A 56,724-nucleotide genomic window follows, 5' to 3' on the forward strand; every position below is an offset into this window, starting at 1 on the left:
AAAAGGCTCATCTCATGATCAAGCTCCTGCGAAGCCCTTGGCTTGAGGCTCGCTGGATGATTGGCATCGATCCGGAGTCGGACGGGCTTCGTCGGGCTGCAAAGCTCGGCCTGGAGGCGTCCGCAGAAGGGCTCAAGGCTGTCCTGGATCGCGGTGCGAGGCCGGACGTGGTGTTTGATGCCACCAGTGCGAAGGCCCATGTACGCCATGCGAGGTTGCTCCGTGAAGCGGGTATTCAAGCCATTGATCTGACACCAGCAGCACGAGGTCCGTATGTAATTGCAGCCGTCAATCTTAAGGAACACCTCAACTCGCCCAACGTGAACATGGTGACGTGTGGAGGCCAGGCCACAGTGCCTATGGTGTACGCGGTCAGTAGGGTTGTACCAGTTCGATATGCGGAGATTGTCGCGACCATTGCGAGTAAAAGTGCAGGCCCGGGGACTAGACAGAACATCGACGAGTTCACGCAAACTACTGCGCGAGCGCTGGAAAGCATCGCAGGGGCGAAGCGCGGCAAGGCTATCATTATTCTGAATCCAGCAGATCCTCCCATTCTCATGCGAGATACGGTGTATTGCATGATCGAGGAAGCGTCTAAGTCTGTAGTGGATCGCGTGCTGGAGTCCATTCATGAGATGGTTCGCCAAGTGCAAACTTATGTACCCGGTTACCGGTTGAACCGCGATCCTATCGTGATGGGAAACGTGGTGAGCATTTCACTCGAGGTAGAGGGACTTGGAGATTATCTGCCTGTTTATGCTGGAAACCTCGACATCATGACTGCGGCAGCGGTCAAGTTTGGGGAAGAGTATGCGAAATACAAATTGGCGGCGGAAGGAGTGGAAATCCCACGATGACGGCGATTCGAATCACGGATGTCACGTTGAGAGACGGAATGCACGCAGTTCGGCACCAGTTCAGCTTGGAGGACGCTCGAGCCATCGCCAATGCGTTGGACGCAACGGGTGTCGAGATTATCGAGGCTTCCCACGGCGACGGCCTCGGGGGGAGTTCGATTCAATACGGATTTGCGAAGGAGGACGAAGAAGCGTATCTCCGCACTGTCTGTGAATCGGCGCCGAATACCAAGGTTGCAGCGCTCCTCTTGCCCGGCATCGGAACGGTAGACGACATGAAACGCGCGGTTGATTGCGGGATTCGAGTTATCCGTGTCGCAACGCACTCCACGGAGGCGGATATTTCAGAGGAGCACATGCAGGAGGCGCGTAAACTGGGCCTCGAAGTCGTCGGATTTCTGATGCTTTCTCATATGACGCCTGCAAGCGTACTTGCGGAAGAAGCCAAGAAGATGGCCTCCTATGGCGCACATTGCGTGTACATCGTAGATTCCGCAGGGGCAATGCTGATGGATGAAGTAGCAGAGAAGGTCTCTTCATTGCGTGCGGCGTTGCCACCTGAAGTGGAAGTTGGTTTTCACGCTCACAATAACCTCGGAGTGTCCGTCGCCAATTCTATTGAAGCGGTGCGTGCAGGCGCAGTGAGGATCGACGCCAGTCTCGCTGGATTAGGGGCTGGAGCTGGCAATACCCCCCTGGAGGTATTGGTCGCCGCTTGTGAAAAGCTCGGTATCGACACAGGTGTCGATCTGTACCGGGCGATGGATGCGTCGGAGGACGTTGTCAGACCCAGAATGCCTCGACCTGTGATACCCGACCGAGACAGTTTGACTCTGGGATATGCTGGCGTTTATTCGAGTTTCCTGTTGCACGCGGACCACGCGGCGAAGAGGTTCGGCGTGGATGCCAGAGATATTCTCCTTGAGCTCGGCAAGCGGAAAGTCGTCGGCGGGCAGGAAGATATGATTGTCGATGTGGCAGTTCGATTAGCACAAATGCATGCTCGTCAAACAGGGGGAGCGATATCGACGTGATCGCGAAGCAAACAGTGATGCGCCTAGGTGTTGCGGTTGCACTCCTGCACATGGTGTCGCTCGCGATGCTCGCAATCGGTACTCGGCACCACCCAGCTCTATTGGGGCTCGGCGCTGTGGCGTATACCTTGGGGATGCGTCATGCGTTTGATGCGGATCACATTGCCGCCATCGACAACACCGTTCGCAAGCTGCGCCAAGAAGGCGTGGATGCGACTGGCGTAGGCTTTTTCTTTTCGATGGGGCATTCTACTGTCGTTTGTCTGATGGCGATCGCGACCGCGTTCGCAGTTCGTGCGGCGGAGCGGAGTCTGCCTACCCTCGAGAACATCGGCGGCTACGTAGGAACCGTGGTGTCCGCAGCATTTTTGTTCATCATTGGGCTCGTGAACTTGAATATTCTAGTGCAACTCATGCGGCATTGGCGTCAGCACCGAGTCAGCAGTCCATCAAATGCAGATGTGGAACATCTTCTGCATTCGAGAGGGTTAATTTACCGGATGACGGGACGTTTCTTTCGATTCGTGCGGCGGAGTTCCGATATCTATCCCATCGGCTTCCTGTTTGGGTTGGGTTTCGACACTGCGAGCGAGATTGCCTTACTCGCCATTTCTGCGGGAGCGGCCAAATCGGCCCTCCCTGTAGTAGGAATTCTGTCCTTGCCTCTGCTTTTCGCAAGTGGCATGAGCTTGTTTGACACTGCTGACGGAGTATGGATGTGCAGAGCGTATGGAGCGGCGTTCGCATCTCCTGCGCGTCGTCTGTCCTACAATGTCCTTACAACGGGACTGTCCGTCCTCGTGGCGCTGTCTATTGGTGCGTTGGAGGCCGTACAGGTGTTGACACAGTCTATCGGATGGACTCGCGGTTTTTGGGGATGGTTGCAGAACATTGACCTCGGTCCAATTGGAATTGCGATTGTGGCGGTTTTTGCGCTTGTCTTCGCGACGAGCTATGTGCTTTGGGGGCGTATTCCGCCTCACCAAGAGACATGAACGAACTTGAATCAGGTGATCCATTCCTTTGTTTCCTGTAAATTTGGCTATCCAGCATGGATCATGGCATCATACGCATGTATAAAGGTGTTCATGATGTGGGATTCGCTGAGTTCGGTCCCAAGGCCATTTTCACCGATCTTACGGCGGAGAGCCCCAGATATCTGGGGCTCTCCGTGTCTCTTCGTAAGAAGTGGTCTAGATACAATTATAAAAATTTATCTATAATACCTTAAAAGATTAAAAGTTAATTTTATTTCATAAAAATATATAAATCGAAGGGTTATGCCGGATAGATCACGGAAGCTCGTTCAAGAATGCGTCATAGTGACATCACAAAGTCGATGACCTGGACAAAGAGGTGTCACATGAAACCTGAAAACTTCAAAATGGCGTTGGCAGCAACGCTGGCTGCTTTAACGACTGCTACGGCGTCACCGTCGTTCGCTCACGCAACTGCCCAACATGACGGCCATGCTGTCGTCTTGGGCGAACGAAAGTTTCCTTATCCATACAAGGCGATGTTGGCTATCTCGTCAGACGCAGATAGCGAAACGTTACGCAAGTTCAATCTGGTTCATGAATTCATCAACACAAACATCAACACGCCTCTCGGCAAAGGTCTAGGCTTGGATTTTTCGGATTCCTTTTTCATGTATAACGGCACGAATATGCCTGGTTACGTTGATATTGGACAGAAGCCTATGACAGATGAAATGTCTTGGTATCGCGGTGTCTCTGATCAATGGTTCGACGCCGCTGCAATTAATCACTACATTCACGTTGGTTGGATCGATACCATGCACACCTTTGGCGATTTTTCCATGGTTGACACTCATGAAACAAAATTCTCAAGGGCATTGGCGCGTCGGGCCATAGCACAGCTAAACGCATGTGGAGATCATTTGATGGTGTGGACGGATCACGGAAACCAGTCCAATGTAGATAACTTTGGCGATTACGGTAATGGATCGTTCTATTCATATCAACAAGGCGCAAATCCATGGTCGCCATACTATCACACGGATCTGGCGGTTCCCTATGGAATTCATTTTGTCTGGCCAGATACACATAGCGATCAGTTTGGGATGAGTTCGATGATTTACCCACTACAACTGCCGGATGGGCGGCGGGTGTGGGGATTTTGGCGATACACGAGCGCGGGACAGTCCCCCTCAGGTGCTCAGGAGTGGAATTGGACACCTTATCACTTAGATGAACAATTATCACAGGCACATTTGGACGCTCTCGTTCGCAATCAAGACTATTCGATTATCGCACAGCACCTCTGCGGAACTACGTATCCTGGAGTACTCCCTAGAAGTGCCGTAGATGCATTGGAACGACTCGCGCAATACTATCGAGAAGGAAAAATTTTGGTTACCAGAACGAGTAGATTGCTTGTTTATAACGTGTCACAACAGTATGTATCATACAGCGTGACCTATTCAGGTGGACAGGCTATCGTGCACGTCTGGTCAATTCGTGATCCCGTCTTAGGTACGCATGTTCCCACGATCGATGAGATTCGCGGCTTGACGTTCTACACGACAGATCCTCAGCGAACCGTGATCGAGATCGGAGACGTACCGGTTCCGGAAAATCTTATACAAGACAACCCGACTGATGGCTATGCGCCCAGTGTGGAGATCGAATGGTGGCCGGCAGACACCAACAATTATGCTGTTTCATCACCATAATTCTACATTTAAAAGGATTGTTGGGATTGTGTCGTGTCACGGTAGATTGGGTGCCACTTACGGTCGAACTCAGAACTGTATGCGTTGTCCGCGAGCTTGGTTAGGTGCGGAATATTGAGCAATGAAATCTGATTGCGTCTCACACGGATGAGCCCCATCTGCTCTAATTCCTGAAGTGCTCGGGATACCGATTCTCGATGGATCCCGAGTGCTTCAGCGATCTCCTGTTGGGTCACATTGAGACCGCGAGCCTCAGGGTCGGAGGACGATGCGTTACTATGTAAATCCACCAGATAGTTTGCGATTCTCTCAGTAGAACTGCAAAAGGCAAGGTACCGAATCTTGCGGTCAGCTTGCGTCAGGCGCTCTACCACAACGGCGAACAAGCAGTGCCACAGCTTCGGATACACATATAGCAATTCAAGTAAGATGTTAGTTTGCACAACCCATAGCACGGCGTCAGAGGCAGCCATCACGCTGGCCGTCCGCTTCATTTCTTGATAGATTGCCTCTGCTTCTCCAATACACTGCCCTGGATACTGGAAACCCAAGGTCAAAATCCGGTGATCTTTCTGTGTGAATATTCTAAGTGTTCCGCTTTTAACGACGTACATCTCGTGTCGATCTTCTCCCTCGTAATAAAGGACCCTACCCCGATGAAGATATTTACAAGGGCACCGGTTTAAGCGATCTCGGTCTCGATCGCTGAGTGGAATGCTGCGAAAAAGCGGCGTGTCAGCCAAGTGCATGATGATCCTTCCTCCGTGAACCACAATCGGAGTGATATGACAAGACCTACTCTTCATTTTAGGTAATTCATTCCGGTTGTCAAAGTAATTTGTGACGGATCACTTGGGGTGTTCTATATTATGGAACTTGATGTTGGATCGATCACAGAAAAGAAGGGCGCTCGCTTGTATCTTCATCGCAGAGTGATTTACTTGGAATACAGAAGGGAGTCGGAGGATGAAGGTCAAGGGGCGGCTGATACTGGCACTTGCTTTGGCTTTCATGGCGAGCTTTGGGTGTGGAAAAGGTGTCAAGGTGCTTGCACAAGAATCGAATCAAGATCAGCCGGTCGACAAGGTCTGGCCTGAGGATCCTAGAAATTTCGAAGTAACGGAGCAAAAGATAGCGCGTTTGGACATAAGTGTTCCTATCCTTGAGTATCATGCTGCCAATGATGTTCCTGGAGACGAAGCCACACTGCGTAAGGGTCAGCTACAGCAGGAATTTTACTGGTTGAAGACGCATGGCTTTCATACGATTAACTTCGGACAATTGTATGCTGCGTGGTATTATGGCTATAAACTTCCTCGACGTCCGATATTAATAACTTTTGACGATGGATATGAGAGCTTTTATACAGACGTCTTTCCGCTTCTTCAAAAATTTCGTTTTCAAGCTACTTGCTTCATTATCGCAGGCTATGTTCATACGTGGATAGATACCAAGGTGGAATTTCCGACCATGACCCAGGCTCAATTAGAGCAATTGCAAGCGAGTGGGTTGGTGGATATCGAAGGACATAGCTATTCGCATCCAAATCTGACCTATGTACCTTCGTCTAGACTGGAGCAAGAAATAAAAGGATCGTCGGAGATTCTGTCGAAGATTGTGAAGCACCCTATATGGGTGTTCTGTTATCCATACGGAGCTTATAATTCAACCATCATTCATACAGTGGAGACGAGCGGCTATGCTCTGGCCACGACGCAAAACGAAGGCTATGCAAATCTTGCGCAAGGTCCGTACACCCTGGACCGTATTCCTATCCTTCGAGACACATCATTTCAGGAATTTCAAGAGATTTTAGCGCCGTCTTTGCAATAATGACGGCAGGTCATTTTTCCGGAGCGGCTTTGCGATGAGAGAGGAGGCATTTTTGTTGGTGTGGATTGATCATGCTGCGCATGGGGCTCAGACGCCTTCTGCGGAAGTAAGGTATTGGTACCGTGAAGGTTCCATCGCTTTTTCTGAACATCGCTATCTCGCGGCTATCGACGACGAAAACAGGGCCATTTCTGAAAATCCAGCCTTTGAGCCGGCTTACACAGTGAAAGGAATAGCTCTGGCGTATGCATATAATGACAGTTACAATGCAGCAATGTTGATTTTGCGCCAAGCCATTTCAATGAATCCCTATGACGGCTATGGCTGGTTCAACATTGGCCTATGCAATGAACGCTACGGCTTCTACGGTCAAGGGATCGCTGCATATGAACATGCGATCCATCTTCGCCAACGCGCATGGTGGTTACCGTGGGCTTATTATGGGATTGCCTGTATCTACGGACGTGAGGGTGATGCGGAATTAGCGGTGAAGTATTTGAAGGAAGCCTTGAAATATAATCCTAAAACTATCCTGAACGCCGCGAGAAGTGAGCAAGATTTTGCTCCTGTTCGCGATAATCCACAGTTCAAGGACCTGATTAATTCGTAACGAGGACGTGTGAAGGATTTTCAAACACTTCAGAAAGCCTTTACATGTTCGCCGATTCGATCGAAAATAGACCTTAGTTCGCAGGCGTCGCTTGCGAAGCGACTCAGCGAGTCGTATAATGACGTTAAGCAAGCAAGCGCTTGCTTTGTAGTCTGCAGGAGGGGAGACGAGCATGCCGAGGCCGAGTCAAAAAGATCAGATTCTCGCCGCGGCGAGGAGGCTGTTCAGCGACAAGGGGTATCATGGCACAACCATCCGCGAAATCGCGGTGGAGGCAGGGGTACTCTCGGGCAGCCTGTACGCACACATTGACTCAAAAGAAGACTTATTATTCGAAATCGCTGACGAAGGGGCGGAGGCGTTTCTGTTGGCCGCTCGCGCTGTCGAGTCCAAATGGCAGGATCCTGTGGATCGCTTGCGTGAGGGACTGCGGGCGCACATTCGCGTTGTCGCGGATAAACAGGAGTCGGCAAAGGTGTTCTTTCACGAGTGGCGCGCGCTCTCCGATGACAGGCGCAAGGTGATTCAGTCGAAGCGGGATCGCTACGAGGCGCACTGGCGCAAGTGGATTGAAGAGGGCATGGCGCAAGGGGACGTCCGGAGGGCAGATCCAAAATTTGTTCGTCTGTGCCTCCTTTCCGTTGCGAACTGGGTGTATCAGTGGTATCGGCCGGGAGGCGAATTCACGCCCGAGGATATCGCGGAACACTTCTGGGTGCTCTTGTTCAATGGGATCGGAACGGGTCAGCCCGCCGCATGCGAATTGCTGGGCGAAGCATGACGCGAGCGCGACAAGCCGCCATCTTGAAAGGGGAGGCGAATGAGATGCCCGAGGCTCGAATGGAAGCGTTCATGGCGCGAATTCAGCGCGGAGAGAAGGTCGAGGCGCACGACTGGATGCCTGAGGACTACCGGCTCCTTTTGCTGCGGCTCATTCACATGCACGCTGTGAGCGAGATCATGGGTGCGTATCCGGAGAAGGAGTGGGTTCCCAAGGCCCCGACATTGCGCCGCAAGATGTCGCTCATGGCGAAGGTTCAGGACGAGATCGGCCATGGGCAGTTGCTGCTGCGGGTGGCGGAGGACCTGGCGGCGCCGCTCGGGCGGAACCGGATCGAACTGATGGACGATGTGATCACGGGCCGTATTAAGTTTCACAATGTATTTCACATGGAAGCGCCGACGTGGGCGGACGCTGGCATCATCGGGTGGCTCGTGGATGGCGCGGCCATCATCACGCAGACGGCGCTGCTCGACTGCTCGTACGCGCCCTACGCGCGGGTCTTGAAGCGCATCTGTGCGGAAGAGAGCTTCCATATGCAGCACGGAGAGTCCATCATCCTGTCGCTGGCGGAGGGCGAGTCGTGGCAGCGGGAGATGCTGCAGGATGCCCTCAACCGCTGGTGGGAGGCGATTATGTTCTTTTTCGGTCCGCCGATTGTGACGGACGCCGCTCGGCGCATGATGGAGTATCGCATCCGATCGCGCACGAACGAAGAACTCCGTCAAAAATTCCTGACGCGGTATGTGCCGAGGATTCGTTCGATTGGCCTCGAGATCCCTGATTCAGCTATCCGGTTCGACGAAGATGCGGGGCTGTGGCGATACACAGAGCCCGACTGGGAGCGGTGGTCGCGCGTGGTTCGAGACAACACGGGGCCGAAGTCGCAGGAGCGCGTTGCGTTGCGCCGCATGGCTCATCAGGATCAGGCGTGGGTCCGCGAGGCGCTCGTGAGGGCGCGCACGGCGGCGGCAATCTAGGGAGTGAACGACATGGCGATGACCCAGGTGGAGAAAGACCTCGTACAGGAGCAGGCTGCGGACACATCCTACGACGTCTACGAAATCTTTGTCCAGGCGTCCGATCTCGACCCGCACGTCCACGTCGGGAGCGTCCTCGCTCCGTCGCCTGAATGGGCGCTCCAGCTCGCGCGCGAGAATTTCCTGCGGCGCGCGGAGGCCGTCAACGTGTGGGCCGTGCGCCGCGAGGACGTCCACGCGACCCCGGCCGATCCCGACTGGTTCGCGCGCGAGTTTGACCGGAAGTATCGGGATGTGTCCGGCTACGCCGATAACGCGCGCCGGTGGAAGCGGTTCAAGGCGCAGGCGATGAACATCGACGACGTGATCGCAGACGTGCGAAAGGAGTGAGTTCGGTGGCGAGAGAGGGTGACATGCAAGCGCTTGACCCCATCATCGGGGAACTTGCTTTACAGCTCGGCGACGAGGAATTGTTCCTCGGCCACCGGGACTCCGAGTGGCTGGGCCTCGCGCCGGAAGTGGAAGAGGATGTGGCGTTTGCCTCCATGGCGCAAGACGAGGTGCGTCATGCCGCGTTCTGGTACGAGTTGGCCGAGGCGTCCGGGTTCGGTCAGGCCGACGCCCTCGCGTTCGATCGCGCCGCAACGGAGAGGAGGCACGCAGCCCTCTGTGCGCGGCCAAACGGCGACTGGGCGCACACGGTGCTCCGCCACTACGTGTACGACGCGTGGGACGCCGTTCGGCTCGCGGCGCTGGCGGAGTCGGGGGGCGCCCTGTGGGCGCAAGGCGCCCGGCGCATGTTGCGCGAAGAGCACTACCATCATCTGCACATGGAGAAGTGGGTCGTCGATCTCGGCCGCGCAGGCGGCGAAGCGGCGGCCAGGCTTCGCGCCGCGTTTGAGGCGCTGCTCCCGGATCTGCCGGATCTTGCGGCCTTTGCGGTGGATCCCAAGGCGCTCGTCGATCTCGGCATCCTGTCGCGGCCCCTCGCGGAATTGCGACGGGCGTTTGTGGCGCGCATGGCGCCGACGCTGACCAAGGCGGGGCTGCCGGTGCAGGACGTCGAGGCCATCCTGTTGGCTCACCCTCGGGAAGGCGCCCGCCCGGTGGCTCATCACGAGGACGCGGCGGCACTCCTCGCGACGATGAACGGCGTGCGCAGCCTCGGCGCGGCCGTGTGGTGAGGAGGGATTCGCGTGACCATCCGCTCGATGTCCGAGGAGGCGGTCTGGGAGGCGCTTGCCCGCGTGCCGGATCCCGAGTTGCCCGTGGTGAGCGTGATCGATCTCGGTATGGTGAAATCGGTCTCGGTGGACCATCGCGGCGCGCGCGTGGAGCTCATCCCCACGTTTCTGGGCTGTCCGGCGCTGGGCTGGATTGCAGACAAGGTGCGGGCAGCCTTGGCGGAGCAGGGGTTTGAGGCTGAGGTGGCGTTTGCGCTCGGTGTGATCTGGGACCCAAGCCGCATCACGCCGGACGGGATCGACAAGCTGCGCCAGATGGGTGTGGCGGTCCCGGCGAAGAGCGATGCCGCACCTGTCGCATGTCCGTACTGCGGCGCGCGCGACACCGACGTTGAGAGCTTGTTTGGCCCGACGCCGTGCCGCGCCGTGTACTACTGTCGAGCTTGTCGCCAGCCATTTGAGGCGATGAAGCCGTAAGCGGCTAAGTGGCGACGAGCCGGGTGCCCGTTGCGCCTCGTTGGAAGCGTTTGCATAGCGCTGGCCGCACGCGTGCCGGCGGAGACAGGAGGCGAATGCCGGTGGCCATGATGTATCAGCCCGAGTTGGAGACCATGTCCCGCGCGAATTTGGAGGCGCTGCAGCTTGCGCGACTCCGCGCGATGCTGGAGCGGGTGTACGCGCGGGTGCCGTTTTATCGAGCTCGATTCGACGAGGCGGGCGTCAAGCCGTCCGACTTGCACACGCTCGCCGATCTAGCGCGATTTCCCTTCACGCGCAAGCAGGACTTGCGCGATCACTATCCGCTCGGCCTGCTGGCCGTGGACAAACGCGAAGTGGCGCGCATCCACGGTTCGTCTGGCACGAAAGGCAAGCCGACGCTCGTCGCGTACACTAAGGGCGATCTCGGCCGATGGAGCGAGATCGTCGCAAGGTCCATCGTGACGGCGGGCGGCAGACCTGGGGACGTGTTTCACGTCATCTACGGATACGGCCTGTTCACGGGCGGGCTCGGCTTCCACTACGGCGCCGAGCGGCTCGGGCTGACCGTGGTGCCCGTATCGGGTGGCCAGACGGCTCGGCAGGTGACGCTGATGGAGGATCTGCGGCCCCGTGGAATCGCGGGCACGCCTTCCTACTGCCTGACCATCGCCGAACATATGCGGGCAGAGGGGAAGGACCCGCGCGCCATCGGCATCCGGTATGGTATCTTCGGGGCGGAGCCTTGGACGGAGGAGATGCGGCAGAAACTCGAGGACGCCTATGGGCTCAAGGCGATGGACGTGTACGGGTTGTCGGAAGTCATTGGGCCTGGTGTCGGGATCGAGTGCATCGACGCGCAGGAAGGTCTTCACATCGCGGAGGACCACTTTCTCGTCGAGGTCATCGATCCAGAGACACTCGAGCCTGTGCCACCGGGCACCTACGGCGAGCTGGTGTTTACCACGCTCACGAAGGAGGCCATGCCCGTCGTGCGCTACCGCACGGGCGACGTGGCGGCCCTCATTCCCGAGCCATGTCGGTGCGGCCGCACGCACGCGCGGATGACACGCATCAAGGGGCGGATCGACGACATGCTCATCGTGCGCGGGGTGAACGTGTTTCCGTCGGAAATTGAGGCGGTCCTGTTCGCCACCGACGGGCTTTCGCCGCACTACCAAATTGTGGTGGAACGCGAGGGCGGTTTGGATCGGCTGACCGTGCTCGTCGAGCTCGACGTGGTGTGGGCGCGTCAGGCGCGCGATGCGGCCGAACCGGGCGTCGAGCAGGCCCTGTGCGTCCGCGTCGCCTCGAGGCTTCGGGACGTCCTTGGGCTCAGCACGGACGTTCGCGCGGTGCCTGCGGGCAGCTTGCCGCGCAGCGAGGGCAAGGCCGTGCGGGTGGTCGATCGCCGGCACGTTTACGCGTGACGCGTGCGAAACCGCCCGGGTATCCATTTCCTATGCGAGAAAGGAAGAGTTGAGGTATGATCAAATTGATTGCGCTTTACAAAAAGCCCGCGGACGTGGAGGCGTTCGAGGCGCACTATCGCGAAGTGCATCTGCCGCTGGTGGAAAAGGTGCCTGGACTCGTGCGCGCCGAGGTGACGCGCATCAAGTCCGACGCCATGGGCGGCGAGGCGCCTTACTATCTGATGGCGGAGATGTACTTCGAGAACGAGGAGACGTTCAAGCAGGCCATGAAATCGCCCGAGAACAAGGCCGCGGCGAAGGATGTCATGAGCTTTGCGGGCGACATCATCACGATGGTGGTCGGCCAGGTCGACGAGGGGTGACGCTCGGAGCGGAGGTGAAGGCCATGCGCGAAGGGCTGGCGCCAGGTCAACAGAAGTCGTGGGAGATCACGGTGACCGAGGACATGTGTCCTTCGTTCCTTGGAAAGCGCGTACATCCCGTTCTGTCAACGGCGACCATGATTTCGTACATGGAATGGGTGGCTCGGCGAACCATCCTCGACTACCTTGAAGACGGCGAGGAAGGCATCGGCCACAGCGTGTCCGTGCGGCATCTGGCGCCGGCGCCCGTCGGCAAACGCGTCTCGTTTTACGCCGAGGTGACGCGGGTGGAGGGTCCGAGGGTGGACTGCCGCGTCTGGGCGGAACACGACAAGGCTCGGATTGGCGAGGGCGATGTCGTGCAGTACATCCTGCCGAAGGAGAAGATCGAGGCGCGCATTCGGGCGATGGCGTGAGGCGCGGGCCGAAGAGAGAAGGGAGATCGACATGACGGACATCCAGAAGATGTACATCGGTGGGGAATGGGTGGATTCGATTTCGGGGGAATCGCTGGAGGTGAGAAATCCCGCGACCGGCGAGGTGGTGGGACGCGCGGCATTCGGGGATCATCGCGACGCGCTCCGCGCCATCGACGCGGCGCACGCGGCGTTCCCGGAGTGGAGCCGGCTTTTGGCGAGAGAGCGCTCCCGCTACCTGTATCGCCTGTACGAGCTCGTGTATCAGCATCGGAATGAGCTCGCGGAGCTCGTGTCGGCCGAGATGGGCAAGCCCATCCGCGAGGCGAAGGGAGAAGTGGTCGGATCGGCCGATTACTTCCTGTGGTACGCGGAAGAGGCGAAGCGCGTCTACGGGGAGACCATTCCGTCGAGTTTTCCCAACAAGCGGATCCTCGTGCATCGGCAGCCCGTAGGCGTCGTGGCGGCCATCACGCCGTGGAACTTCCCGGTGAACATGGTGGCGCGCAAAATCGCGCCGGCGCTCGCCGCGGGATGCACGGTCGTGCTGAAACCAGCCGAGGCGACGCCGCTCTCCGCCATCCGGCTGTTTGAGCTGATCCACGAGGCGGGCTTCCCGCCAGGCGTGGCCAACCTCGTGATTGGACAGCCCGACAAGGTGGGAGAAGCGTTCCTCAAGAGCCCGAAGGTGGCGAAGATCGCCTTCACCGGCAGTACGCGCGTCGGCAAGCTGCTCATGGCGGGCGCAGCCGAGCACGTCAAGCGCGTCAGCCTCGAACTCGGCGGGCACGCCCCGACGCTCGTGTTCGCCGACGCCGATCTCGATCTCGCGGTGAAGGGCGTGTTCGAGAGCAAGTTCCGCAACACAGGTCAGATGTGCATCTGCACGAACCGCCTGTATGTCGAGCGCTCTGTCGCGGAGCCCTTCGTCGAGCGGCTGGTGGCGCGCGTGAAAAAGGCGAAGGTGGGCGACGGCAGGAATCCAGATGTCGAAGTCGGCCCGGTCATCAATGAGCGCGGCCTCGAGAAGGTGCTTAACCACATCGAAGACGCGCGCTCCAAGGGCGCAGCCGTGGTCTGCGGAGGGAACCGCCTGACCGAGGGAGACTACGCCAAAGGTTACTTCGTCGAGCCGACCGTGCTGACGGGCGTCGAGCGCGGCATGCGCGTGCTTGAGGAGGAGACGTTCGGGCCCGTGCTCCCCGTGGCGGTCTTCGACACCGAGGACGAGGCTATCCGCCTCGCGAACGATTCGCCCTATGGGCTCGCGGCGTACGTGTACACGCGCGATCTCGGCCGGGCCGTTCGGGTCGCCGAAGCGCTGGAATTCGGCATCGTGGGTGTCAACGACGGAGCGCCGGTGCAGACGCAGGCTCCGTTCGGCGGCTTCAAGGAGAGCGGGCTCGGGCGCGAGGGCGGCCATCACGCCATGGACGAGTTCCTTGAAATCAAGCACATCTCGCTCGCCTGGTGATGCGCAATGGGTGAGAGAAGCTGCGCGGGGTCCCGCGCAGCTTCTAGCCGCTCCAGCGGATTTTGCGCTATGATGAACAGGGGAGAAAGAAGGGAGCATCGGCGCATGCATGAAAGCGTTCGCGTGGAACACCAGGGGGCTGTGATGGTCGTCACCCTCCATCGGCCGGAAAAGGTGAATGCCTTGACGCGGGACACGCTGTTCGCCCTGCGCGAGGCGTTTCAAGCCGCAGGAGAGGACGGCGACGTCCGCTCTGTCCTCTTGACAGGTGCGGGCCGCGGTTTCTGTGCAGGTCAGGACCTGGATCTCGGCGGCGGCGATGCCGACTACGCCAAGGTCATCCGAGAGACGTACAATCCGCTCATTCTGACCATGACGCACCTCGAAAAGCCCATCGTCTGCGCCATCAACGGCGTTGCGGCCGGCGCCGGCGTCAGCCTGGCGCTTGCCTGCGATCTTCGCATTGCCTCCGAATCGGCGACGTTCATTCAGGCTTTTGTGAATATTGGGCTCATTCCCGACTCCGGCGGAACCTGGTTCTTGCCGCGCATCGTCGGGCTCGGCCGGGCCATGGAACTGGCCATGTTGGGCGATCGCGTCGACGCTTCCCGCGCCTACGAGATGGGCCTCGTCAACCGCGTCGTGCCTGTCGACAGGCTGATGGCCGAGGCGATGGGGCTCGCAGAGCGACTGGCTTCGATGCCCACTCGCGCCATCGGGCTCGTCAAGCGCGCGCACTACGAGGGGATGGAGCAGACGCTGGCGCAGTCGCTCGAGCTCGAGGCCGTGCTGCAGAAAGAGGCCGGCCAGACGGCGGATCACCAGGAGGGCGTGCGGGCGTTTCTCGAGAAGCGGCCGCCGCGTTTTCAGGGCCGATAGGCTCTGACTTCGCTGTATTTCTTCGATGAAAGGAGATTTCACATGCGAAATGTGTGGATCGTCGAGTACGTGCGGACGCCCATTGGCAGGCAGGGCGGGGTACTCAAGCGCGTCCGCCCGGACGATCTCGCCGCGCACGTGTTGAAGCACGTCTGCGAGCGGGCCGGGATCGAACCGGGCCAGGTCGAGGAAGTGTACATGGGCTGCGCCAATCAGGCGGGCGAGGACAACCGGAACGTGGCGCGCATGGCGGTGCTCCTCGCGGGCTTCCCCGAGCACGTCCCCGGCGTCACGGTCAATCGCCTGTGCGCGTCGGGATTGGAGGCCGTGAATCAGGCGGCGAAGGCGATTGCGCTTGGCGAGATCGACATCGCCATCGCGGGGGGCGTGGAGAGCATGACGCGCGCGCCGCTCGTGTTCCCGAAGCCGGAGATGGAATACGTGCGCGGCAATCAGATCATGTGGGACACGACGCTGGGCTGGCGCATGCCGAATCCGCAGTTTCCGTATCCGCTCGAGAGCATGGGCGAGACGGCCGAGAACGTGGCGGAGCAATTTGGCATCTCGCGCGAGGACCAGGACGCCTTTGCGCTCGCGAGCCAGCAGAAGGCCGCGAGAGCGCAGGCGGACGGGATCTTCGCGGAGGAGATTGTGCCCGTTGTTGTGAAGGAGAAGAAGCAGGAGATGGTGGTGGATCGCGACGAGCATCCGCGGCCTGACACCACCATGGAGGCGCTCGCGAAGCTCAAGCCCGCCTTCCGCGAGGGAGGCACGGTGACGGCGGGCAACTCGTCGGGCATCAACGATGGCGCGGCGGCGCTCGTGCTCGTGTCGGAAGAAAAGGGGCGGGAACTCGGCCTGAAGCCGCTTGCGCGCTGGGTGGCGAGCGCGACGGCGGGCGTCAGCCCGCGCGTGATGGGAATTGGCCCGGTGTACGCCGTGCGGAAGCTCCTCGCCAGGACGGGGGTGCAGGTGGACGAGATCGACTGGGTGGAGTTGAACGAGGCCTTTGCGGCGCAGTCGGTGGCGTGCATCCGCGAGCTGGGATTCGATCCGGCCAAGGTGAATCCGAATGGCGGCGCCATCGCGCTGGGGCATCCGCTCGGCTGCTCAGGAGCGCGCCTCGCTGGGACGCTCGCGAAGCAGCTTGTGCGCACGGGGGCGCGCTACGGCATCGCCACGCTTTGCGTCGGTGTGGGGCAGGGCGTGGCGACGCTTCTCGAGCGGGTGGACGCGTGAGGTAGGACCGCGAGGCGCAGTTTCTCGGCGCGCGCATGGCGTCGCGCCGTGGTGTCCTACGAGGTACAATGGAGACAGCGAGGACGGCCTCCGGCCGGCGGAACAGGTCTTCCGCGCGCCGGCAGGCCGTTTCTGGCATACGCGTAGGAGGTCGTGGTTTGCACACAATCGACATCGTTCTGCTTCTCGTGTTGCTGGGGTTTGCCGCATGGACAATCTGGCGAGTGGAATTGACGCAGCGCAATCAACAGCGGTTGATCGCTCAGCTCGAGGCCCACGAACGGGCGCTGCGAGACCTGCGCATGGAGATGTCGCAGGCGATTCAGTCCCAGAGCCAGGCGCTGATGAGCGCGCAGGCGGAAGCCTCGCGCAGTCTCGCGCAGACCATCTCGCTGCAACATCAGAACCTTCTGCACGCGCTGGGCGAGTGGAACGAGAAGGATTGGGCTCAGCTTGAGTCGTTCAGCCAGCGATTCAGCGAGTGGGCGCAGCTCACGGCCCGCCAACTCGAAGCGACGCGCGAGACGGTTGAGCGGAGGCTCCAGTATTTGCAAGAGGAAAACCGCAAAGAACTCGAGCGCATGCGTCTGACCGTCGACGAAAAGCTTCATCAGACGCTCGAGCGCCGCCTGGGTGAGTCGTTCCAGCTCGTGAGTCAGCGCCTCGAGCAGGTGCACCAAGGTCTCGGCGAGATGCAGTCACTCGCCGCTGGCGTCGGCGATCTCAAGCGCGTCCTTTCCAACGTGAAGACGCGCGGCATCCTCGGGGAGGTGCAATTGGACGCGCTCCTCGAACAGATCATGAGCCCCGAGCAGTACGCGCGAAACGTCGCGGTCAAGCCGGGATCGGACGAGCGCGTCGACTTTGCCATCCGGCTGCCCGGACGGGAGGGGGACGATCCCGTCTGGCTACCCATCGACGCCAAGTTTCCGCTCGAAGACTATCAGCGGCTTGTGGAGGCGCAGGATGCGGGCGACCAAGCTGGATTCCTGGAGGCGGCGAAGGCGCTTGAGGCGCGCATCCGCGACGAGGCAAAGTCCATCAGCCAAAAGTACATCGCCCCGCCTCACACCACCGAGTTCGCGCTCCTCTTCCTTCCGATGGAAGGCCTGTTCGCCGAGGTCCTGCGCCGCAGTGGTTTGTGGGAGTCGCTGTCGCGCGAGTACCGCGTGATTGTCACCGGGCCGACCACGCTTACGGCGCTCCTCAACAGCCTGCAGATGGGGTTTCGCACGCTTGCGATTCAGAAGCGCTCCAGCGAGGTCTGGCAGCTGCTCGGCGCGATTCGGACGGAGTTCGGCAAGTTCGGCGAGTTGCTCGCGCGAACGCGCAAAAAGCTGGAGGAGGCGTCCAATGCCATTGATCGCGCCGCGACGCGATCGCGCCAAATCGAGCGCAAGCTCGTGGCGGTGGAGGCGCAGCCGGAGCTTCCCGACGCGTCCTGGGAAGAAGAGGCGTAAACAGAAGGGCAGCACGGGCCATGTGCCCGCGCTGCTTTTTTCAGTGTTTGTGGCTCGTCTTGATGCGGCGCCATTTGCGGTCGTCGTTGGTGGTCTCGGGGAACCGTTCGCCTTTGTGAAGGTATACACGCTTCGGATGGTGGAGATCCTCGCTGTCGGGATGCGCCCCCACCTCGATGTAGACGCCGTTGTTCGGCGCTTTGTAACCCGGCGTGAATTCGGATCGCTCGCCCACGGCCATCACCTCAGGCATAGCATGTCCGGAACGCGCGGCTGCATGATCGGAGCTTGTTTCCTGGCCTGGTCATCCAAGTGCGCTCACGAGCGCAGGCGCGAGGCCGAGCGTGATGAACGCCGCGACAATCATCGCGAGGCTCGAGCACGTGCCTTCCATGGCGCCGTATTCGAACGCGCGCGCGGTGCCAATGCCGTGCGAGCCCATGCCGAACAGCGCGCCGCGGGCCACGGGGGATTTGAGGCGTAACAGCCGCAAGAGCCACGGTCCCACAACGACGCCGGTGATGCCGGTCAATATCACGAAGACGGCCGTCAAGGTCGGGATGCCGCCAATGGCCTGCGAAATGTCCATGGCGATGGGCGTCGTGACCGATCTCGGCGCGATGCTCGTCACCACGGCGTGGTTGAGCCGCAACAGCCTGGCCAAAAGGACCGAACCCGTGATCCCGGTGGCGGATCCGAAGGTGAGGCTCACCAAAAACTCCGGCCAGTGCGCCTTGAGAACGGGAAAGTGGCGGTGCAAGGGCACGGCAAAGGCCACCGTCGCTGGGCCGAGGAGCGAGGTCAGCCAGCGAGCGGAGGCGTCATACGTGGCGTAGGACACGTGCGCGAAGTGCAGGAACAGGACGAGTGCCACGAGCGACGTGATCATAGGGTTGAGGAAGACCACGTGGAAGCGGCGATACAGCGCTTTGCAAGCGGCGTAAGCGATCAGCGTGGATACGAGGCCGAGCCACATCACGACGCGTTCGCCTCCCGCGACGGGTTCTGTTCAACGCGGGGCGTCCGGTTGCGTGCGCGCCACACCGCTTCTGCCACGCCTCCGGTGACCACCATCACCAGTACGGTGCCCACGGCAACAACGGCGACGACCTTCCAGCCGTCCTGCCGCATGAGCGGCGCATAAGCCATCACGCCCACCGAGGACGGAATGAAAAACAGCAGGAGCTCTCGAATGAGAAGATCTGCGCCTTGCTCCACCCAGCGCAATTTCACGATGCCGGATTGAAGCAGTGCAAACACCAGGGCCACGCCCAGGATGCTGCCCGGGACAGGCAGGTGCAGCCACCGCACCACAGCGTTGCAAAGCGCCGTGACGGCATAGAGCCCTGCGATTTGTACAAGCGCGATCCCGACATCTCTCAGGCGAGATGGTTGAAGGAACGATGGCACGAATGACCGCACGTGAATCCCCCCAGACAGTGCAATGCTTTGCTGATTTCAGGATACGCCACACAAAATGAGACGTCTAATATATAATTTCATCGTTAATGATATGTATCGTGAATCAAAAGTCCGAAGGGGCGGATGGATACGGAATTGCGCCAACTCGAATACTTCGTGGCCGTGGCCGAGGAACTTCACTTCGGAAGGGCGGCCAAGCGCCTGGGTCTCACTCAGCCCCCGCTCAGTCAGCAGATTCAAAAGCTCGAGGACGAAATTGGCGTGACCCTGTTCGACAGGACGAACCGGCGCGTGCAACTGACGCACGCGGGCCGCGCGCTGCTCGCAGAAGCGCGCAAGGTGCTCGCCGACGCGCAGACGGCGGTGAAAGCGGCTCGAGACGCGGCCGCGGGCCGAGTGGGAAGGCTGTCCGTGGCGTTCGTGGGGTCCGCGACGTACGGCTGGCTGCCCGAGGTCATACGCGCGTACCAGGAACGGCATCCCGACGTCGAACTCGTGCTTAGGGAGATGCCTACGCCGGCGCAGATGGAGGCGCTCACTGCGGGCGAGGTGGACGTGGGCGTGGTTCGGCTGCCCGCGCAGCATCCGGATCTCCACATCCGGCTCGTCGAGCGGGACGACTGCGTCGCTGTGGTGCCGAGCGAGCACTCGCTGGCGGCGCGATCGTCGCTCTTCTTGGTGGAACTCGCGGAGGAGCCGTTTGTGCTGGTGTCGCGCGCCATCTGGCCGGGACTTTACGACGGATTCATCACGCTCGCGCGCGCACTGGGGTTTGAACCGCGGGTGCGGCTCGAGGTGACGGAAGTGCAGACAGCTGTGGGGCTCGTGGCGGCGGGACTCGGCGTCAGCATCGTCCCGAGCGCCACGGAGCGCGTGCACCGGCGGGATGTCCGCTATCTGCACATCGATGGCCAGTCACCCACGGTCGAGCTTGGTGTGGCGTGGCGCCGCCGGGACACGTCTCCTTTGGTGGCCGCGTTTTTGGCGATTGCCGAGTCCGTTCGATCAGGGCTATCGTAGGCCATGTCGGCCTCACCGCGGGCGTCACTGCGGGCGCATGGCGTCGGGGACGCTCACCACCACCGCGCGCGCCTCGACGCACACCGTGTCGCCGGTGAAGACCTGGGTCTCGATCACGGCCTTTCGATCCGTCACCTCGACCACGCGTCCCACGGCGCGCAGGTTTGCCCCCATGGGCGTGGGCTTGCGGTACTCCACGTGCAGGGAGGCCGTCACGCAGCGCGGCACGGGTGTGCCTTTCCCCAGTTGTCCTCCTGCGGCCCGCAGCAGCGCGAGCGACCCAGAGCCGGTGCTGTGACAGTCGACAAGGCAGGCGAGGTAGCCGCCGTATACAAAGCCCGGCACCGCCGTGTACGTAGGGTCAGGTTGCGTTTCCGTGACGGTGACGTCGCCGTCCCAGCGCGTCCGAAAGTGATGTCCGTGCTCGTTGAGTCGACCGCACCCGTAGCACCAGGCGAAGTCGTCCGCATAGTGGTCCTGAACGTAAGGCGAGACGCACATGTCAGGAGGCTCCCTTCGGCTTGGATTCATTTCCGGCGTGGTCACCGGGGTGGGTGAGGCTCAGGCGCCGCATCCAAGCGGCGACAGCGCGAGAATCGGCGTCGTCTTGGGATTCAAGCGCTTGCACGACGCGCGCACGGACTTCGAGTGGCTTGTTCTGGCTGAGTTTCGCCGCCGCCTCGATGCGCGCAATGTCGATGCGAAACGCGACGATGCCGCGCATGAGGTTTCGATAGTACGCGCGATCGCGATCGGCGGGAAGTGGGGACTGCGGATCGTACGCGATGAGAAGGCGGTGCAAAAGAGCCGCGACAGCTTCCTCTTCCTCAATGACGCGCGCGCGGCCGTACACGTGGACGGCGAGGTAGTTCCACGTCGGCACCTGCTCAGCAAGTCCGTACCAGGCGGGTGAGACATAGGCGTGCGGCCCCTGAAAGACGGCCAGGCACTGAGCCTCATGAAGATGCTTGGCCTGGGGATTGGCCCGCGCCAGGTGTCCGAAGAGCGCCGCCTCGGCCGGATCGTAGACGAGAGGGACGTGAGTCGCCATGATGTCTTCGCCGACCGAGGTCACGAGGACGGCAAAGCTGTGCTCGCGAAGCACGGTTTCGATGAGACGCGCGTCTTGTAGTTGAAAGGATCTTGGGATGTACATGAGCCACCTCCCCCGCGGATGGGACGACCTAGCCTCAACGTCCTGTCGATCTCCAGAATAACACGGAATGGAAGATCCGCCTGCGACCTCTCTTGACATTCTCGCGGAGTCTGGTATGCTTACGATAGTCAAGCAAGCGCTTGCTTTGGTCAAACCGGAGGTGTCATCGGTGGGGACGGGGTCCATTTCGGCGCGCGGCTCGCTTGCACAGGTCGGCCGCTACGTACCCGGCAAGCCGATTGAAGAGGTTCAGCGCGAGCTCGGCCTCGTACAGGTCGTCAAGCTGGCTTCCAATGAAAACGCTTACGGTTGTTCGCCGAAGGCAGCCGCGGCCGTCGCGGAGGAGATGGCGCGCGCGGCGCTGTATCCCGAGTCTTTTTCGCCTGCGCTCGCGCAAAAGCTTTCCGCGAGGCTCGGCGTCGGCGAAGATCAGTTGCTGTTTGGCAACGGCTCTGACGAGATCATCGGCCTGTTGACGCGCGCGTTTCTCGAGGCGGGGGACGAAGTGGTCATGGCCGATCCTACCTTCACGCGCTACGAGCAGAACGTGGCCATCGAGGGCGGCGTGTCGGTCAAGGTGCCGTGCCGCGATGGTGTGCACGATCTCGACGCCATGCTCGGCGCCATCACGGCGAAGACCAAGCTCATCTTCGTGTGCAATCCCAACAATCCGACGGGTACGACCGTCGGCAAGGATGCCTTGCGTCAGTTCATCGATCAGGTGCCCGACCGCGTGATGGTGGTCGTGGATGAGGCGTACTACGAATACGTCACGTCGGATGACTACTTGCAGACAATTCCGCTGCTCGGCGCGCACTCGAATCTCGTCGTCCTGCGCACGTTCAGCAAAATCTATGGACTCGCGGGACTTCGCATCGGCTACGCCGCGCTGCACCCGGACGTGGCCTCCTTACTACACAAGGTAAGAGGGCCATTCAATACGAGTCGTTTGGCGCAGGTGGCCGCGCTCGCCTCCCTGGACGATCCGGACTTCGTCGCGATGTGTCGCGAGCAAAACGCCAAAGAGCGGGATCGCGTCGCCCAGGCGCTCGTCGAGATGGGCCTTCGCGTTTATCCGTCGCAGACCAACTTCCTGCTGTTTGAAGTGCCTGGATCGGGCGTCGCGGTCGCCGATCGCCTGTTGCGCCATGGTATCATCGTCCGAGCCGGGGAAGGTCTCGGCGTTCCCGGGACGGTGCGGGTCTCGCTGGGAACGTCCGAGGAGAACGACGCATTTCTTCGCGCTATGAAGCATTCCATCGAATGAGGAGGTCTTGGCATGTTGGCCGAACACGATCGGGCAGAGCGGCTCATGGAAATCGCCAAGGCGGAAGGGTTGTACGAGGAAATTCACCTCCTGAAGGAGGACGGCACGCTGGCGGGGCCGGTGGACGACATCCCGCCGGAGGTCATGGTGGCGATGTACCGCCACATGGTGTTCTCCCGCGCGTTTGACCGGAAGGCCATTGCGCTGCAGCGGCAGGGGCGGATTGGCACTTACGCGCCGTTCGAGGGCCAGGAGGCCGCGCAGGTGGCAAGCGCCATGGCGCTCGCGCCGGAGGACTTCGTGTTCCCGTCGTATCGCGATCACGCCGCCACGATGGTGCTTGGGCAGTCGCCCGCACACGTCCTTCTCTACTGGTCGGGGCGCGTGGAAGGCATTCGCAGTCCGGAGGGTAGGCATATCCTTCCGCCAAGCGTGCCGATTGCGACGCACGTGTTGCACGCCGTCGGTGCGGCCTGGGCGAGCCGGCATCGCAAGGAGAACGCGGTCAGCATCGCGTACTTCGGCGACGGCGCGACGAGCGAGGGCGACTTTCACGAGGCGCTCAACTTCGCGGGCGTCTTCCACCTGCCGGTGATTTTCTTCTGTCAAAACAACGGATACGCCATCAGCGTGCCCTTTTCTCGCCAATCCGCGTCCCGGACCATTGCCCAGCGCGCCATTGCGTACGACATCGTGGGCGTGCGCGTGGACGGCAACGACGCGTTCGCGGTGTACCGCGCGGTGAAGGAGGCCAGGTCGCGCGCGCTGCACGGCCTCGGGCCGACGCTCATCGAGGCGGTGACCTTCCGCATGGGCGCGCACACGACGGCGGACGATCCGACGCGCTACCGCGATCAGAAAGCGGTCGTGGAGGACTGGCGAAAACGGGACCCGATTGTGCGCCTGCGCCTGTACCTCGAGTCGCAAAAGCTGTGGTCGGAAGCCGACGAGGCGAAGCTTCAGGATGAGGTCAAGAGGCGGGTGGAGGCGGCTGTGGAGGAGGCGCTCGCCATCGCGCCGCCCGACATGGAGATGATGTTCGATCACGTCTACGCGGAAGAGCCATGGCACCTGGCCGCCGAGCGCGAGGAGTACCGCAGGACCCGCGAGGGGGTGTCCGTATGAGCAGGATGTTGAACTTGGTCCAGGCCATCAACGAGGCGCTCGATCTGAAGCTCGCGGACGATCCGCGCGTCGTGCTCCTCGGCGAGGACATCGGCAAAAACGGCGGGGTGTTTCGCGCGACCGACGGCCTTCTCGAGAAGTACGGCGAGGAGCGCGTGATCGACACGCCGCTTGCGGAGTCGGCCATTATCGGCACCTCCATCGGGATGGCGGTCAACGGCCTCATCCCGGTGCCGGAGATTCAGTTTTTGGCGTTCATCTTCCCTGCGCTGGATCAGCTGTTTTCGCACGTCGCGCGGATGAGGTATCGGTCGCAGGGGCAGTTTCCGGTGCCGATGACCATCCGCACGCCGTACGGCGCGGGCATTCACGGCCCGGAACTCCACGCCGAGAGCGTGGAAAGCTTCTTCGCGCACACGCCGGGGCTGAAGGTGGTTGTGCCGAGCGGCCCATACGACGCCAAGGGGCTTCTCATCTCGGCCATTGAAGATCCGGATCCGGTGGTGTTCCTGGAGCCCACCAAGCTGTATCGTGCATTCCGCGAAGAGGTGTCCGAAGGGCTGTACCGGGTGCCCATTGGCAAAGCCAAGCGGGTGCGCGAAGGCGAGGACGTGTCCGTGTTCGCGTGGGGCTCTATGCTGCGCACTGCACTGAAGGTGGCGGAGTCCCTCGAGCGCGAGCGGGGCTTCGCGTGCGACGTGATCGACCTGCGGACGCTGTATCCGCTCGATCGCGACGCCATCGTGGAGTCCGTGCAGAAGACCGGGCGCGCGGTGGTGGTGCACGAGGCGCACAAGACGGCGGGGCTCGGGGCCGAGATTGTGTCGCTGATCAACGAGGAGGCCCTGCTCTACCTTCGGGCGCCCGTCAAGCGGATTGCTGGATTCGATGTGCCGGTGCCGTTCTTCGCATTGGAGGACGAGTACATGCCGACCGAAGCGCGCATTCGCGCGGGGATTGAAGAGACCATCACGTTCTGAGGCGGGAGACGGATATGGAATTCAAACTGGCGGACATCGGCGAGGGCATTCACGAGGGCGAGATTCTGCGCTGGGTGGTGAAGGAAGGCGACCAGGTGGAGCAGGATGCGCCGCTCGTGGAGGTGCAGACGGACAAGGTGGCGGCGGAGCTGCCGTCTCCGGTGGCGGGCGTGATCGAGCGTATCGTGGCGCGCGAAGGGCAGGTGGTGCCCGTGGGCACGGTGCTCGCGGTCATCAGTGAGGCGGGCGCTCATCCGGCGGCTGCGGCAGCTTCGGTGGCGGCGCCTGTTGCGGCCGAAGTGCAAGCATCCGCGCAGGAGAAGCCCGCCACGCAGGCAAGTGCAGCGCAAGAGGGGCGAGCGACTGCCGCACCTGGGGCCAGTGGAGCCGCGCGGCGAGGAGGCAAGCGGCGCGCGCTTGCCACGCCGCACGTGCGCGCGTTGGCTCGCAAGCTCGGGGTGGATATCGACGAGATCGACGGGACGGGCCCGGTCGGCCGGGTGACGGAGGAGGACGTGCGCCGCTTTGCGGAGGGTGGGCGCGGGCCTGCGGTGGAACCGGACCGTGGACACACCGAGCATGCGGTGGAAGCCCAGCCTACGGCCGCATCCCGCGTCGCAACGCCCGAGGCGTCGGGCGAGCTGGTGGAACAGGTGCCGCTGCGCGGTCTGAGGCGGCGCATTGCCGAACACATGGTGCAGGCCAAGCGGATCATTCCGCACGCGACGCACATCGATGAGGTGGAGATGGATGGCATCGAGGCGCTCCGCGAGCGGCTGCGGCCGTACGCCGAGGCGCGCGGCGTGAAACTCACATCGCTCGCGTTCTTCGTCAAGGCGGTGGCCATCGCGCTCAAGGAGTTCCCGTACGTCAACGCGTCGGTGGACGAGGCGCAGGAGCATGTGCTCCTCAGGCGCTATTATCACATCGGCATCGCGGTCGACACGGAGCAGGGGCTCATCGTGCCCGTGGTGAAGCACGCGGACCAGAAGTCGGTCTTCGAAATCGGGCGCGAGGTGTCCGATCTCGCCCGGCGGGCGCGGGAGAACCGCCTGTCGCTCGACGAGGTGACGGGCAGTACGTTCACCATCTCGAACGCCGGCGCGGTCGGGGGACTGTACGCGACGCCCATTATCAACTATCCCGAATCGGCGATTCTCGGGATTCACAAGATGGCCCCGCGCCCCGTGGTGCGCAACAACGAGATTGTCATCCGCAACATCGCCCACGTGTCCCTCTCGTTCGACCATCGCATTATCGACGGCGGCATGGCCATCCGCTTCACCAACCGCGTGCGAGAACTGTTGGAGGAGCCGGATCGACTGTGGGCGGAACTTCGGTAGGGAGGTGCTCTCGTGGCGTACCTTTCCATCCACGATGATGGCCCGGTCCGCGTCATCCGCATCGCGCGCGACGAGCGGCTGAACGCGCTCAATCTTGCGCTTGTGGACGAACTGGTTGCGGCCCTCGAGGCTGCGGACACCGAGACGCAGGTGCGCGCCATCGTCGTGACGGGCGGCGACAAGGCATTTGCGGCAGGCGCGGATATCGCGGAAATGGCGGATGCGACCGCGGTCGACATGAAGCTGCGCGATCAGTTTCGCGTCTGGGATCGGATTCGTGGGGTTCACAAGCCCGTGATTGCCGCCGTTCGAGGCTTCGCGCTGGGCGGGGGATGCGAACTCGCCCTGGCGTGCGATCTCGTCATCGCGGGCGAGGGCGCGAAGTTCGGTCAGCCGGAGGTGAAGCTGGGGCTCATGCCCGGCGCGGGAGGCACGCAGTGGCTGGCCCGCAGGCTGGGCAAGGCACGGGCCCTGGAGCTTCTGTGGCTGGGCGAGCCCATCACCGCACAGGAGGCCATGGCGCTCGGGCTCGTGAACCGCGTCGTCCCGGACGAGGCGTGCGTGGCTGAGGCGGTGGAACTTGGCAAGCGCTTGGCCGAGATGCCGCCCGTGGCGCTTCGCTGCATCAAGGAAGCGGTGTATCAGGCGATGGACACGACGCTCGCGGACGGCCTCGAGGCGGAGAGAAATCTCTTTTATTTGCTCTTTGCGACGGAGGATGCGCGCGAAGGGATGCGCGCGTTCATGGAACGGCGGACGCCCGCGTTTCGCGGCCACTGATGAAGCGGAAGGTTCGGCGCACGGCTGGTCGAGGTCATCCGCAAACTCGCCCGCGGTCACGCCTGCGCGCAAAAGGGGGTGCGCGCGCTGTCATCCTGCGCTATGATGAAGGGCGTTGAACGAGAGAGAAACGGAGTGGCGCGGCGGTGACGGATCGCAAAGGGCTGTGGTACGCGTTTTTGGCCTACGCGGGCTGGGGGCTCCTCCCTGCGTATTGGAACGTGTTCGAGCGGATGTCTCCGTATGAGCTCCTGTCGTATCGGATGGTGTTTTCGGCGTTGACCATCTGGATTTGGGTGGCGCTCGCGCGCCGCGTGCGAAGCGTGGCGGGCGTGATGCGCGACGGACGCCGGGCGCGGCTCATGGCGCTCGGTTCGCTCATGATCACGGTGAACTGGCTGACGTTCATCGTCGCGGTGAACACCGGGCATGTGGTGGAGTCGAGCCTCGGTTATTACATCAACCCCATTGTGAACGTGCTCTTGGGCCTGCTCCTCTTTCGCGAGCGGCTCGATGGCTGGCAGTGGGGGGCGCTCGTCGTCGCCGTGGCGGGTGTGGGCATCATGATGGGGGCCTACGGACAGGTACCCTGGCTGGCGCTCGCGCTCGCCGGATCGTTCGGCCTGTACGGCGTGGTGAAAAAGCGCGTGGATGCAGACGCCGTGCAAAGCCTCACGTGGGAAACCACGCTGGCCCTGCCGCTCGCTGCCGCGTATCTCGCCGCCACGTTCGCCACACATCGCGTGACCGTCACTCAGCTCACAAGCTGGCAGATGGCGTTGCTTGTCCTCAGCGGCCTTTTCACGGCCGTGCCGCTGCTTCTGTTCGCCATGGCCGCCAAGCGGTTGAGCCTCGCGACCCTCGGCATGGTCCAGTACATCTCCCCAACCCTGCAACTCGTCATTGGCCTCGCGGTCGATCACGAAGCCTTCACGCGGGCCGACGCGATAGGATTTGCGTGCATCTGGTTGGCGCTTGCGCTCTACACCATCTCCCTCGTGCGAAACGAGCGGCGTCACCGCCATCGTCCAGCAAATTGCCAAGCGGTGAGCGAGGCCGCGAAAGGGTGATATGAATCCATGCCCATGGCGCCTAAAGCCGTGTTCCGCTCGGCGATGTTGGATATCACGCCGCTTCGCACGTCGCCCGCGTTTTTGCGGCTCTGGATTGGCAGCGGCATCTCCACGCTCGGGGGCACCATGACGCCCTTCGCGGTCATGCTGCAGGTGTATCGAGCCACGCACAGCACCCTCGATGTCGGGCTGACGGGCCTCGCCAGCGTGCTGCCAGGTGCGCTGTTCGTGCTCCTCGGCGGAAGCGTGGGCGATCGCGTCGATCGCCGCAAGCTCGCTCTTCTCGCCACAACCGGGCAGATGCTCGTGTCCGCAGTCCTCGCTGTGCAGGCGCTCATGGCGTGGTCCGCGCTCTGGCTCATCTACGCGCTGTTGTGCGCGCAGTCGGTGCTTGGAGCTATCAACGCCCCCGCGCGCCGGACGTTTGTGCCGCGCCTTCTGCCCAAGGAGCAGGTCCGAGCGGGGCAGACGCTGAACACCTTGGCCATTCGCTTTGGGGAGGTCGCTGGGCCTTCGCTTGCGGGCGTGATCGCCAGTTTCGCCGGACTCGGATGGTGTTACGCCTGCGACGCGGCGACGTTTCTCGCGGCGCTCTACGCCATCTATCGTTTGCCGCCCATGTTGCCAGAGGCCAATGCCAAGCAGGGGGGCATGTTGAGCGGCGTGATGGAGGGACTGCGCTTCTTGGGGCGATCGCGCGCCCTTCTCGGCGCCATGTTGGCTGACCTCAGCGTCACCGTGCTCGGCGTGCCCACCGCGCTCCTGCCGGCGCTTGTGAGCGAGCGCTTCGGTGGCCGGCCGGAGACGCTCGGCCTGATGATGGGCGCCACCGGCATCGGCGGCCTGGTCATCCTGGCCCTGTCGGGCCCTGTGCGCCACATTCGGTCCGAAGGCAAAGCCATTCTGGTCGCCTGTGCCGTCTGGGCCATCGCCGCAGGGGGCCTCGGACTCGCCCCCTTCGTCTGGCTCTGCGTGGCCCTGCTCGGGCTGATGGGCGCGGCAGACTCCATCCTCGTGGTGATGCGCTCGACGCTCATCCAGCAGCGCACGCCGGACGGCCTGCGCGGACGCATTTCCAGCGTGGATTACCTGGTGGGGACGGGCGGTCCGCAGCTCGGCAATCTCCGCGCGGGACTTGTGGGGAGCCTGCTCCCGCCCGGAGCGTCCATCGCCGTCGGCGGACTTTCCACGCTCGCCGCCATCCTTTGCGTCGGCTGGTTCGTCCCCGAGTTGCGGAGGGCGCGCGGGGAAGGGGGCGCATGAATCCATCCGCCTTCCCCGCACTCGGTTTGGGAACCGTTTCTCAGTCGCGCCGGTATTCGGCGTCCGTGACGTGCTCCAACCAATCGACCGGCGAACCGTCGAGAGCTTCCTGAATCGCCATGTGCGCCATGGCGTGTTCCGGCGAAGCGCCGTGCCAGTGCCTTTCGCCAGGCTCGAACCAAACGATGTCCCCGGGGTAAACCTCCTGGACCGATTCGCCTTCTCGTTGAACCCAGCCCACGCCTTCCAGAATGACCAACAGCTGGCCAAGCGGATGCGTGTGCCACGCCGTTCGTGCACCGGGTTCAAATCGGACGACCGCCGCGCCCACGCGGGATGGCTCCTCCGCGTTCCAGACGGGCGTGATGGAGACGCGCCCTGTGAAGGTCGCGGAGGACCCAGCGGACGGTTTGCGCTCTCGGTTGCGGACAATTTTCATGCAAACTCCTCCCTTGACGTCTCGCGACAAGACTCACGCGTCCGGCCACAAAAGGGCTTTGATGGCGCGGCGCTCGTGCATCGCTCGATAACCTTCCGCCACCTGTTCAAGCGGCAGTTCGAGATCGAACACTTTCCCGGGCTGAATCTTTCCCTCCCACACCAACTGGATGAGATCCGGCAAGTATCGGCGGACCGGCGCCGGACCTCCATGCAGGTGAATCTGTTTGTAAAACAGCAACCGTCCGTCCAAGGACACCCCGTGTGGTACGCCCACGAAGCTCATATGCCCACCCGGGCGCGTGCACTGGATGGCCTGCATCATGGATTCATTTGTGCCGACGCATTCGAGCACCGACTCCGCGCCGAGGCCGTCCGTCATGTCCAGGATGCGCTTGACTCCTGCTTCTCCGCGCTCCTCCACAATGTCCGTGGCGCCAAATTCCTTCGCCAGAGCCTGTCTCTTCTCGTGCCGGCTCATCACGATAATCCGCGAGGCGCCCATCTGCTTGGCCGCGATCACGGCGCAGAGTCCCACAGCGCCGTCGCCGACAATCACCGCGGTCTTGCCTGGACGCACCTCCGCAGCGTCCGCGGCAAACCAGCCTGTGCCCATCACGTCCGAGAGCGTGAGGAGGCTTGGAATGAGGGCGCGATCCGGCATGCCCGGCGTGGGCACGAGCGTGCCGTCTGCCCAGGGGATGCGCACATAAGGCGCCTGGGCGCCGGGGATGCTGCGCCGATTGACGCACGAGGACGGGTACCCTGCTTGGCAGATGGGGCACGTGCCATCAGTCGCGAAAAACGCCCCAATCACAAATTGTCCTGGCTTCACGTGGCGGACGTCCGGGCCCACCTCTTCGACGATGCCGACGTATTCATGTCCCATGGGGATGGGTTTCTCGATGGGGTTCAGCCCGCGGTACGTCCAGAGATCGGAACCACACACGCAGGTGGCGACGATGCGAATGATGGCATCAGTGGGTTCCTCAATCCGCGGGTCTTCTCGATCTTCGTAGCGGACGTCCCAAGGAGCGTGGATCACGGTACCTTTCATGCGAAAGACCTCCTTTGCAAAGGTTCAGGTCTATTCTTTCACAGCGATTGTCTCAATGCCTAATCCAATGTGACTCGTTGCGAGGATTCGTGAGGATTTCTACACAGGAGGCAATATTTTGTCTATCGTTACGCGTGCGGTTTGGAACTTGGTGGAGTAAAAGGAGGCACCATCTTGGGGGTCACTCCCTGCCCGTCTCATCAGGCGGGAGGGGGGAGGGCATGACCGTGGCGGATGCGCTGTCACTTCTGATTCAGTTTGGATCGTTCGTGATGACGTGTTTGTCGCTGGTTGTCGCCTTGGTTCTTGCCTTGACGCGCAAGTGACCGCCCCCATAGGTTCACGGCCCTTGGGGCGGTCACTGCTCAAAGCTATTGATGCGTATAGCAGCGGGCAGGGATCCTGCCCAGGCGTCGGTGCCTGAGCGTCGGAGCCGCGAACTCCGGCGCTCTTCTCATTGTAAGTGTATCATACTTGGAATATTCGTCCATGCGGCAGTTGTTCTGCGTCCGAGGTTCTTCGGCGTTGACGCGCTTCACCAGAAGTGATATGTTCAATTCTGACAGTCTGCACGGAAGAGAGGAGGTCGAAGCCCATGGTTCGGATGACGACGCTACAGCTACTCGCCAAGCCATTCGCGTTTCCATTTGCGGCTCGACCTCCTCGCGCAAGCGCCGTCTAGGGCGCTGGCGCGAGTTGCACACGCGGCTCGCGCCAACTCATTCCACACTCGGACTGGGCATGCCGCGCGAGGCATGCCTTTTTGCGTCTAGGGGGCCTGTTTGTGTTTCAAGTGCTGTGGAAGCTTCGCCATTTCTTCTGGGAGGAACGAAAGCGATACGGGATCGCCGTCGGACTTCTGCTGTTCCTCAATGTCGTCGACGTGATTCCGCCTTATCTCGTCGGGCGATCCATCGATCTCATGAGCCAGCACGGCATGACGCTAAGGGCGCTCACTGAGCTCGTGGGCGCCTTGCTCCTGACCATTGTCGTGTCGTACGTGTGCGGCGTGACGTGGCAGTATCAGCTGTATTCCGGCGCCCGGACGCTGGAGCTGTCGCTGCGCCGTCGGCTTATGGCGCACTTTCTCAAGATGACGCCGCGCTTTTTCGAGCAGAATCGCACGGGCGACCTCATGGCGCGATCGACCAATGACCTGAATGCGGTCATGCAGACGGCCGGATTTGGCATTCTGACGCTCATCGACTCGACGACGTATTCGGCGACCATCCTCGTCACCATGGCGGTGCTCGACGGGTGGAAGCTCACCTTGTTCTCGCTCGTGCCCATGCCGCTTATTGCGCTCGCCATGACGAAATTCGGCCAGATGCTGCACGACCGCTTCGAGCGGGCGCAGGACGCCTTCGGCGACATGAACGATCGCGTCCTCGAGACGGTCGCTGGCATTCGCGTGGTGCGGGCCTACGCGCAGGAGCAGAACGAGGAGCGCCGCTTCGCCGAGACAATGGCGGACGTATATCGAAAGAATATCGCCGTGGCGAGGATTGACGCGCTGTTCGATCCAACCATCACTCTGTTGGTTGGCGTGACCTACCTTATTGGGCTTGGCTACGGCACGTATCAGGTGTTTCAGAGTCAGCTCACCGTCGGCCAGCTCACGTCGTTCAACGTGTACCTGGGCATGCTGATCTGGCCCATGCTCGCGTTTGGGCAACTCATCAACATCATGCAGCGGGGCAACGCGTCCTTGGACCGCGTGAACGAGACGCTCGCCTACGAGCCCGACGTGGTGGACGCGGACGGCGCGGTGGAAGTGCCGTGCATCGGCGAGATTCGCTTTGAGGGCTACTCGTTCCGCTACCCGTCCTCCGAGCGGGACAACCTGGTGGACATCGATCTCGCCGTTCGCCGCGGCCAGACGCTTGGCATCGTGGGCAGGACGGGGAGCGGGAAGTCCACGCTCGTCAAGCAACTCCTTCGCGAGTATCCCGTGGGGCATCGCGGCCGCCTGCTGGTGAACGGGCTGCCCATTCAAGACGTTCAGATCGACGCGCTCCATCGTTTGATTGGCTATGTCCCGCAGAATCCGATGCTTTTCTCGCGCAGCGTGCGGGACAACGTCCGCTTCGCCAAGCACGGCGCGACGGACGACGAGGTCCTTCGGGCGCTCCATCTCGCCGGATTTGCGGAGGACATCCCGCGGCTCCCGGACGGGCTCGACACGCTCGTCGGCGAACGGGGCATTTCGCTGTCTGGTGGGCAGAAGCAGCGAATCGCGCTCGCCCGCGCGCTCATCCTGGATCCCGACCTGCTCATTCTCGACGACGCGATGTCGGCCGTGGACGCGCGCACGGAGGCGCACATCCTGCGCTCCATCCGCCGCGTGAGGCAGGGGCGCACAACCCTCATCGTCAGCCACCGGATGTCGGCCGTCCAGCACGCGGACTACATTGTGGTGCTCGACGACGGCCGGATCGCGGAGGAGGGCACGTTTCAGGATCTCATGCGCCTCGGGGGTTGGTACGCCAAGCAGTACCTGCATCAGCAGGCGTTCGGCGAAGCCTCGGACGATCTCGCCGAAGACGCGCAGACGTCGGGAGAGAGTGCGTCAGGGGCAGCGCAACCGTCGCTCACCGGGGCGGACAGGGGGGATGTGCGATGAATCGCCAGGCATCGGTCCGCGTCGGAAGTCGCCTGGTGCAATATGCGGCGCACGCGCGCGGCGCCATCGTCGCGGCGCTCGTTTTGCTCGTGCTCTCGGTGACCGCGCAACTCGCGGGTCCGTTTGTCGCGAAAACCATCATCAACCGGGACATTGAGGGCGTGCAGCAGGTCTGGTATCGGGCCCCCGCGGGTGCGCCCGGCGCGGTGCGCGTGGATGGCCAGCTGTACGTGCGCGGCGACAAGCTGCCACATGGAGCGCCGAGACAACAGCCGCACACGCTCATGACGCTCGGCACCACCCCATACTTCTTGCCGGGAACCGTGCAGGCCATCGCGGCGGGTCCTCGGCCCGGCGAAATCCGCGAGGAGGTGGCGGGTCACTGGCGCACGGCACCAGCACGTCCCATCAGCCGGGCGCAGATGTTCGCGTTCTACCGGCCCGAGCTGCCGAACGTCATCCGGCTCGCCCTGCTGTACTTCGCGCTGCTCGCTGCTTCCGCAGTCTTTCTGTACGGCGAGCAGTATCTGTTGCAGGTGTCCGCCAACCGCATCCTGCAGCGCATGCGCCGCGACGTCTTTCATCGCATTCATTGTCTGCCCGTTTCGTACTTTGACAACACGCCTGCAGGGAAAATCGTCTCCCGCATCACGAACGACACGGAGTCGATTCGCGATTTCTACGTGAACGTGCTGGCGAACGTGCTCTCGAGCGCCGTGACGATGCTCGGCATCTACGTCGCACTTTTCATCCTGAATGTCGATCTCGCCCTCTTGGCCTGCGCGCTTTTGCCCATCCTGTTTCTTTGGATCTGGCTCTACCGCCGGTATACCGTGCAGGTCAACCTGCGCGTGCGCGCGCTCATCTCCGAGATCAACGCCATGCTGAACGAGACCATCCAGGGCATGCCCATCATCCGCGCGTTCAACCGGGAGGCGCGGACGGCCGCCGAGTTCAACGAGATGAACCAGGCCTACTACGACGGCCAGACGAGGCTTCTGCGCATCAACTCCGCCACGGGATACAACCTCGCGGGCGTCCTGCGCAACCTGTTCTTCGCGGCCATCATCGCGTGGTTCGGATGGCGATCGCTCCATCTCGAACCCATTGTGTCGCTCGGCGTGCTGTACGCGTTCGTCGATTACCTGAACCGCCTGTTTCAACCGCTCACGCAGATCGTCAATCAGCTCGCGACGCTCGAGCAGGCGCGGGCATCCGCCGCGCGCGTCTTCGAACTCCTCGACGAACCTGGCGTGGAACCCGAATATGGCGCCATTCCGCGCTTTCGCGGCGAGATCGAGTTCGATCACGTCTGGTTTTCGTATGACGGCGTTCATCCTGTGCTGCGCGACATCTCGTTCAGCGCGAAGCCCGGGCAGACCGTCGCGCTCGTCGGCCACACGGGCTCCGGCAAGAGCTCCATCATGAATCTCCTGTTCCGCTTCTACGATGCGGATCGCGGCGCCATCCGGGTCGACGGGCAGGACATCTGCCAGATTCCGCCGCAACAGCTGCGGCAGCACATGGCCATCGTGCTTCAGGATCCGTACCTGTTCACGGGGACCATCGCGTGGAACGTCGGTCTCGGGGATCCTCGCGTGAGCCGCGAGCGCATCGAGAAGGCGCTCCGGGAGGTGGGGGCGGATCGGCTGCTGAGGAACCTTCCGGGCGGCATCGACGAGCCGGTGCTCGAAGGCGGCAGCACCCTTTCCGCTGGGGAGCGGCAGCTCATCTCGTTCGCGCGCGCACTCGCCTTCGATCCGGCCATCCTGGTGCTCGACGAGGCCACCGCGAACGTCGACAGCGAAACGGAGCGCATCATCCAAGATGCGCTCCAGGTCCTGAAGCGGGGGCGCACCACGTTCATCATCGCGCACAGGCTGTCGACGATTCGCGATGCGGACCTCATTCTGGTGCTCGACCAGGGCGAGATCGTCGAGCGTGGGACGCACGACGCGCTGATGGCGCTCGGCGGCCGCTATCGCCAGATGTACGAGTTGCAGACGAGGGCGCTTGGTGTCACAGGTTGACGACGGCGCGGCCCTGCACCCGGCCCGAGAGGATCTGCTTCAGGGCGCTGTCGAGATCGTCGAGTGTGATGTCGTGGCCGATGTGGCTGAGCGCCTCGTCGCTCGGCTTCCACGGTCCGGCGAGTCGCCGCCAGATCTCGCGGCGCGTCTCCATGTCGAGCCACACGGAGTCGATGCCGATGATGGCCGCCTGGCGGCGGAGGAACGGGAACACGCTTGCGGTGAAGTCCGGCCCGCCCGTGTAGCCGCTGATGGCGATCAAGCCGCCGTACTCGAGGCGCTGGAGCAGGTGTGGCACGTACTTGCCCGACACCGGGTCGATCACACCGGCATAGCGAGCCTTCACATTCAGGTACGATTCGCCTTCCTGCAGCAACAGCGCGTCGGGGCGCACCACGTCGTCCGCACCGAGGGTTTTCAGCCATTCGGCGGCTTCGTCCTTGCGGGTCGACGCCACCACGCGGTACCCGGCCCGTTTGGCAATGGCGATGCCGGTCGCGCCGACGCCGCCGGTGGCGCCCGTCACGAGCATGGCGCCCATGGCGGGAGACACGCCGTTTTGCTCCATGCGGTACAGGGACAGTGCGGCGGTGAACCCGGCGGTGCCGAGCACCATGGCGTCGCGCAGCGACAGCCCGTCCGGAAGCGGGACCACCCAGTCGGCAGGCACGCGGGCGTATTCGCTGAAGCCCCCGAAGTGGCCCGTGCCGAGATCGTAACTGGTGCAGATGACGGGATCGCCCGGTCGGAATCGGGCATCCCGCGATTCGACGACTTCACCGGCGAGATCGATCCCGAGCACCATGGGGTAGCGCGTCACCAGGCGGCTGGCGGGCTGGGAACAGATCCCGTCCTTGTAGTTGACGCTCGAGTAGCGGACGCGGATGAGCACCTCCCCTTCGGGCAGTTGGTCCAGGGTGAGCTCGCGGACGCCGGCGCGGTGTGCGTGGCCGTCCTGTTCCACCATGTAGGCGCGAAACGTGGTCATGTCGTGTACCCCCTTCGGTTGGCGTCAGCATCAGGAAGCGGTTGAACGCTTTGGCGACACGCCGATGTGGTAGAGCAAGAACGCGTGGATCTCGGCCGACTCCCGCAAATGCTCGAGCCTGCCAGAGGATCCGAAGTGCCCGGCGCCCATGTGGGTTTTGAGCACGAGCGCCTCCTGGCCTGTCTTGGTGGCGCGCAGCTTCGCGACCCACTTGGCAGGTTCCCAGTACGCGACGCGCGGATCGTTGAGCCCTGTGGTGACAATCAGGTGCGGGTAGCGCTTCGGCTCGACGTTGTCGTACGGGCTGTACGACTTCATGTAAAAGTAGTACGTCTCGTCGAGCGGATCGCCCCACTCGTCCCATTCGAGCGTCGTCAGCGGGATGGTGGGATCGAGCATGGTGGTGACGACGTCGACAAACGGGACGCCGGCGGAGATGGCGGCAAACCGATCCCCGCCCATGTTGGCCACGGCGCCCATGAGGAGGCCGCCCGCGGACCGCCCGTCCGCCGCCAGTTTTTCGGGCGACGTGTAGCCCTCGCGGATGAGCGCATCTGCACAGGCGATGAAGTCGGTGAACGTGTTCTTCTTCCGCAGCATTTTGCCGTTTTCGTACCAGTGCCGGCCCATCTCGGATCCGCCCCGGACGTGCGCGATGGCGTAAATCACGCCGCGATCGAGCAAGGGGAGGAGCAGCGTCGGCATGAAGACGGGATCCAGGTTGTGCCCGTAGGAGCCGTATCCGTAGAGAATGCACGGCGCGGGTCCGTCTGCGCGCGCATCCTTCCGGTACACGAGCGAGACGGGGACGTCGGTCCCGTCGTTCGCCTTCGCCCAGAGGCGCTCCTGTACGTAGTCGGACGGATGGTACGGGCCGTTGACCGGCTGGCGGTGAAGCTCCTTCCTGGTGACGCTCACGGGATCGAGCGCGTAGGTGGTGCGCGGCGTCAGAAACGACTCGTATTGGATCAGCACCTCGCGCGTGTCGTAGCGGCGATTCGCCGATACGGAGACGGTGTAAAGCGGCTCGTCCCACTCGAGCCGCGTGAGGCGCCCGCTGGCAAACGTCCAGATCTGCGTCAGGCCGCCTTCCCGGCCTTCGATCACGACGGCCTCACGGAACGGGTGAACGCCGGTGAGATACCGGGCCTCGTCGTACGGGAACAGCTCCTCCAGGCGCTCGTCCTCGCACGGCGCGATGGGGTGGCGAAACAGGCTGAAGTTCGGGCGATGGAGATTCGTCAGGACGAGAAACGCGTCGTCCCAGTGCTCGAGCTCGTATTCCACATCGGCCTGGCGCGGGCGAAACACGGTCCACTCGCTGAGCGGATCGTCCGCCGGCAGGTAGCGGACCTCCGTCGAGGTCTTCGTCGAGGAAGTGAGGAACAAATATCTGCCGCTCTGCGACTTTGCGAGCGTGAGGATGCAGGTCTCGTCGTCCTCCTGGTACACGAGCGCGTCGTGCTCGACCGGATCGCCAAGTCGATGCCGGTACAGGCGGTACGGTCGCTGCGCCTCGTCGACCGTGATGTAGAACAGGTACTGGCCATCCGCGCTCCAGGCGACGCTGCCGTCGATGAATACGCCCTCGATGCGATCCGGCAACATTTCACCCGTGGTGAGATCCTTCACGAGAAGCGTGTACCGATCCGTCCCGTCCCGGTTTTCCAGGTACGCGAGCCGCTTCTCGTCCGGGCTCGTGGCGAGCACGGTTACACTCAGGTAACCGTCGCCGGCGAGATCGTTCAAATTGAGGACAATCTCCTCCTCGGCAGCGGCCAGCGCCTCGCGCGAGGCCGCCCGCTTGCGAGCGTGAATGGGATATTGCAAGGACTTTTCCATGCGCGTGTAGTAGAAGTATTGGTCTCCCTGGACGGGAACGCGCTCTTCCGCGTCGGGAATGCGGGCCACCATGTCGTCGTACAGCTCGTCGGTGAGCGGCTGGATGCGCTCCATGAACCACCGGTAGTATGTATTCTCGTCTTCGAGATACTGGATCACATCGGGGTTGTCGCGTTCCCGGAGCCAGTAGTATGGATCGATCCGGCGGTCTCCATGAATCTCGAGCACTTTCGGAATCGCTTTTGCCTTCGGCGCTTCCATGAGGTCACTCCTTCGCGGCGTTGATGGCGGTTTCAACGCGATTTCAAGGCTTCACGAGTATCATACCATGCGGCGTTTGCTGGCGCCTGTCGCCAGTGCACATCGGGGGTGGGTGGCTTGCGCAAGCTTTTTCCCTATCTGCGGCCGTACCGGCTGCGCATTGTTCTCATCGTGACGTTCATCTTCCTGCAGGTGCTTGGAAACCTGTATTTGCCGACGCTCATGTCCGAAATTGTCGACAACGGTGTCTTGAAAGGCAACCTGGCGTACATCGTCCGCATGGGCGGGTTCATGCTCGGGGTCTCCATCGTCGCGGTGGGCTTCTCCATCACGGCGAGCTACCTGTCCTCGCAGACGGCGGCGAGCTTCGGCAAGCACCTCCGGCGGGACCTGTTTGCGCACGTGCAGACGTTTTCACTGGAGGAGATCGACCGGTTTTCGACGGCGTCGCTCATCACCCGGACGACGAACGACATCACCCAAGTGCAGCAGCTCGTCAACATGATGCTGCGCATGATGATCATGGCGCCGCTCAACTGCATCGGCGGCGTGCTCATGGCTGTCTACACGGATGCCAGGCTCTCCGTCGTGGTCTGGCTGATGCTCCCGGTGCTCGCGGGCGTCATTGTGCTCGTGTTCGGCCGGGCGAGCCGGCTGTTCCGCCTCATGCAGGGAAAGATTGATGTGCTGAATCGCGTGTTGCGCGAGAACCTGACCGGCATTCGCGTCATCCGGTCGTTCAACCAGGTCGCGCGCGAGGCGGCGCGGTTCGATCGCGCCAACGCCGATCTCACGGGCACGACCACGCGCGTGCAGAAGATCATGGCCGCACTGTCGCCGGCGCTTATGCTCGTCATCAACCTGGCCGTGATCGCCATCCTATGGTTCGGCGGTGTGCGCGTGGCGACCGGAAAGATGGAAATTGGCTCGCTGATGGCGTTCATCCAGTATGTGACGCAGCTCTTGTTCGCCATCATGATGGTCTCCATGATGTTCTTCATGATCCCGCGCGCAAACGCGTCCGCCAACCGCATCTGGGAAGTTCTCTCCACGACGACCAGGATTCGCGATGCGGAATCGCCGCGGTCGGCATCCGATATCGAGGGGCTCGTGGAATTTCAAGGCGTGACGTTCCGCTATCCCGGCGCGGAGGCGCCTGCGCTTTCGGACATTTCGTTTGTCGCAAGGCCGGGTGAGGTGACGGCCATCATCGGCGGGACGGGATCGGGCAAGTCGACGCTCGTGAGCCTCATTCCTCGCTTCTACGACGTGGAGTCCGGGAGCGTGCTCGTGGGCGGGATCGACGTGCGCGCGTGGGACCAGGAGGCGCTGCGCGCGCAGATTGGCTATGTGCCGCAGAAATCCGTCCTGTTCAGCGGCACCATCGCGGACAACATCCGGGTGGGCCGTGAGGACGCGACGGACGAAGAGGTGCGCGAAGCCGCCCGCATCGCGCAGGCGCTCGAGTTCGTCGAGCAGATGCCAAACGGGTTCGACGCGGTGGTGGAGCAGGGCGGTAGGAATCTTTCGGGCGGTCAGAAGCAGCGCCTTTGCATCGCCCGGGCGCTTGTGCGCCGAGCGCCCATTTACATCTTCGACGACAGCTTCTCCGCGCTCGACTTTCGAACCGATGCGCGCCTACGCCAGGCGCTGCGGGAGGCCGTGAGCACGGCGACGGTCATCATTGTCGCGCAGCGCGTCAACACGATTCGCGATGCGAACCAAATCGTTGTGCTGGACGAGGGGCGCGTGGCCGGGATCGGTACGCATGAGGAGTTGCTCGCCAACTGTCAGGTGTACCGGGAGATTGTCCGGTCGCAGCTCGGAGAGGAGGTCACGGCATGAGTCAGGATCGGCGGGAGATGCCAGCCATGCGTCCGCCTATGCCCATGCGCCACGGCGGGATGAGGCCGGGAATGCCCGTCCAGAAGCCGAAGGATTTCGGCGGAACCGCGCGCCGGCTCATGCAGTACTTCCGGCCGCACGCATGGCGCATCGCTCTGGTGTTCGTGATGACCGTGCTCGGGACGCTCTTTTCCATCCTTGGCCCGGACGTCATGAAGGGCATCACGAACGATCTCGTCGCAGGGCTGCGGCACAAGTGGATGCATTTGCCCGGCCCGGCGTTCAACTGGGTGGACATTGTGCGCGTGCTGGAGGAACTGACGGGCCTCTACGTGCTGTCGAGCCTGTTCAGCTACCTGCAGCAGTACTTGATGGCTGGCGTGGCCCAGAAAACCGTGTACGCGCTCCGGCGGGACGTGTACGCGAAGCTCGAGCGTTTGCCGCTTTCGTTCTTCGACGGGCGCCCCATCGGCGATGTCATGAGCCGTTTCGTGAACGACTTCGACAACATCGGCAACACCCTGCAGCAGGCGTTGCTTCAGTTCGTATCGAGCATCGTGACGTTTGTCGGCGTGATCGCGGTGATGTTGTCCATCAGCCCGCTGATGACGCTCGTGATGTTTCTCACGTTGCCGCTGTCGTTTTACGTGACGCGGTTTGTCACGAAGCGATCGCAGGGGTTTTTCGTGGGTCAGCAGCGGTCTTTGGGGCTCTTGAACGGCCACATCGAAGAGATGTACACCGGGCACGCCATCGTGCGGGCGTTCAACATGGAGCGGCGCGCGCTGGAGACGTTCGACAGCCACAACGAGGCCCTGTACGAGTCGGGGTGGCGGGCACAGTTCGTGTCGGGGCTCATCTTCCCGCTCAACAACTTTATCGGCAACCTGGGGTACGTGCTTGTCAGCGTGATTGGTGGGCTTTTTGTGGCGCGAGGCACCATCACCATTGGGGACATCCAGGCGTTCATCCTGTACGCGCGCCAGTTCTCCCAGCCCATCACCCAGCTTTCGAGCATCTCCAACGTCATTCAGTCGACCATCGCGTCCGCGGAGCGGATCTTCGAGCTGCTGGATGAGCCGGAGGAGGTGCCCGATCCCGCCGAGCCCGTGCGCCTGATCGATCCGAGGGGCGCCGTGGCGTTTCACCACGTCTCCTTCCGCTACAAGGACGATCAGCCGCTCATCGAGGATCTGAATCTCGAGGTCGCGGCGGGACAGACCGTGGCCATCGTCGGCCCGACCGGAGCTGGCAAGACGACGCTCGTCAATCTGCTGATGCGGTTCTACGACGTGCGCGAGGGTTTTATCACCATCGATGGCGTCGACATTCGCGACATGACGCGCGCGGATCTCCGCAATCTCTACGGCATGGTGCTCCAGGACACGTGGCTGTTCCACGGCTCCATCCGGGAGAACATCGCGTACGGACGGCCCGGCGCCACTGAGGACGAGATCCTTCGCGCGGCGCGAGCGGCGCGGGCGGACCACTTTATTCGCACGCTGCCAGACGGCTATGACACCGTCATTAATGAAGAGGCATCGAACCTGTCTCAGGGACAGAAGCAGCTCATCACCATCGCCCGTGCCATTTTGGCCGATCCCGCCATTCTCATTCTGGACGAGGCCACCTCGAGCGTGGACACGCGAACCGAGCTTCTGATTCAAGAGGCGATGCAACGATTGATGGAGGGCAGGACGAGTTTTGTCATCGCGCACCGGCTGTCCACCATTCAAAACGCCGACCAGATCCTCGTCATGAATCACGGCCGAGTGATCGAGCAGGGAACACATCGCGAGCTCTTGGAAAAGGAAGGATTTTACGCCAAGTTGTATCGCAGCCAGTTTGCCGGATCGAGCGTCGACGAAGCCCTGCGCGAGGCGTCTCGAGGCGCCGCGGCACCTCTTGGCGGCGTGTGATTGATGTATGGATGAAAAAGGAAAATGGCGGGCAAGCTAAGGGACATCCACTGGTTGCATGGAGGGATGTTCGATGCTGCCCGCTCTTTTGCTCTCCTTCGCCATCTCGGGCGTCTCACCCGCTAGCCCGCAGGCGACATCAGGCGCGACCCGCGAGATCGTGTACGGTCCGACCGTGCACGCGGTTCGCCTCGATACGGCCCACCACGTGGTGACGGTCGATCTTCGGCCCGTCGCAACGCCGCGAGCGTCGTCTGCGGAGGCCACGGACGGGCGCGGGGTCACGGCGCCCACATCGCCCGACGCCTACACGGACGGGCGCGCCATTACGGCACCGGTCTCTCCGCACGCGTACACCGACGGACGGGATACCGGCCGCGGAGCGCAGGCAGACCGCGGATCGCTCGTCCTGTCTGTGCCACTCGGCTGGGAGCTCGACGTCGAAGGAGCTCAGGCGCTCTCGTGTCAGATGCGCACGGCGGATCTTCAACGCAACGCGTTCCAGCCGATGTCGGACGCGTCGAATCGGCTCAGGCGCCGTTTTCTGCTTGGACAAGCGGGGTCCTACCGCTTGGTCACCACGCGCGCGGACGGTGTGGCGCGGGTCCTTGACACCGTCATCGTGTCGCCCCATCTTCGCGAGCCGGTCATTGGCGCGCCGTGACCGTTAGTTGACAAGGGTCTTTTCACACCAACTGGGCGCACAACATGCCAAAATACGTGGGGCGCTCGTACGAAAGGACGTGTGGATGCCGCTCTTCCTTGGGCACCGCCCCTGCGAGCACGAGCGCCTGCCAAATGCCATCGGGCCGCGCGTTTTGAATCCTCTCACTCGGTAACGCCGCCAGTTCTTCGAGTCGGCCCGACGCGATGTTTTGCTCCACCTCGGCGTCGAGACGGGCGGCGTCTTCGTGGTAGCCGTACGGCCCGTCTTCTGCGTGCGCGTGCGCCCAGTCGCAGCTCGCAATCAGGGCAGCCCGGCGATGCAGCGCATCGCATGCGGCTCGAATCGCTTGGCCGAGACGAACGTGTTCTTCGTATGGGCGCGACGTCGCCGTCTGAATCACCACCACTGGGCGATCCGGCATGAAGAAAAGCGGGATGATGGTTCCCCAGTCGAGCGGGAGCGTGGACAGCGGACCTTCCGCGGTGGCGAAGTTGAGGACCGCGAGCGGCAGGTGGGAGGAAGCGAACTTTGCGATCTTTCGCGCGAGCTCGCGATCCACGGCGCGGCGCATGTGGACAAAGTTGCCCTTGTCGGGACGGTGGGCGCGGACCATGAGTGCCGCGGTCTGCTCGCTGAGTTCGCCCTCCATGTAGGCGCTTGCACTAAGGGTGAACTGGCCCTCCGCGCGGATGCCGTGGGGGGTGATGACGATGAACGCGTCGGGATCGGCGGTCTTCGCGGCGCGGCCGAGTTCGACAAGGCTTGCGCGCGTTTTGGCCATCAGGTCCGGACCCTCGCCGACCAGTTCAGGGAGAACGGGCAAGCCGTGTGGTGCGATGGCTGCAAAGACGATGCTCATGGAATCGCCTCCTGACGTCACTGTAGACGAAATCTCGGGGGAATGCCACATTTGGCTGACGTAAGAGAAGCGGCTACAATAGAGTCAGAGGAGCGAGACGGCCGGGGGCGATGGGGAATGCCGAGGAGTCGCGAGCAGGCGTTTAACGAGATCGTTCGCAGGGTTCGGAAGGAATGCTTCGGCAAGGGGCCGGAGCGGATCCACACGGTGTTCGTGGACAACATGGCCATCTCCGTGCTGCAAGGCAATCTGACGCCGACGGAGAAGTTTATCAGTCGAACACCCGAAGGGGCCGAGATGGTGCGCCTGGCGCGGACGAGCATGATTCAGGAGCTGTACAAGCGGAAGGTCCCGGAGGGTCTCGAAGAGGTGGCGGGCTCAAAATTTCTGTACCTGTTCTCCGATTTCAAGGTCGAGGAGGACATGGGCGTTTCGGTGTTCATTTTTGAGCGCTCCATTCCGAAAGAGCCCCTTCCGGATGGGTTCGTCTGTGGCAAACAAGCGAATCAAGCGCAAGAATCCGCAGAATGAGTTGTATTCGGTTTCACCTTGAACGTGGTATAATGTAGGCGCGTGGCGGGTGCATTCGCGTGAGTGGGCGCGCTACGAAACAATTGGCTCGGCGCTTGAATGGTTGGCCTGTAGGTTCTGCAGGCGAACACATCGGCACAAGTTGACCGCGATGTGCGGCAATTTGTGTCTTTTTTTGTGTGTGCAGCGGATGGGTCATCATGGTTTTTGTTTTAGGTATGAAGCTCGCCGCGCTGCACAAGGTAAGGTTGGGCACGATGTGAACCAGAAGAGCGCTGAGGAGAAAAGGGTGAGAGTCGAATGAGCAACGGGTTCTTGAGTCCAGCGGAAATTGCGCAACTGGCAGTGGGGGTCGGGGAAAAGAAGTCGAAGGAAACATGGTGGAAGCTGCTGATTCTCGGCATTCTGGCAGGCGCATTCATTGCGCTCGGGTTCCTCGTCGACATCCGGGTGACGGCCAGCCTGCCGGACAGCCTCGCGTCCATCAAGAGCCTAATCGGCGGCGCCGTGTTTCCGGTCGGCCTCATGCTTGTGGTCATCGCGGGCGCCGAACTCCTCACCGGCAACATGATGACGGTGCCCATCGCCGTGCACGCGGGCCGCGCGAGCATCGGAGGCCTCGTGTACAACTGGTTCTGGGTGCTGATTGGAAACCTTTTGGGTTCGCTGTTTGTGGCGGGCGCGTTCGGCGTCGGCGCGCACCTGCTCACGGCGGATCCGTTCAAGGCGACGGTCATTGCCATCGCGACGGCCAAAGCGAAGCTCGCGTTCGGGCCGACCATTCTGTCTGCCATCGGGTGTAACTGGTTGGTCTGCCTCGCCGTTTGGATGGCGTATGGTGCGAAGGACATCGTGAGCAAGATCTTCGCCATCTGGTTCCCCATCATGGCGTTTGTGGCCATCGGCTTTCAGCACGTCGTGGCCAACATGTTCGTCTTGCCGGCAGGTCTGTGGGTCGGCGCCGACTATTCATGGGGGAAGATCATCGAGGAATGGTGCGGCGCGTTCATCGGCAACGCCATCGGCGGCTGGATTTTCACCGCGCTCGCCTATTATCTCGTCTACCTGACGAAGTCCCGCCGCGAGGCTTGAGTCGCTCGCTCCGTCGCCCGCCCGCCATCGGCCGCGCCCTTGCCGTGGGGCGCGGCACGTCTACGTGGCCGTCTGTCTCCTCTCGCGCAAACTGAAAGAGAAAGGGGATATCGGCATGATCGATATCAGGACCGAAGCCCAGGCCGAGTCGGGAACCGTGCAACTCGAGATCGACGGCAAGCAAGTCTCTGTGGAACAAGGTGCGTCTGTGCTCGACGCCATCCTGTCCACGGGGCAGGAACATCCGCACGTCTGTTATCATCCGGCGCTCGGCCCCATTGAGACGTGCGACACCTGTATCGTCGAGATCGACGGACAGCTGACCCGCGCGTGCTCCACGCCTGCGGCCCAAGGCATGGAGGTTCGCACCAAGTCTGTGGCCGCGCGGTACGCCCGCAAAGAGGCCATGGACCGCATCTTGAAAAATCACGAGTTGTACTGCACCGTGTGCGACAACAACAACGGCAACTGCGTGCTGCACAACACGGTGATGGAGATGGGCGTGGAGCATCAGGCGTACCCGTTCACGCCCAAGCCGTACGAAGTCGACATGTCGAATCCGTTCTATCGGTATGATCCGCAGCAGTGCATCCTTTGCGGCCGCTGCGTCGAGGCGTGCCAAAACCTGCAGGTGAGCGAGGTTCTCTCCATCGCGTGGGATCGCGAGGTGCCGCGGGTTATCTGGGACAACGATGTTCCCATCAACGAGTCGTCGTGCGTCTCGTGTGGCCACTGCGTGACGGTGTGTCCGACCAACGCGCTCATGGAAAAATCCATGCTCGGGGAAGCGGGCTTTCTCACGGGCATCGAGAAACCGACGCTGGACAAGATGATCGACATCACCAAGAAGGTCGAACCTGGCTACTCGTCCATCTTCGTCGTCTCGGAAATTGAGCACGAGATGCGCGAGGCGCGCATTCAGAAGACGAAGACGGTCTGCACGTATTGCGGCGTGGGCTGCGCGTTCGACGTGTGGACGAAGGATCGCCACATCCTCAAGGTCGAGCCGCAGATGGAGGCGCCGGTCAACCAGATCTCGACGTGCGTCAAGGGCAAGTTCGGCTGGGAGTTCGTGAACAGTCCGGACCGCCTGACCAAGCCGCTGGTGCGCAGGGGCGACCGATTCGTGGAAGTGAGCTGGGACGAGGCGCTTGACGTGATCGAACAGCGCGTCAAGGAGATCCAGGCCAAGCATGGCTACGACGCCGTCGCGTTCATCTCGTCGTCCAAGACGACCAACGAAGAGAACTACCTGATGCAGAAGCTGGCGCGCGCCGTCATGCACACGAACAACATCGACAACTGCTCGCGCTACTGTCAGTCGCCTGCGACCGAAGCGCTGCGGCGGACGATGGGGCTGGGCGGCGATACCGGGTCCATCAAGGACCTCGAGTTGGCCGATCTCGTCCTCATCGTGGGCGCAAACCCCGCCGAGGCGCACCCCGTCCTGTCGACGCGTCTCCGCCGGGCACAGAAGAAGCGGGGCCAGAAGCACATTGTGGCCGATCTGCGTCGCAACATCATGGCCACGCGCGCCGATCTCTTCATTCAGCCGCGCCAGGGCACGGATTTGGTGTGGCTGTCCGCGGTGACGAAGTACATCATCGACCAGGGCCGGCACGACGAGGCGTTTCTGCGGGATCGCGTGAATGGTTTCGATGAGTACCTCCGATCGCTTGAAAAGTTCACGTTGGACTACGCGAGCGAAGTCTGCGGCCTGCGCAAAGAGGAACTCATTCGCGTGGCCGAGATGATCATGGATGCAGAGCGTGTCGCGGTGTGCTGGGCCATGGGCGTGACGCAGCACCGCGGAGGCAGCGACACGTCAACTGCCATCTGCAACTTGCTGCTGGCGACTGGAAACGCGGCGCGTCCAGGGACGGGCGCCTATCCGCTGCGCGGTCACAACAACGTGCAGGGAGCGGGCGACATGGGCTGCGCGCCTCCGTTCCTGCCGGGATACGAGCGCGTGGATAACGAAGAACAGCGGCGCAAGTGGGAGAAACTCTGGGGCGTCGAGTTGCCGATCACGCCAGGTCTCAACAACCATCAGATGGTGGATGCGATTCACGAAGGCAAGCTGAAGGCCATGTATCTCTGCGGAGAGGACATGGCGGTGGTCGATTCCAACGCCAACTATGTTGAGGACGCGCTCAGGAAACTCGAGTTCTTCGTGGTCCAGGACGTCTTCCTCTCCAAGACCGCGCAGTTCGCCGACGTGGTCCTTCCGGCGTGCCCGAGCCTTGAGAAGGAGGGCACATTCACGAACACCGAGCGGCGCATCCAGCGCTTGTACAAGGTCCTGGATCCGTTGGGCGACTCCAAGCCTGACTGGGAGATCATTCAGATGGTCGCGAACCGGTTTGGCGCCAATTGGAACTACACATCTCCGCGCGAGATTTTCGAGGAGATGGCGAGCGCGGCCGATCTGTTCCGCGGGGCGTCGTATGACCGCCTCGAAGGCTATCGGAGTCTGCAGTGGCCCGTGCTTCCGGACGGCACCGACACGCCGCTTCTGTACACGGACGGCTTCGCGTTCCCCGACAAGAAGGCGCGGCTCTATCCAGTCGACTGGACGCCGCCCATCGAAGTGGAGGAAGCGTACGATCTGGAACTGAATAATGGGCGCTTGCTGGAGCATTTCCACGAGGGCAACATGACGAGCCGGGTGCCCGGTATTCACGAAAAAGTGCCAGAGACCTTCGTCGAGATTTCACCGGAGCTCGCAAAGGAGCGCGGCGTCCAGGACGGCGCACTGGTGCGCCTCATCTCACCGTATGGAAGCATCAGGGTGCGCGTGGCTGTGACGGATCGCGTGTCTGGCAAGCATGTGTATGTTCCCCTCTTGTCCCACGCGGATGAGGAGGCAGTCAATCGCCTGACGTCGAGCGATCACGACACCGTCACATACACGCCCGCCTACAAGGAGATGCGCGTTCGCATGGAGGTCATCCAATCGTGCGGCGAGCCGCCCATCAAGCGCGGAAACTTCCGCCTCGGCAAGCCGAACCCACAGCCCGGGGTCAACGTCGAGCAGAAGTGGACGCGCAAGGACTACGTGCCGCTGGTGACGGACGGCGCGCTCGTGAAGGAGGGCTGAGCCATGGGAGAACCGATTCGTGTGATTGAGCGCCGGGGAGAGACGCTCGAGGAGCGGCGCCAGCGCGTCCTCGAGCGTTTGGCCGATGCTGTGGTCCACGAGGAGCAGGCGGCGGAGCGGCTGATTCAGCTTGTGGCGCTGGCTGAGGACAAAGGTTTGCTGCCCATGTTGACCGCGCTTCTCGAACGAGGAGACCGGGTGATGGCCCACGTCGTGGATCTCCTCGCCCGAGACGAATACGCTTCTGCGCTTCAGAATGCGATTGGTTTGGCGCAGGCGCTTGGAAAATTGGATTCTGAGGTATTGGCGAACCTGGTGGACGGCGTGGCAGAGGGGTTGGCGGATGTCAAACAGGCGACGGTGGCTGATGGCAAGCCGCTCGGCATCTTCGAACTGCTCGCGCTGCTGAAGGATCCGAATGTATCGTATGCCATTCGCTTTCTTTTACGCTTTTTGTCGGGGATGGGCAAAGCCCTTAGGCCGCCAGTCTCACCGGATTGACGGCGCAATTTCTCGGGAAATGTCGAAGGAAACAAGCAGCCGCGGACGGAAACGCCGCGGCTGTTTGTTTCAAATCTCGAGCCATTGTCGATATCGTTTCAACAGCGTTACAGGGCCGCCCAGATGCATTAAATATTTCATCTTCGAGCCATCCTTAAGCACGAGTGCGGTGGCACCGGTCGCGTGATGCGTGCCGATCTCGGCCACGCCGTATCTGGGGCCGAGCGAAGCGACCATGCCGTGATCGTGATAGACAAAAGGAAGCGGCGGACGGCCGTGCGCACTGCGCACAAGATTGGCACCCAGATGATGGCCCATCTGCTCTGCCACCTGGCCGGTGGGAGGCAGCGGCGTGCCGTGCGCGGCGGTGAAGCGCGCGCAGTCTCCGATGACGTACACGTCAGGGACTCCTTTGGCCATCAGAAACTCGTCCACGTCCACTCGGTTTCGATTGTCCACCGGCAACCCCGCTTCCTGCAGAAGAGCGGGCGCTTCGACACCGCCGGTCCAGACGAGGGTTCCAGCCTCGAGTTTTCGGCCAGAGCCAAGGATAAACGCGCCCGGTTCAGCGCCTGCCACGCGTTCGTTGAGAATGAGTTCCACGCCGCGCTCGCTGAGCTTCGCTTGCGCGACAGCGCGGAGCTGATGGTCTACATCGGGCAGAATTTCGGCGTGCGCGTGGATTAAGCCGAGGTGCAAGTCGTGGACTGGCAGGCCGAGATCGCGCGCGCGTTTCGGCAACCAATCCGCCCATTCTCCCATGAGCTCCACGCCAGTGAGTCCACCGCCCGCCACGAGCACGTTGAGATGAACAGGGTCCCCTGTCTGACGATACCGTTCGAGTTCGCGCTCCACATGATGGTGAAGTTCCATGGCTGCGCGCAGCGAGTCCAGCCGGAACGCGTGCTCTGCCACGCCAGAGAGCCCGAAGGTGGCTGTTCGACTTCCGAGCGCCACAACGAGCGTTCCGTAGGAAATGGCCCCGCGGTTGGTTTCCACCAGCTTGTCCGATAGCCGCACGGCGTTGACTTCCGCAACGACGACCTCGCTTGTCTCACGATGAAACAGGTCCGCAAGCGACAACGCGTACGTGTGAGGATCGTGGCGCGCCCCGGCCACCTCGTGCAACAGGGTCTTAAATGTGTGATAAGGCTCTCGGTTGATCAGCGTAAACGGGATGCCATGCCGATCCAGTTCCAAAGCAGCCGCCAGGCCGCCGTATCCAGCCCCAAGAATCACAATTCCACGCATGCGCTCTCTCCCCTCGCACTGATGATACATGAATTCGGAGAAGAGAGCAGCCGGGGGCAGACGTGGCGGAGCCGTTCGTGAAAAGGGGAGCCGCGCATTGCGCGCGGCTCAGAAAACATTCACGTCAATTGGCGTAGGCGCCGTAGGGAACCAGGAGGATGAACAGCACGAAGATGATGAGAAACACAACAGCCCGGCGGGTGTACCCACCGAAGACACCGTACATCGTCTCAGCACCTCCTTCTGTTTCGATGGTTCACTGTATGTAGGCTGGCACGACATTGGGTGGACGGATGCCCTGATTTCAGGCGTATAATGGACAAGTAAGGATCTCTTTGGAGGAGGGCGAATATTCGTGGCATTGACCTTCATGCAGATGGTGCAAAAGGCCAAGGAGAATGTACCGGGATTGTCGGCCACCGAGGCGAAGAAGCGGTTGGAGGAAAATCCAAACACCCTGGTCATTGATGTGCAGGACGCAGCGGACGCTGGCGCATGCGGGCTGATCCCTGCGAGCGTCAACATCTCGCTCGGCATGCTTCCAATTCGCGCAGATCTGGAACTTCCGAAGGAACTGCGCGATGAGCGCCTCGCGGATCGCAACCGGCCCATCATCACGACTTGTGGCGCCGGCGGACAGGCGGCTCTGGCGGCGTACCTGCTGAAACAAATGGGCTTCACGAATGTGGCGTACATCGAAGGCGGGACGGCTGCTTGGAAGCAAGCTGGCTACGAGGTGGAACACTGAGGCGTTTGAAAAAGTGAAAGCGCCCCAAGGGGCGCTTTCTGCATTAGAAAGTATCGGGATCGGGCCCAAAGCGGTGATTGCGGTTGAGTGCGTCGATTCGGCGCATGTCTTCGTCGGACAGCGAGAAATCAAACAGGTCCGCGTTCTCGAAGATGCGCTCTCTGCGAACCGATTTTGGGATGGTCACGACTTCGTTTTGAAGATCCCAGCGAAGCACAATCTGCGCCGGCGTCTTGCCGTACTTCTGTGCCAACTCCTGAAGAACGGGGAAATCGAGATTGCCTCGCATGATGGGGCTCCACGCTTCAAGCTGAATGTGATGTTCCCGGCAGAACGCCCGCAGAGGTTCCTGCGTCAACAGGGGATGATATTCCACCTGATTGACGGCGGGGACGACGTTGCTGTTCGCGAGGATGTCCTCGAGATGGTGAATTTGAAAGTTACTCACCCCAATTGCCCGAGCGAGCTTCTCGTCGTAGATGCGCTCGAGTGCACGCCACGTCTCACGGTACTTGCCACTCACGGGCCAGTGGACCAGATACAGATCGACGTAGTCGAGGCCGAGTCGCTTGAGGCTCGCTTCGAACGCGCGCAGTGCTGCGTCGTATCCCTGGTCGGTATTCCACACTTTGGTGGTGACGAACACTTCACTGCGTGGCAGGCCCGACTCGCGAACGGCCTTGCCCACGCTCTCCTCGTTCGCGTAAAAGGCCGCTGTGTCGATATGGCGGTAGCCGGCTTCGAAAGCGAAGCGGATGGCCTGTTCGACTTCGTCGCCTGCCTGCGCTTTGTAGACGCCAAGCCCGAGCCATGGCATCTTCACGCCGTTGTTCAGGGTCACCGTGTCCTGCACGTGCTGTGCAATCATCGTGGTGCAGCCTCCCTCTTGGACTGGTACAAAAGTGCCAACCGTTATTATACCGCAAGCGCGATGCGACGCGATCTGGACATTTCTCAAGATTCCGTTCATATTGAAACGTAGCATCCCATCGACAGATCCAGATAGAGATCTCAGGGAGTGGCGAGGAGATGAACAAATGAGCTACGTGTACTTGCTCGATACCACGTTGCGCGACGGTACTCAGGGCGAGGGCGTCAGCCTGACGGTCGCTGACAAACTCAAGATTGCAGAAAAGTTGGACGATCTCGGCGTCGCTTACATCGAAGGCGGTTTTCCCGGCGCCAACCCGAAGGACGAGGAGTTTTTCCAGCTTGCGCGGTCGCTCCGCCTTCGGCATGCGAAGTTGACGGCCTTTGGGGCCACCCGGCGCCCAGGCGTCCGCGTCGAGGATGACGCCGGCGTGCGAGCGGTGCTGGAAGCTTCGACGCCAGCCGTCGCGATTGTCGGCAAGGCCTGGGATTTTCATGTGACCGAGGCCCTCCGGATCGATCTCGACGAGAATCTCGCCATGATCAGGGATACGGTTCAATATCTGAAGCAGCAAGGACGCGAAGTCATCTTCGACGCGGAACACTTTTTCGACGGGTTCAAGCGAAACCGAGCGTATGCGCTCGCGACCGTCCGCGCCGCGTGGGAGGCAGGCGTGGACTGGGTTGCACTTTGCGATACGAACGGCGGCAGCATGCCGCATGAAATTTACACGATCGTGCAACAGGTTCTTCAGGAAGTGCCCGTTCAGGTGGGCATTCACACGCACAACGACTGCGAACTCGCGGTGGCCAACAGCTTGGCCGCCGTACAGGCTGGCGCTCGGATGGTGCATGGAACCATTAATGGCATTGGGGAGCGCTGCGGAAACGCCAATTTGGCCTCCATCATGCCCAACCTTGAACTGAAACTCGGGTATCAGTGTCTGCCTTCTCGCGACCACCTGCGGCTCCTGACACCGGTGGCCCGGTTTGTCGGCGAAGTCTGCAATCTCGTCGCGCACAGTTACCAGCCGTTCGTCGGGCACAGCGCCTTCGCTCACAAGGGCGGCATCCACGTGAGCGCCATCCAGCGGGATCCCGAGACGTACGAGCACATTTCACCGGAACTCGTCGGCAATGAGCGCCGCGTGCTTCTGTCCGAGTTGTCCGGCGTCTCGAACGTTCTGGCGCAGGCGCAGGCGTTCGGTATCCCGACCGAGGGGCGAGAAGCTGAGCTCAGGCGCTTGCTCGAGCGCATCAAGCAAATGGAACACATGGGATATCAGTTCGAGGGGGCCGAGGCTTCTCAGGAACTGTTGTTCCGCCGGGCTCTGAACGACTTCACGCCGCCGTTCGCCGTGCTCGCTGTGCGGGTGGATACCGACGTGCAGCACCAGGGCGAGGCGACGTCTCAGGCCATCATCAAGCTCGAAGTCGATGGCGAAGTCGTGCACACGGTGTCCGAAGGCAATGGCCCCGTGAATGCACTCGACGCCGTACTGCGCAAGGCGCTCGCTCCGCATCGCCCTGAAATCCGGCACATGCACCTGACCGATTACAAAGTCCGCGTGTTGGATGAAAAGGATGCCACGGCGGCCCGAGTGCGGGTTTTGATAGAGTCCACGGACGGCGATCACGTCTGGCGCACTGTGGGCGTGTCGGAGAATGTCATTGCCGCAAGTTGGGAGGCCCTCGTGGACAGCATCCAGTACTACCTGGCGCTCGTAGGGGCGAAGCGGACGGTCGTCGAGGCTTGAAACGATTTGATCCAAGCGCGACAATGGAGGTCGATCATCGACACGACGCGGAGCGCCGGAGTCCAACCTGGGCTCGGCGCTCCGGCCGTGCGCGGGGGGATGGACGATGGTGGGACCGCGAGACGAACGCGCATGGGACCAACGTGGACGCCCGGTGTCCTGGCAAAGGACGCTTTGGACGATGTGCGCCGTCCAAGCCATCATGATGATGGCTTTTTCAAGTATGAACCCGTTTCTGGCACTGTTCATCGGTCAGTTGGGCGTTCACAACCCACGCGCCATCGATTTATGGGCCGGCGTCGTCGCAAGTGCGAACTTTCTCATGTCCGCCATCATGTCGCCTGTGTGGGGCTCTGTCGCGGATAAGCGCGGCAAAAAGTTGATGGTGATGCGGACGACCCTCGCCATTGCCATCGCCACCAGCCTGATGGGATTGTCCCGAAACGTGTACGAGCTTCTCTTCATTCGCATGTTGCAAGGAGCGTTCAGCGGATTTTCTGCATCCGCCAACGCGCTCGTCGCGAGCACCATCCCCGAGGAGCGGCTGGGTTTTGCCCTCGGCTGGCTTTCGACCTTTGCCATGGTCGGGAGCCTCGTGGGCCCTCTCTTGGGTGGTGTGCTCGTCGACACGTTCCATGACAATTATCGCATTGTGTTCTACCTCACGGCCGCGTTCGCGACGACGGCGTTCCTGTTGACCTGGGCGTTGATTCGTGAGCCGAAAACATCGCTTCACGAATCGAAGGCGGCAGGCCGCCGCATGGGGCTTATCGGCCAGTTCAAGGCTGTGCGCGATCTCCGCACCGTGCAGGTGATGTTCTTCGTCCTCTTTGCCGCGCAGTTTTCCGTCATGAGCGTACAACCCGTTCTGCCGCTCTATATCCGGGAGCTTGTCGGCAGGAACGCACAGCTGCTCGGCGTGATCGGCACGCTATCCGGGGCCTGCTTCGCTGTCACCGGCATCGCCGACCTCATCTTCTCGCCGTTTCTCGGCAAGCGAAGCGACCGCATCGGGTACCGCAAAGTGCTGTCGATCTCGCTCGTTGGCGCGGCCCTCTGCTATATCCCGCAGGCGTTGGCGCCGAGCGTGTGGGTGTTCATGCTCGGGCGGTTTCTCCTCGGTGCATTCATCGGAGGGATTCTTCCCACTGCGAATGCGCTCGTGGGCCGCATGACGCCGAAGGAGATGCGGGGGCGTGTCTACGGGCTCACAGCAAGTTCCACTTTTCTCGGCAGCTTCGCCGGTCCCCTCATCGGAGGAGCTGTGTCCGCAGGTTTTGGAATTCGCGTCATGCTTGCGGCTGTGATCTTGCTCTACTTGGTCAATTTCGCGTGGGTTCGCTGGCGCGTTCCGGAGTGGCGAGATGGCGAGGAGACGAACGGGGCGCATACCAGCTCGTGATTCCGGGGAGCATGGAACAGAAAAACGTGGACGGCTTGGGTTCGTGGTCCGGGAAGAGGAGGATGATGGGTGGAAAAGTCAAAGGGTCAACCTGGGGCACTGCGCCTTCCGCACGACGTGGCTTCTCGCCGCGCTCTGGAACAGTCGTATGAAGCCGAAAGTCCCTTCGAGCTGCGGAACGAGCTCCTGGCTCTCGCTCGTCGGCACGACCGCAAGCGGGCACGCGCCATGCTCGACGCAGGACGAGGCAACCCCAACTGGATTTCGGCGGCTCCGCGCGACGCCTTCTGGCTGCTCGGCCAGTTTGCCACGGACGAGGCGCGCCGCGTGTGGCAGGAGGGCGATCTCGCCGGCATGCCTCACCCAGACGGGATCGGTCAGCGCTTTGAGGACTTCGCACAGCGCCATGCCGAGGTCCCCGGCTGTCAGGTGCTGCTCGAATGCCTGGATGCCGCCGCGCAGCGCGGCCTCGATCGCGACGGACTCCTGTACGAATTCGTGGACGGGGTGATCGGCGACAACTACCCCACGCCCGACCGAATCCTGCCTTATGTCGAGCGCGTCCTTGCTCACTATCTCAGTGAGGAGATTGGCGCTGGTCGCGTGCATGCGGGCGATTTGCAGCTCTTTGCGACGGAGGGTGCGACTGCGGCGATGTGCTACGTATTCGACTCGCTCGCGGCAAACGAGCTTTTGCCACCAGGCGCGAAGATCGCCGTCATGGTACCCATCTTTCCGCCCTACATTGAAATCCCCGCACTTCACCGATACCGGTTTGACGTGGTCGAAATCCGCGCAACGGGCCGCGACGCGTCCGGGGAAACCACGTGGCAGTATCCTGAGGATGAGTTGCGCAAGCTCGCCGATCCGTCGGTTCGAGCGCTGTTTCTTGTGAACCCGTCCAATCCGCCGTCCGTCGCGCTGAGCCCCGAGAACGTCGAGACGCTGGTCGACATCGTTCGCCATCACAATCCAGATCTGATGATCATCACGGACGACGTGTACGGCACATTCGTCGAAGGCTTTCGATCGCTCGCCGCTGAACTTCCGGAAAACACGCTGCTCGTGTATTCCCTGTCCAAGCACTTCGGCGTGACCGGCTGGCGGCTGGGCGTCGTCGCGCTGCATCGCCAGAACGTATTTGACAAGCGCCTTCAGCACCTGCCTGGCGAGGTGCGGGACCGCCTAGGTGCCCGGTATCGGATTCTTTCGCCCAAACCGGATGCGCTGCCGTTCATCGACCGGATGGTCGCGGACAGCCGCCAGGTGGCCCTCAATCACACGGCAGGATTGTCCACGCCACAGCAGGTACAGATGGCGCTGTTTGCGCTCCACGCGCTGACGACACGCGGCAAGCAGTACAAGGCGCAGGTGCGAGGGATTTGCCACAGGCGAATGGGGCGACTTTACAGAGCATTGGGCGTGGAGATGCCCTCGCTTCAGCGCTGGGCCGAGTATTACACCGAAATTGATCTCCTGGCTCTTGCGCGACAGCGGCATGGCAGCGACTTCGTCGAACACCTTCAGAGCGCGTATGAACCGGTCGACATCCTGTTTCGCCTCGCGGAATCGTCGGGGATTGTCCTGCTGAACGGAGGCGGATTCCACGCGCCCGCGTGGTCGGTGCGCGTTTCGCTCGCGAACCTTCCCGACGACGCGTACGACATCATTGGCCAGGAGATCGTCGCGGCCCTGGACGCTTATGCGCTTGCATGGAGGCGTGGAGAGCGCGTGACTTGAGGCATTCGGATTGCGCTCGGTCCGCGCGCGTGTTTGATCCGTATTACAAAATAAATT

General features: G+C 61.8%; 53 protein-coding genes. 40 read left to right on the forward strand and 13 right to left on the reverse strand.

Features of this window, described 5'->3' with window-relative positions:
• Window positions 1-14 precede the first annotated feature (14 nt).
• From AMA01_RS03760 to AMA01_RS13520, 4 genes are all read left to right on the forward strand, one after another.
• Complete coding sequence (locus tag AMA01_RS03760) at window positions 15-860, forward strand: acetaldehyde dehydrogenase (acetylating) (RefSeq protein ID WP_082743953.1); 846 nt, start codon at window positions 15-17, stop codon at window positions 858-860.
• Window positions 857-1,894, forward strand: a complete 1,038-nt coding sequence (dmpG, locus tag AMA01_RS03765; protein ID WP_067847545.1) for a 4-hydroxy-2-oxovalerate aldolase — start codon at window positions 857-859, stop codon at window positions 1,892-1,894. The genes AMA01_RS03760 and dmpG overlap by 4 nt, the downstream gene beginning before the upstream one ends.
• 50 nt (window positions 1,895-1,944) lie before the next feature.
• On the forward strand, window positions 1,945-2,889 hold the full coding sequence (locus tag AMA01_RS03770; RefSeq protein WP_231862810.1) for a HoxN/HupN/NixA family nickel/cobalt transporter: 945 nt from the start codon (window positions 1,945-1,947) through the stop codon (window positions 2,887-2,889).
• Between the two features lie 368 nt (window positions 2,890-3,257).
• The gene (locus AMA01_RS13520; RefSeq protein WP_230087973.1) at window positions 3,258-4,589 is read left to right on the forward strand and encodes a hypothetical protein; all 1,332 of its coding nucleotides are present in this window, start codon (window positions 3,258-3,260) and stop codon (window positions 4,587-4,589) included.
• Window positions 4,590-4,597: 8 nt separating this feature from the next.
• Here AMA01_RS13520 and AMA01_RS03775 read toward each other — a convergent pair whose 3' ends face one another.
• Entirely contained in the window at window positions 4,598-5,395 is a 798-nt protein-coding gene (locus tag AMA01_RS03775; protein ID WP_082743943.1) for a Crp/Fnr family transcriptional regulator, read from the reverse strand.
• 160 nt (window positions 5,396-5,555) lie between these two features.
• On the opposite strand from AMA01_RS03775, the gene AMA01_RS03780 reads away from it, so the two are divergent.
• From AMA01_RS03780 to rmuC, 14 genes are all read left to right on the forward strand, one after another.
• Window positions 5,556-6,422, forward strand: coding sequence for a polysaccharide deacetylase family protein (locus AMA01_RS03780; protein ID WP_067847551.1), 867 nt, complete (start codon window positions 5,556-5,558; stop codon window positions 6,420-6,422).
• Between the two features lie 58 nt (window positions 6,423-6,480).
• Window positions 6,481-7,032, forward strand: coding sequence for a tetratricopeptide repeat protein (locus AMA01_RS03785; protein ID WP_231862813.1), 552 nt, complete (start codon window positions 6,481-6,483; stop codon window positions 7,030-7,032).
• 172 nt (window positions 7,033-7,204) lie between these two features.
• On the forward strand, window positions 7,205-7,813 hold the full coding sequence (locus AMA01_RS03790) for a TetR/AcrR family transcriptional regulator (RefSeq protein WP_067847556.1): 609 nt from the start codon (window positions 7,205-7,207) through the stop codon (window positions 7,811-7,813).
• 44 nt (window positions 7,814-7,857) lie between these two features.
• Entirely contained in the window at window positions 7,858-8,793 is a 936-nt protein-coding gene (gene paaA / locus AMA01_RS03795; RefSeq protein ID WP_067847559.1) for a 1,2-phenylacetyl-CoA epoxidase subunit PaaA, read from the forward strand.
• A gap of 12 nt (window positions 8,794-8,805) precedes the next feature.
• Window positions 8,806-9,183 carry a phenylacetic acid degradation protein gene (locus AMA01_RS03800; RefSeq protein WP_067847562.1) on the forward strand — a complete coding sequence of 126 codons (378 nt, stop codon included), beginning with the start codon at window positions 8,806-8,808 and terminating at the stop codon, window positions 9,181-9,183.
• Between the two features lie 5 nt (window positions 9,184-9,188).
• Complete coding sequence (paaC, locus tag AMA01_RS03805) at window positions 9,189-9,977, forward strand: 1,2-phenylacetyl-CoA epoxidase subunit PaaC (RefSeq protein WP_067847565.1); 789 nt, start codon at window positions 9,189-9,191, stop codon at window positions 9,975-9,977.
• A 12-nt stretch (window positions 9,978-9,989) separates the two neighbouring features.
• Window positions 9,990-10,454, forward strand: coding sequence for a 1,2-phenylacetyl-CoA epoxidase subunit PaaD (gene paaD, locus AMA01_RS03810; RefSeq protein WP_067847568.1), 465 nt, complete (start codon window positions 9,990-9,992; stop codon window positions 10,452-10,454).
• 107 nt (window positions 10,455-10,561) lie between these two features.
• The gene (locus AMA01_RS03815) at window positions 10,562-11,884 is read left to right on the forward strand and encodes a phenylacetate--CoA ligase family protein (protein ID WP_067847730.1); all 1,323 of its coding nucleotides are present in this window, start codon (window positions 10,562-10,564) and stop codon (window positions 11,882-11,884) included.
• Window positions 11,885-11,940: 56 nt separating this feature from the next.
• On the forward strand, window positions 11,941-12,249 hold the full coding sequence (locus AMA01_RS03820) for an EthD family reductase (RefSeq protein WP_067847571.1): 309 nt from the start codon (window positions 11,941-11,943) through the stop codon (window positions 12,247-12,249).
• A 23-nt stretch (window positions 12,250-12,272) separates the two neighbouring features.
• Window positions 12,273-12,665: a thioesterase family protein gene (locus AMA01_RS03825; RefSeq protein WP_067847733.1), complete on the forward strand. Its 393-nt coding sequence runs from the start codon at window positions 12,273-12,275 to the stop codon at window positions 12,663-12,665.
• Between the two features lie 31 nt (window positions 12,666-12,696).
• Window positions 12,697-14,139: an NAD-dependent succinate-semialdehyde dehydrogenase gene (locus AMA01_RS03830; RefSeq protein ID WP_067847574.1), complete on the forward strand. Its 1,443-nt coding sequence runs from the start codon at window positions 12,697-12,699 to the stop codon at window positions 14,137-14,139.
• A gap of 105 nt (window positions 14,140-14,244) precedes the next feature.
• Window positions 14,245-15,018 carry an enoyl-CoA hydratase-related protein gene (locus tag AMA01_RS03835; protein WP_067847577.1) on the forward strand — a complete coding sequence of 258 codons (774 nt, stop codon included), beginning with the start codon at window positions 14,245-14,247 and terminating at the stop codon, window positions 15,016-15,018.
• A gap of 42 nt (window positions 15,019-15,060) precedes the next feature.
• The gene (locus AMA01_RS03840; protein WP_067847580.1) at window positions 15,061-16,257 is read left to right on the forward strand and encodes a thiolase family protein; all 1,197 of its coding nucleotides are present in this window, start codon (window positions 15,061-15,063) and stop codon (window positions 16,255-16,257) included.
• Window positions 16,258-16,415: 158 nt separating this feature from the next.
• Complete coding sequence (gene rmuC, locus AMA01_RS03845; protein ID WP_067847583.1) at window positions 16,416-17,717, forward strand: DNA recombination protein RmuC; 1,302 nt, start codon at window positions 16,416-16,418, stop codon at window positions 17,715-17,717.
• Window positions 17,718-17,757: 40 nt separating this feature from the next.
• Here the strand turns inward: rmuC and AMA01_RS03850 are convergent, their stop codons facing one another.
• The 3 genes from AMA01_RS03850 to AMA01_RS03860 are packed head-to-tail and all read right to left on the reverse strand — an operon-like array spanning window position 17,758 to window position 19,139.
• Window positions 17,758-17,970 carry a YjzC family protein gene (locus AMA01_RS03850; RefSeq protein WP_012810215.1) on the reverse strand — a complete coding sequence of 71 codons (213 nt, stop codon included), beginning with the start codon at window positions 17,968-17,970 and terminating at the stop codon, window positions 17,758-17,760.
• 51 nt (window positions 17,971-18,021) lie between these two features.
• On the reverse strand, window positions 18,022-18,693 hold the full coding sequence (locus AMA01_RS03855; RefSeq protein WP_067847736.1) for an LrgB family protein: 672 nt from the start codon (window positions 18,691-18,693) through the stop codon (window positions 18,022-18,024).
• A complete protein-coding gene (locus tag AMA01_RS03860; RefSeq protein WP_148260118.1) occupies window positions 18,693-19,139 on the reverse strand; it encodes a CidA/LrgA family protein in 447 nt (148 codons plus the stop codon). Before AMA01_RS03860 ends, AMA01_RS03855 begins: the two co-directional genes overlap by 1 nt.
• Window positions 19,140-19,262: 123 nt before the next feature.
• On the opposite strand from AMA01_RS03860, the gene AMA01_RS03865 reads away from it, so the two are divergent.
• Window positions 19,263-20,159, forward strand: a complete 897-nt coding sequence (locus AMA01_RS03865) for a LysR family transcriptional regulator (protein WP_067847586.1) — start codon at window positions 19,263-19,265, stop codon at window positions 20,157-20,159.
• Window positions 20,160-20,183: 24 nt separating this feature from the next.
• On the opposite strand, the gene AMA01_RS03870 is transcribed toward AMA01_RS03865, so the two are convergent.
• Entirely contained in the window at window positions 20,184-20,660 is a 477-nt protein-coding gene (locus tag AMA01_RS03870; protein WP_067847589.1) for a PaaI family thioesterase, read from the reverse strand.
• Between the two features lies 1 nt (window position 20,661).
• Entirely contained in the window at window positions 20,662-21,315 is a 654-nt protein-coding gene (locus AMA01_RS03875) for an FMN-binding negative transcriptional regulator (RefSeq protein WP_067847592.1), read from the reverse strand.
• A 115-nt stretch (window positions 21,316-21,430) separates the two neighbouring features.
• Here AMA01_RS03875 and hisC point away from each other — a divergent pair, with 115 nt between their 5' ends.
• The 7 genes from hisC (at window position 21,431) to AMA01_RS03910 (ending at window position 29,146) form a co-directional block, all read left to right on the forward strand.
• Entirely contained in the window at window positions 21,431-22,582 is a 1,152-nt protein-coding gene (gene hisC / locus AMA01_RS03880; RefSeq protein ID WP_067847738.1) for a histidinol-phosphate transaminase, read from the forward strand.
• A gap of 12 nt (window positions 22,583-22,594) precedes the next feature.
• Window positions 22,595-23,707 carry a pyruvate dehydrogenase (acetyl-transferring) E1 component subunit alpha gene (gene pdhA / locus AMA01_RS03885; RefSeq protein ID WP_067847595.1) on the forward strand — a complete coding sequence of 371 codons (1,113 nt, stop codon included), beginning with the start codon at window positions 22,595-22,597 and terminating at the stop codon, window positions 23,705-23,707.
• On the forward strand, window positions 23,704-24,687 hold the full coding sequence (locus tag AMA01_RS03890; protein ID WP_067847599.1) for an alpha-ketoacid dehydrogenase subunit beta: 984 nt from the start codon (window positions 23,704-23,706) through the stop codon (window positions 24,685-24,687). Before pdhA ends, AMA01_RS03890 begins: the two co-directional genes overlap by 4 nt.
• A 14-nt stretch (window positions 24,688-24,701) precedes the next feature.
• Window positions 24,702-26,030 (forward strand): dihydrolipoamide acetyltransferase family protein, encoded by a 1,329-nt coding sequence (locus tag AMA01_RS03895; RefSeq protein WP_067847602.1) that lies wholly within the window; start codon window positions 24,702-24,704, stop codon window positions 26,028-26,030.
• Window positions 26,031-26,042: 12 nt separating this feature from the next.
• Window positions 26,043-26,810 (forward strand): enoyl-CoA hydratase-related protein, encoded by a 768-nt coding sequence (locus AMA01_RS03900; RefSeq protein WP_067847605.1) that lies wholly within the window; start codon window positions 26,043-26,045, stop codon window positions 26,808-26,810.
• A gap of 146 nt (window positions 26,811-26,956) precedes the next feature.
• A complete protein-coding gene (gene rarD / locus AMA01_RS03905) occupies window positions 26,957-27,880 on the forward strand; it encodes an EamA family transporter RarD (protein ID WP_067847608.1) in 924 nt (307 codons plus the stop codon).
• Window positions 27,881-27,889: 9 nt separating this feature from the next.
• Entirely contained in the window at window positions 27,890-29,146 is a 1,257-nt protein-coding gene (locus AMA01_RS03910) for an MFS transporter (protein ID WP_067847611.1), read from the forward strand.
• 40 nt (window positions 29,147-29,186) lie between these two features.
• Here AMA01_RS03910 and AMA01_RS03915 read toward each other — a convergent pair whose 3' ends face one another.
• Together AMA01_RS03915 and AMA01_RS03920 are read right to left on the reverse strand one after the other, a co-directional pair.
• Window positions 29,187-29,585, reverse strand: coding sequence for a (R)-mandelonitrile lyase (locus AMA01_RS03915; protein WP_067847614.1), 399 nt, complete (start codon window positions 29,583-29,585; stop codon window positions 29,187-29,189).
• A gap of 33 nt (window positions 29,586-29,618) precedes the next feature.
• Window positions 29,619-30,641: a zinc-dependent alcohol dehydrogenase family protein gene (locus tag AMA01_RS03920; protein ID WP_067847617.1), complete on the reverse strand. Its 1,023-nt coding sequence runs from the start codon at window positions 30,639-30,641 to the stop codon at window positions 29,619-29,621.
• 221 nt (window positions 30,642-30,862) lie between these two features.
• Here AMA01_RS03920 and AMA01_RS14020 point away from each other — a divergent pair, with 221 nt between their 5' ends.
• The 3 genes from AMA01_RS14020 to AMA01_RS03930 all read left to right on the forward strand — a co-directional run bounded on the left by AMA01_RS14020 (window position 30,863) and on the right by AMA01_RS03930 (window position 35,294).
• A complete protein-coding gene (locus AMA01_RS14020; protein ID WP_012810229.1) occupies window positions 30,863-30,967 on the forward strand; it encodes a putative holin-like toxin in 105 nt (34 codons plus the stop codon).
• A gap of 458 nt (window positions 30,968-31,425) precedes the next feature.
• The gene (locus AMA01_RS03925; RefSeq protein WP_067847620.1) at window positions 31,426-33,264 is read left to right on the forward strand and encodes an ABC transporter ATP-binding protein; all 1,839 of its coding nucleotides are present in this window, start codon (window positions 31,426-31,428) and stop codon (window positions 33,262-33,264) included.
• Window positions 33,261-35,294 (forward strand): ABC transporter ATP-binding protein, encoded by a 2,034-nt coding sequence (locus tag AMA01_RS03930; protein ID WP_067847624.1) that lies wholly within the window; start codon window positions 33,261-33,263, stop codon window positions 35,292-35,294. The genes AMA01_RS03925 and AMA01_RS03930 overlap by 4 nt, the downstream gene beginning before the upstream one ends.
• Here the strand turns inward: AMA01_RS03930 and AMA01_RS03935 are convergent.
• Window positions 35,284-36,282 (reverse strand): acrylyl-CoA reductase family protein, encoded by a 999-nt coding sequence (locus AMA01_RS03935; protein ID WP_067847627.1) that lies wholly within the window; start codon window positions 36,280-36,282, stop codon window positions 35,284-35,286. The genes AMA01_RS03930 and AMA01_RS03935 overlap by 11 nt on opposite strands.
• A 30-nt stretch (window positions 36,283-36,312) precedes the next feature.
• Window positions 36,313-38,385 (reverse strand): S9 family peptidase, encoded by a 2,073-nt coding sequence (locus AMA01_RS03940; protein ID WP_067847630.1) that lies wholly within the window; start codon window positions 38,383-38,385, stop codon window positions 36,313-36,315.
• 117 nt (window positions 38,386-38,502) lie between these two features.
• Between AMA01_RS03940 and AMA01_RS03945 the strand changes: the two genes are divergently transcribed.
• From AMA01_RS03945 to AMA01_RS03955, 3 genes are all read left to right on the forward strand, one after another.
• Window positions 38,503-40,230: an ABC transporter ATP-binding protein gene (locus AMA01_RS03945; protein WP_067847633.1), complete on the forward strand. Its 1,728-nt coding sequence runs from the start codon at window positions 38,503-38,505 to the stop codon at window positions 40,228-40,230.
• A complete protein-coding gene (locus tag AMA01_RS03950) occupies window positions 40,227-42,149 on the forward strand; it encodes an ABC transporter ATP-binding protein (RefSeq protein ID WP_067847636.1) in 1,923 nt (640 codons plus the stop codon). Before AMA01_RS03945 ends, AMA01_RS03950 begins: the two co-directional genes overlap by 4 nt.
• Before the next feature lie 73 nt (window positions 42,150-42,222).
• Window positions 42,223-42,813 (forward strand): hypothetical protein, encoded by a 591-nt coding sequence (locus tag AMA01_RS03955; protein WP_067847639.1) that lies wholly within the window; start codon window positions 42,223-42,225, stop codon window positions 42,811-42,813.
• A gap of 22 nt (window positions 42,814-42,835) precedes the next feature.
• Here the strand turns inward: AMA01_RS03955 and AMA01_RS03960 are convergent, their stop codons facing one another.
• Window positions 42,836-43,675, reverse strand: coding sequence for a DODA-type extradiol aromatic ring-opening family dioxygenase (locus tag AMA01_RS03960; RefSeq protein WP_067847642.1), 840 nt, complete (start codon window positions 43,673-43,675; stop codon window positions 42,836-42,838).
• 117 nt (window positions 43,676-43,792) lie between these two features.
• On the opposite strand from AMA01_RS03960, the gene AMA01_RS03965 reads away from it, so the two are divergent.
• The 4 genes from AMA01_RS03965 to AMA01_RS03980 all read left to right on the forward strand — a co-directional run bounded on the left by AMA01_RS03965 (window position 43,793) and on the right by AMA01_RS03980 (window position 48,899).
• Entirely contained in the window at window positions 43,793-44,206 is a 414-nt protein-coding gene (locus AMA01_RS03965; RefSeq protein ID WP_067847644.1) for a DUF2294 domain-containing protein, read from the forward strand.
• Window positions 44,207-44,506: 300 nt separating this feature from the next.
• A complete protein-coding gene (locus AMA01_RS03970; RefSeq protein WP_067847647.1) occupies window positions 44,507-45,298 on the forward strand; it encodes a formate/nitrite transporter family protein in 792 nt (263 codons plus the stop codon).
• 115 nt (window positions 45,299-45,413) lie between these two features.
• A complete protein-coding gene (fdhF, locus tag AMA01_RS03975) occupies window positions 45,414-48,398 on the forward strand; it encodes a formate dehydrogenase subunit alpha (RefSeq protein ID WP_067847650.1) in 2,985 nt (994 codons plus the stop codon).
• 3 nt (window positions 48,399-48,401) lie between these two features.
• The gene (locus AMA01_RS03980; RefSeq protein WP_067847653.1) at window positions 48,402-48,899 is read left to right on the forward strand and encodes a DUF1641 domain-containing protein; all 498 of its coding nucleotides are present in this window, start codon (window positions 48,402-48,404) and stop codon (window positions 48,897-48,899) included.
• Window positions 48,900-48,968: 69 nt separating this feature from the next.
• On the opposite strand, the gene AMA01_RS03985 is transcribed toward AMA01_RS03980, so the two are convergent.
• Complete coding sequence (locus AMA01_RS03985; RefSeq protein ID WP_067847656.1) at window positions 48,969-50,150, reverse strand: NAD(P)/FAD-dependent oxidoreductase; 1,182 nt, start codon at window positions 50,148-50,150, stop codon at window positions 48,969-48,971.
• A 355-nt stretch (window positions 50,151-50,505) separates the two neighbouring features.
• On the opposite strand from AMA01_RS03985, the gene AMA01_RS03990 reads away from it, so the two are divergent.
• Window positions 50,506-50,898: a rhodanese-like domain-containing protein gene (locus AMA01_RS03990; protein ID WP_067847660.1), complete on the forward strand. Its 393-nt coding sequence runs from the start codon at window positions 50,506-50,508 to the stop codon at window positions 50,896-50,898.
• A gap of 43 nt (window positions 50,899-50,941) precedes the next feature.
• Here AMA01_RS03990 and AMA01_RS03995 read toward each other — a convergent pair whose 3' ends face one another.
• Window positions 50,942-51,766: an aldo/keto reductase gene (locus AMA01_RS03995; protein ID WP_067847663.1), complete on the reverse strand. Its 825-nt coding sequence runs from the start codon at window positions 51,764-51,766 to the stop codon at window positions 50,942-50,944.
• A gap of 169 nt (window positions 51,767-51,935) precedes the next feature.
• Between AMA01_RS03995 and cimA the strand changes: the two genes are divergently transcribed.
• The 3 genes from cimA (at window position 51,936) to AMA01_RS04010 (ending at window position 56,667) form a co-directional block, all read left to right on the forward strand.
• Window positions 51,936-53,525, forward strand: a complete 1,590-nt coding sequence (gene cimA / locus AMA01_RS04000) for a citramalate synthase (protein ID WP_067847666.1) — start codon at window positions 51,936-51,938, stop codon at window positions 53,523-53,525.
• A gap of 106 nt (window positions 53,526-53,631) precedes the next feature.
• Window positions 53,632-54,927, forward strand: coding sequence for an MFS transporter (locus tag AMA01_RS04005; protein WP_230087974.1), 1,296 nt, complete (start codon window positions 53,632-53,634; stop codon window positions 54,925-54,927).
• 69 nt (window positions 54,928-54,996) lie between these two features.
• Window positions 54,997-56,667, forward strand: coding sequence for a bifunctional aspartate transaminase/aspartate 4-decarboxylase (locus AMA01_RS04010; RefSeq protein ID WP_082743949.1), 1,671 nt, complete (start codon window positions 54,997-54,999; stop codon window positions 56,665-56,667).
• The last annotated feature ends 57 nt before the right edge of the window (window positions 56,668-56,724 follow it).

Source organism: Alicyclobacillus mali NBRC 102425 (assembly GCF_001570745.1).
Taxonomy (GTDB): Bacteria; Bacillota; Bacilli; order Alicyclobacillales; family Alicyclobacillaceae; genus Alicyclobacillus; species Alicyclobacillus mali.

Bases quoted from the DNA above. Each gene is read 5' to 3' on its own strand.
- AMA01_RS03950 (WP_067847636.1), top strand. From the start codon at position 40,227: ATGAGTCAGGATCGGCGGGAGATGCCAGCCATGCGTCCGCCTATGCCC.
- AMA01_RS03830 (WP_067847574.1), top strand. From the start codon at position 12,697: ATGACGGACATCCAGAAGATGTACATCGGTGGGGAATGGGTGGATTCG.
- hisC (WP_067847738.1), top strand. From the start codon at position 21,431: ATGCTTACGATAGTCAAGCAAGCGCTTGCTTTGGTCAAACCGGAGGTG.
- AMA01_RS03855 (WP_067847736.1), bottom strand. From the start codon at position 18,693: ATGTGGCTCGGCCTCGTATCCACGCTGATCGCTTACGCCGCTTGCAAA.
- pdhA (WP_067847595.1), top strand. From the start codon at position 22,595: ATGTTGGCCGAACACGATCGGGCAGAGCGGCTCATGGAAATCGCCAAG.
- AMA01_RS03955 (WP_067847639.1), top strand. From the start codon at position 42,223: ATGCTGCCCGCTCTTTTGCTCTCCTTCGCCATCTCGGGCGTCTCACCC.
- AMA01_RS03930 (WP_067847624.1), top strand. From the start codon at position 33,261: ATGAATCGCCAGGCATCGGTCCGCGTCGGAAGTCGCCTGGTGCAATAT.
- AMA01_RS04005 (WP_230087974.1), top strand. From the start codon at position 53,632: ATGGTGGGACCGCGAGACGAACGCGCATGGGACCAACGTGGACGCCCG.
- AMA01_RS03760 (WP_082743953.1), top strand. From the start codon at position 15: ATGATCAAGCTCCTGCGAAGCCCTTGGCTTGAGGCTCGCTGGATGATT.
- AMA01_RS03890 (WP_067847599.1), top strand. From the start codon at position 23,704: ATGAGCAGGATGTTGAACTTGGTCCAGGCCATCAACGAGGCGCTCGAT.
- AMA01_RS03820 (WP_067847571.1), top strand. From the start codon at position 11,941: ATGATCAAATTGATTGCGCTTTACAAAAAGCCCGCGGACGTGGAGGCG.
- AMA01_RS03800 (WP_067847562.1), top strand. From the start codon at position 8,806: ATGGCGATGACCCAGGTGGAGAAAGACCTCGTACAGGAGCAGGCTGCG.
- cimA (WP_067847666.1), top strand. From the start codon at position 51,936: ATGAGCTACGTGTACTTGCTCGATACCACGTTGCGCGACGGTACTCAG.
- AMA01_RS03875 (WP_067847592.1), bottom strand. From the start codon at position 21,315: ATGTACATCCCAAGATCCTTTCAACTACAAGACGCGCGTCTCATCGAA.
- AMA01_RS03865 (WP_067847586.1), top strand. From the start codon at position 19,263: ATGGATACGGAATTGCGCCAACTCGAATACTTCGTGGCCGTGGCCGAG.
- AMA01_RS03835 (WP_067847577.1), top strand. From the start codon at position 14,245: ATGCATGAAAGCGTTCGCGTGGAACACCAGGGGGCTGTGATGGTCGTC.
- AMA01_RS03815 (WP_067847730.1), top strand. From the start codon at position 10,562: ATGATGTATCAGCCCGAGTTGGAGACCATGTCCCGCGCGAATTTGGAG.
- AMA01_RS03910 (WP_067847611.1), top strand. From the start codon at position 27,890: ATGCCCATGGCGCCTAAAGCCGTGTTCCGCTCGGCGATGTTGGATATC.
- AMA01_RS03985 (WP_067847656.1), bottom strand. From the start codon at position 50,150: ATGCGTGGAATTGTGATTCTTGGGGCTGGATACGGCGGCCTGGCGGCT.
- AMA01_RS03935 (WP_067847627.1), bottom strand. From the start codon at position 36,282: ATGACCACGTTTCGCGCCTACATGGTGGAACAGGACGGCCACGCACAC.
- AMA01_RS03965 (WP_067847644.1), top strand. From the start codon at position 43,793: ATGCCGAGGAGTCGCGAGCAGGCGTTTAACGAGATCGTTCGCAGGGTT.
- AMA01_RS13520 (WP_230087973.1), top strand. From the start codon at position 3,258: ATGAAACCTGAAAACTTCAAAATGGCGTTGGCAGCAACGCTGGCTGCT.
- AMA01_RS03780 (WP_067847551.1), top strand. From the start codon at position 5,556: ATGAAGGTCAAGGGGCGGCTGATACTGGCACTTGCTTTGGCTTTCATG.
- AMA01_RS03870 (WP_067847589.1), bottom strand. From the start codon at position 20,660: ATGTGCGTCTCGCCTTACGTTCAGGACCACTATGCGGACGACTTCGCC.
- AMA01_RS03970 (WP_067847647.1), top strand. From the start codon at position 44,507: ATGAGCAACGGGTTCTTGAGTCCAGCGGAAATTGCGCAACTGGCAGTG.
- AMA01_RS03915 (WP_067847614.1), bottom strand. From the start codon at position 29,585: ATGAAAATTGTCCGCAACCGAGAGCGCAAACCGTCCGCTGGGTCCTCC.
- fdhF (WP_067847650.1), top strand. From the start codon at position 45,414: ATGATCGATATCAGGACCGAAGCCCAGGCCGAGTCGGGAACCGTGCAA.
- AMA01_RS03995 (WP_067847663.1), bottom strand. From the start codon at position 51,766: ATGATTGCACAGCACGTGCAGGACACGGTGACCCTGAACAACGGCGTG.
- AMA01_RS03825 (WP_067847733.1), top strand. From the start codon at position 12,273: ATGCGCGAAGGGCTGGCGCCAGGTCAACAGAAGTCGTGGGAGATCACG.
- AMA01_RS14020 (WP_012810229.1), top strand. From the start codon at position 30,863: ATGACCGTGGCGGATGCGCTGTCACTTCTGATTCAGTTTGGATCGTTC.
- AMA01_RS03790 (WP_067847556.1), top strand. From the start codon at position 7,205: ATGCCGAGGCCGAGTCAAAAAGATCAGATTCTCGCCGCGGCGAGGAGG.
- AMA01_RS03920 (WP_067847617.1), bottom strand. From the start codon at position 30,641: ATGAAAGGTACCGTGATCCACGCTCCTTGGGACGTCCGCTACGAAGAT.
- AMA01_RS03895 (WP_067847602.1), top strand. From the start codon at position 24,702: ATGGAATTCAAACTGGCGGACATCGGCGAGGGCATTCACGAGGGCGAG.
- AMA01_RS03980 (WP_067847653.1), top strand. From the start codon at position 48,402: ATGGGAGAACCGATTCGTGTGATTGAGCGCCGGGGAGAGACGCTCGAG.
- AMA01_RS03770 (WP_231862810.1), top strand. From the start codon at position 1,945: ATGGTGTCGCTCGCGATGCTCGCAATCGGTACTCGGCACCACCCAGCT.
- paaA (WP_067847559.1), top strand. From the start codon at position 7,858: ATGCCCGAGGCTCGAATGGAAGCGTTCATGGCGCGAATTCAGCGCGGA.
- AMA01_RS03775 (WP_082743943.1), bottom strand. From the start codon at position 5,395: ATGAAGAGTAGGTCTTGTCATATCACTCCGATTGTGGTTCACGGAGGA.
- AMA01_RS03940 (WP_067847630.1), bottom strand. From the start codon at position 38,385: ATGGAAGCGCCGAAGGCAAAAGCGATTCCGAAAGTGCTCGAGATTCAT.
- AMA01_RS03840 (WP_067847580.1), top strand. From the start codon at position 15,061: ATGCGAAATGTGTGGATCGTCGAGTACGTGCGGACGCCCATTGGCAGG.
- AMA01_RS03960 (WP_067847642.1), bottom strand. From the start codon at position 43,675: ATGAGCATCGTCTTTGCAGCCATCGCACCACACGGCTTGCCCGTTCTC.
- AMA01_RS03850 (WP_012810215.1), bottom strand. From the start codon at position 17,970: ATGCCTGAGGTGATGGCCGTGGGCGAGCGATCCGAATTCACGCCGGGT.
- dmpG (WP_067847545.1), top strand. From the start codon at position 857: ATGACGGCGATTCGAATCACGGATGTCACGTTGAGAGACGGAATGCAC.